The organism is Kitasatospora sp. NPDC059146 (assembly GCF_042786665.1).
In the GTDB taxonomy this organism is placed as follows: Bacteria; Actinomycetota; Actinomycetes; order Streptomycetales; family Streptomycetaceae; genus Kitasatospora.
In genome coordinates, this window is sequence record NZ_JBHZCY010000051.1 from 1 (window position 1) to 56,751 (window position 56,751).

At 72.1% G+C, this 56,751-nt stretch carries 50 protein-coding genes, 1 pseudogene and 1 riboswitch (1 of these 52 only partly in view); of the genes and pseudogenes, 23 read left to right on the plus strand and 28 right to left on the minus strand.

Annotated features, from left to right (window positions below):
- Positions 1 to 14: 14 nt before the first annotated feature.
- Positions 15 to 431 (minus strand): hypothetical protein, encoded by a 417-nt coding sequence (locus ACFXPX_RS21965; RefSeq protein ID WP_375894025.1) that lies wholly within the window; start codon positions 429 to 431, stop codon positions 15 to 17.
- Between the two features lie 50 nt (positions 432 to 481).
- Here ACFXPX_RS21965 and ACFXPX_RS21970 point away from each other — a divergent pair, with 50 nt between their 5' ends.
- The gene (locus ACFXPX_RS21970; protein ID WP_375894028.1) at positions 482 to 1,453 is read left to right on the plus strand and encodes a diacylglycerol/lipid kinase family protein; all 972 of its coding nucleotides are present in this window, start codon (positions 482 to 484) and stop codon (positions 1,451 to 1,453) included.
- Between the two features lie 369 nt (positions 1,454 to 1,822).
- Entirely contained in the window at positions 1,823 to 2,074 is a 252-nt protein-coding gene (locus ACFXPX_RS21975) for a WhiB family transcriptional regulator (protein ID WP_014138019.1), read from the plus strand.
- A gap of 447 nt (positions 2,075 to 2,521) precedes the next feature.
- On the opposite strand, the gene ACFXPX_RS21980 is transcribed toward ACFXPX_RS21975, so the two are convergent.
- The 7 genes from ACFXPX_RS21980 to ACFXPX_RS22010 form a co-directional block, all read right to left on the minus strand.
- Positions 2,522 to 4,042: a sensor histidine kinase gene (locus tag ACFXPX_RS21980; protein WP_375894031.1), complete on the minus strand. Its 1,521-nt coding sequence runs from the start codon at positions 4,040 to 4,042 to the stop codon at positions 2,522 to 2,524.
- Between the two features lie 551 nt (positions 4,043 to 4,593).
- Positions 4,594 to 5,652 carry an SIS domain-containing protein gene (locus ACFXPX_RS21985; RefSeq protein ID WP_380403850.1) on the minus strand — a complete coding sequence of 353 codons (1,059 nt, stop codon included), beginning with the start codon at positions 5,650 to 5,652 and terminating at the stop codon, positions 4,594 to 4,596.
- A gap of 188 nt (positions 5,653 to 5,840) precedes the next feature.
- Positions 5,841 to 7,118, minus strand: a complete 1,278-nt coding sequence (locus ACFXPX_RS21990; RefSeq protein ID WP_375894181.1) for an extracellular solute-binding protein — start codon at positions 7,116 to 7,118, stop codon at positions 5,841 to 5,843.
- A gap of 454 nt (positions 7,119 to 7,572) precedes the next feature.
- Complete coding sequence (locus tag ACFXPX_RS21995) at positions 7,573 to 9,126, minus strand: glycoside hydrolase family 3 protein (protein WP_375894036.1); 1,554 nt, start codon at positions 9,124 to 9,126, stop codon at positions 7,573 to 7,575.
- A 6-nt stretch (positions 9,127 to 9,132) separates the two neighbouring features.
- On the minus strand, positions 9,133 to 9,960 hold the full coding sequence (locus ACFXPX_RS22000) for a carbohydrate ABC transporter permease (protein WP_375894038.1): 828 nt from the start codon (positions 9,958 to 9,960) through the stop codon (positions 9,133 to 9,135).
- Positions 9,957 to 10,985: a carbohydrate ABC transporter permease gene (locus ACFXPX_RS22005; protein ID WP_375894041.1), complete on the minus strand. Its 1,029-nt coding sequence runs from the start codon at positions 10,983 to 10,985 to the stop codon at positions 9,957 to 9,959. The genes ACFXPX_RS22000 and ACFXPX_RS22005 overlap by 4 nt, the downstream gene beginning before the upstream one ends.
- A gap of 90 nt (positions 10,986 to 11,075) precedes the next feature.
- The gene (locus ACFXPX_RS22010) at positions 11,076 to 12,359 is read right to left on the minus strand and encodes an extracellular solute-binding protein (protein WP_380525139.1); all 1,284 of its coding nucleotides are present in this window, start codon (positions 12,357 to 12,359) and stop codon (positions 11,076 to 11,078) included.
- A gap of 337 nt (positions 12,360 to 12,696) precedes the next feature.
- Between ACFXPX_RS22010 and ACFXPX_RS22015 the strand changes: the two genes are divergently transcribed.
- The 4 genes from ACFXPX_RS22015 to ACFXPX_RS22030 all read left to right on the plus strand — a co-directional run bounded on the left by ACFXPX_RS22015 (position 12,697) and on the right by ACFXPX_RS22030 (position 16,683).
- The gene (locus ACFXPX_RS22015) at positions 12,697 to 13,488 is read left to right on the plus strand and encodes a GntR family transcriptional regulator (RefSeq protein ID WP_375894047.1); all 792 of its coding nucleotides are present in this window, start codon (positions 12,697 to 12,699) and stop codon (positions 13,486 to 13,488) included.
- Between the two features lie 296 nt (positions 13,489 to 13,784).
- Positions 13,785 to 14,048, plus strand: coding sequence for a DUF3311 domain-containing protein (locus tag ACFXPX_RS22020; protein WP_380642861.1), 264 nt, complete (start codon positions 13,785 to 13,787; stop codon positions 14,046 to 14,048).
- Positions 14,045 to 15,655: a monocarboxylate uptake permease MctP gene (gene mctP / locus ACFXPX_RS22025; RefSeq protein WP_380642863.1), complete on the plus strand. Its 1,611-nt coding sequence runs from the start codon at positions 14,045 to 14,047 to the stop codon at positions 15,653 to 15,655. Before ACFXPX_RS22020 ends, mctP begins: the two co-directional genes overlap by 4 nt.
- 155 nt (positions 15,656 to 15,810) lie before the next feature.
- Entirely contained in the window at positions 15,811 to 16,683 is an 873-nt protein-coding gene (locus ACFXPX_RS22030) for a histidine phosphatase family protein (protein ID WP_380642865.1), read from the plus strand.
- 36 nt (positions 16,684 to 16,719) lie between these two features.
- On the opposite strand, the gene ACFXPX_RS22035 is transcribed toward ACFXPX_RS22030, so the two are convergent.
- Positions 16,720 to 17,682, minus strand: a complete 963-nt coding sequence (locus ACFXPX_RS22035) for a helix-turn-helix domain-containing protein (RefSeq protein WP_380525142.1) — start codon at positions 17,680 to 17,682, stop codon at positions 16,720 to 16,722.
- A 436-nt stretch (positions 17,683 to 18,118) separates the two neighbouring features.
- Between ACFXPX_RS22035 and ACFXPX_RS22040 the strand changes: the two genes are divergently transcribed.
- Positions 18,119 to 18,613 (plus strand): GNAT family N-acetyltransferase, encoded by a 495-nt coding sequence (locus tag ACFXPX_RS22040; protein WP_375894062.1) that lies wholly within the window; start codon positions 18,119 to 18,121, stop codon positions 18,611 to 18,613.
- A gap of 17 nt (positions 18,614 to 18,630) precedes the next feature.
- Here the strand turns inward: ACFXPX_RS22040 and ACFXPX_RS22045 are convergent, their stop codons facing one another.
- The 3 genes from ACFXPX_RS22045 to ACFXPX_RS22055 form a co-directional block, all read right to left on the minus strand.
- On the minus strand, positions 18,631 to 20,319 hold the full coding sequence (locus ACFXPX_RS22045; protein ID WP_380642867.1) for an ArnT family glycosyltransferase: 1,689 nt from the start codon (positions 20,317 to 20,319) through the stop codon (positions 18,631 to 18,633).
- A 145-nt stretch (positions 20,320 to 20,464) separates the two neighbouring features.
- Entirely contained in the window at positions 20,465 to 21,436 is a 972-nt protein-coding gene (locus ACFXPX_RS22050; protein WP_380642869.1) for a LamG domain-containing protein, read from the minus strand.
- Positions 21,437 to 21,823: 387 nt separating this feature from the next.
- Entirely contained in the window at positions 21,824 to 23,044 is a 1,221-nt protein-coding gene (locus tag ACFXPX_RS22055) for a ricin-type beta-trefoil lectin domain protein (protein WP_380642871.1), read from the minus strand.
- 437 nt (positions 23,045 to 23,481) lie between these two features.
- Between ACFXPX_RS22055 and ACFXPX_RS22060 the strand changes: the two genes are divergently transcribed.
- From ACFXPX_RS22060 to ACFXPX_RS22085, 6 genes are all read left to right on the plus strand, one after another.
- Complete coding sequence (locus ACFXPX_RS22060; protein WP_380642895.1) at positions 23,482 to 24,900, plus strand: glycosyltransferase family 2 protein; 1,419 nt, start codon at positions 23,482 to 23,484, stop codon at positions 24,898 to 24,900.
- Between the two features lie 5 nt (positions 24,901 to 24,905).
- A complete protein-coding gene (locus ACFXPX_RS22065; RefSeq protein WP_380642873.1) occupies positions 24,906 to 25,970 on the plus strand; it encodes a glycoside hydrolase family 26 protein in 1,065 nt (354 codons plus the stop codon).
- A complete protein-coding gene (locus ACFXPX_RS22070) occupies positions 25,967 to 27,679 on the plus strand; it encodes a glycosyltransferase family 39 protein (RefSeq protein ID WP_380642875.1) in 1,713 nt (570 codons plus the stop codon). Before ACFXPX_RS22065 ends, ACFXPX_RS22070 begins: the two co-directional genes overlap by 4 nt.
- A gap of 72 nt (positions 27,680 to 27,751) precedes the next feature.
- Positions 27,752 to 27,884: riboswitch (cobalamin riboswitch) on the plus strand.
- A gap of 193 nt (positions 27,885 to 28,077) precedes the next feature.
- Entirely contained in the window at positions 28,078 to 30,489 is a 2,412-nt protein-coding gene (locus ACFXPX_RS22075) for a ribonucleoside-diphosphate reductase subunit alpha (RefSeq protein WP_375894183.1), read from the plus strand.
- On the plus strand, positions 30,489 to 31,505 hold the full coding sequence (locus tag ACFXPX_RS22080; RefSeq protein WP_375894081.1) for a ribonucleotide-diphosphate reductase subunit beta: 1,017 nt from the start codon (positions 30,489 to 30,491) through the stop codon (positions 31,503 to 31,505). Before ACFXPX_RS22075 ends, ACFXPX_RS22080 begins: the two co-directional genes overlap by 1 nt.
- A 97-nt stretch (positions 31,506 to 31,602) precedes the next feature.
- Entirely contained in the window at positions 31,603 to 32,076 is a 474-nt protein-coding gene (locus tag ACFXPX_RS22085) for a hypothetical protein (protein WP_380642877.1), read from the plus strand.
- A 38-nt stretch (positions 32,077 to 32,114) separates the two neighbouring features.
- On the opposite strand, the gene ACFXPX_RS22090 is transcribed toward ACFXPX_RS22085, so the two are convergent.
- Together ACFXPX_RS22090 and ACFXPX_RS22095 are read right to left on the minus strand one after the other, a co-directional pair.
- Entirely contained in the window at positions 32,115 to 32,333 is a 219-nt protein-coding gene (locus tag ACFXPX_RS22090; protein ID WP_380525150.1) for a DUF397 domain-containing protein, read from the minus strand.
- The gene (locus tag ACFXPX_RS22095; RefSeq protein ID WP_380525151.1) at positions 32,326 to 33,195 is read right to left on the minus strand and encodes a helix-turn-helix domain-containing protein; all 870 of its coding nucleotides are present in this window, start codon (positions 33,193 to 33,195) and stop codon (positions 32,326 to 32,328) included. The genes ACFXPX_RS22090 and ACFXPX_RS22095 overlap by 8 nt, the downstream gene beginning before the upstream one ends.
- Positions 33,196 to 33,421: 226 nt before the next feature.
- Here ACFXPX_RS22095 and ACFXPX_RS22100 point away from each other — a divergent pair, with 226 nt between their 5' ends.
- The 3 genes from ACFXPX_RS22100 to ACFXPX_RS22110 all read left to right on the plus strand — a co-directional run bounded on the left by ACFXPX_RS22100 (position 33,422) and on the right by ACFXPX_RS22110 (position 34,515).
- A complete protein-coding gene (locus ACFXPX_RS22100) occupies positions 33,422 to 33,835 on the plus strand; it encodes an ATP-binding protein (protein ID WP_380642879.1) in 414 nt (137 codons plus the stop codon).
- A gap of 29 nt (positions 33,836 to 33,864) precedes the next feature.
- Positions 33,865 to 34,107 (plus strand): hypothetical protein, encoded by a 243-nt coding sequence (locus ACFXPX_RS22105; RefSeq protein WP_380642881.1) that lies wholly within the window; start codon positions 33,865 to 33,867, stop codon positions 34,105 to 34,107.
- Between the two features lie 186 nt (positions 34,108 to 34,293).
- Complete coding sequence (locus tag ACFXPX_RS22110; protein ID WP_375894095.1) at positions 34,294 to 34,515, plus strand: hypothetical protein; 222 nt, start codon at positions 34,294 to 34,296, stop codon at positions 34,513 to 34,515.
- Positions 34,516 to 34,756: 241 nt separating this feature from the next.
- On the opposite strand, the gene ACFXPX_RS22115 is transcribed toward ACFXPX_RS22110, so the two are convergent.
- The 3 genes from ACFXPX_RS22115 to ACFXPX_RS22125 form a co-directional block, all read right to left on the minus strand.
- Positions 34,757 to 35,794, minus strand: a complete 1,038-nt coding sequence (locus ACFXPX_RS22115) for a hypothetical protein (RefSeq protein ID WP_380525154.1) — start codon at positions 35,792 to 35,794, stop codon at positions 34,757 to 34,759.
- Positions 35,795 to 35,970: 176 nt separating this feature from the next.
- A complete protein-coding gene (locus ACFXPX_RS22120) occupies positions 35,971 to 36,915 on the minus strand; it encodes a hypothetical protein (protein WP_380642883.1) in 945 nt (314 codons plus the stop codon).
- A 315-nt stretch (positions 36,916 to 37,230) separates the two neighbouring features.
- On the minus strand, positions 37,231 to 38,151 hold the full coding sequence (locus ACFXPX_RS22125) for an oxidoreductase (RefSeq protein ID WP_380642885.1): 921 nt from the start codon (positions 38,149 to 38,151) through the stop codon (positions 37,231 to 37,233).
- 82 nt (positions 38,152 to 38,233) lie between these two features.
- On the opposite strand from ACFXPX_RS22125, the gene ACFXPX_RS22130 reads away from it, so the two are divergent.
- Positions 38,234 to 38,890 carry a TetR family transcriptional regulator gene (locus tag ACFXPX_RS22130; protein ID WP_380642887.1) on the plus strand — a complete coding sequence of 219 codons (657 nt, stop codon included), beginning with the start codon at positions 38,234 to 38,236 and terminating at the stop codon, positions 38,888 to 38,890.
- Between the two features lie 291 nt (positions 38,891 to 39,181).
- Positions 39,182 to 39,847 (plus strand): annotated as a pseudogene (locus tag ACFXPX_RS22135) (ferritin-like domain-containing protein); the annotation flags it as partial.
- 72 nt (positions 39,848 to 39,919) lie between these two features.
- On the opposite strand, the gene ACFXPX_RS22140 reads toward ACFXPX_RS22135, so the two are convergent.
- From ACFXPX_RS22140 to ACFXPX_RS22185, 10 genes are all read right to left on the minus strand, one after another.
- The gene (locus ACFXPX_RS22140) at positions 39,920 to 41,140 is read right to left on the minus strand and encodes a cytochrome P450 (RefSeq protein WP_380525158.1); all 1,221 of its coding nucleotides are present in this window, start codon (positions 41,138 to 41,140) and stop codon (positions 39,920 to 39,922) included.
- 42 nt (positions 41,141 to 41,182) lie between these two features.
- The gene (locus tag ACFXPX_RS22145) at positions 41,183 to 41,959 is read right to left on the minus strand and encodes a tRNA-dependent cyclodipeptide synthase (protein ID WP_380642889.1); all 777 of its coding nucleotides are present in this window, start codon (positions 41,957 to 41,959) and stop codon (positions 41,183 to 41,185) included.
- Positions 41,960 to 42,377: 418 nt separating this feature from the next.
- Positions 42,378 to 43,016, minus strand: coding sequence for a peptide deformylase (def, locus tag ACFXPX_RS22150; RefSeq protein ID WP_375894116.1), 639 nt, complete (start codon positions 43,014 to 43,016; stop codon positions 42,378 to 42,380).
- A 52-nt stretch (positions 43,017 to 43,068) separates the two neighbouring features.
- A complete protein-coding gene (locus ACFXPX_RS22155; RefSeq protein ID WP_380642891.1) occupies positions 43,069 to 44,055 on the minus strand; it encodes a tetratricopeptide repeat protein in 987 nt (328 codons plus the stop codon).
- A gap of 366 nt (positions 44,056 to 44,421) precedes the next feature.
- Positions 44,422 to 45,861 (minus strand): HD-GYP domain-containing protein, encoded by a 1,440-nt coding sequence (locus ACFXPX_RS22160; RefSeq protein WP_380642893.1) that lies wholly within the window; start codon positions 45,859 to 45,861, stop codon positions 44,422 to 44,424.
- 128 nt (positions 45,862 to 45,989) lie between these two features.
- Positions 45,990 to 47,423, minus strand: a complete 1,434-nt coding sequence (locus ACFXPX_RS22165; RefSeq protein WP_380525161.1) for an HD-GYP domain-containing protein — start codon at positions 47,421 to 47,423, stop codon at positions 45,990 to 45,992.
- Between the two features lie 328 nt (positions 47,424 to 47,751).
- Entirely contained in the window at positions 47,752 to 48,171 is a 420-nt protein-coding gene (gene rsrA / locus ACFXPX_RS22170) for a mycothiol system anti-sigma-R factor (RefSeq protein ID WP_375894125.1), read from the minus strand.
- Complete coding sequence (locus ACFXPX_RS22175; protein ID WP_375894128.1) at positions 48,168 to 49,073, minus strand: sigma-70 family RNA polymerase sigma factor; 906 nt, start codon at positions 49,071 to 49,073, stop codon at positions 48,168 to 48,170. The genes rsrA and ACFXPX_RS22175 overlap by 4 nt, the downstream gene beginning before the upstream one ends.
- A 173-nt stretch (positions 49,074 to 49,246) precedes the next feature.
- The gene (locus ACFXPX_RS22180) at positions 49,247 to 49,885 is read right to left on the minus strand and encodes an alpha/beta family hydrolase (RefSeq protein WP_375894131.1); all 639 of its coding nucleotides are present in this window, start codon (positions 49,883 to 49,885) and stop codon (positions 49,247 to 49,249) included.
- A gap of 18 nt (positions 49,886 to 49,903) precedes the next feature.
- Positions 49,904 to 50,656, minus strand: coding sequence for an SOS response-associated peptidase (locus ACFXPX_RS22185; protein ID WP_375894133.1), 753 nt, complete (start codon positions 50,654 to 50,656; stop codon positions 49,904 to 49,906).
- Positions 50,657 to 50,822: 166 nt separating this feature from the next.
- Between ACFXPX_RS22185 and ACFXPX_RS22190 the strand changes: the two genes are divergently transcribed.
- The 5 genes from ACFXPX_RS22190 (at position 50,823) to hisN (ending at position 55,313) form a co-directional block, all read left to right on the plus strand.
- Entirely contained in the window at positions 50,823 to 51,548 is a 726-nt protein-coding gene (locus ACFXPX_RS22190; RefSeq protein WP_375894136.1) for a M50 family metallopeptidase, read from the plus strand.
- Positions 51,549 to 51,614: 66 nt separating this feature from the next.
- Positions 51,615 to 52,946 carry a 3-phosphoshikimate 1-carboxyvinyltransferase gene (aroA, locus tag ACFXPX_RS22195; protein WP_380530040.1) on the plus strand — a complete coding sequence of 444 codons (1,332 nt, stop codon included), beginning with the start codon at positions 51,615 to 51,617 and terminating at the stop codon, positions 52,944 to 52,946.
- Between the two features lie 15 nt (positions 52,947 to 52,961).
- On the plus strand, positions 52,962 to 54,017 hold the full coding sequence (gene rsgA / locus ACFXPX_RS22200) for a ribosome small subunit-dependent GTPase A (protein WP_375894142.1): 1,056 nt from the start codon (positions 52,962 to 52,964) through the stop codon (positions 54,015 to 54,017).
- Positions 54,018 to 54,147: 130 nt separating this feature from the next.
- A complete protein-coding gene (locus ACFXPX_RS22205) occupies positions 54,148 to 54,471 on the plus strand; it encodes a multidrug efflux SMR transporter (protein WP_188303055.1) in 324 nt (107 codons plus the stop codon).
- A 44-nt stretch (positions 54,472 to 54,515) separates the two neighbouring features.
- Entirely contained in the window at positions 54,516 to 55,313 is a 798-nt protein-coding gene (hisN, locus tag ACFXPX_RS22210; protein ID WP_375894145.1) for a histidinol-phosphatase, read from the plus strand.
- A 113-nt stretch (positions 55,314 to 55,426) separates the two neighbouring features.
- On the opposite strand, the gene ACFXPX_RS22215 is transcribed toward hisN, so the two are convergent.
- Positions 55,427 to 56,751 carry the 3' portion of a catalase gene (locus ACFXPX_RS22215; RefSeq protein ID WP_380591239.1) on the minus strand. It continues 151 nt past the right edge of the window, so 1,325 of the gene's 1,476 nt are visible here — the last part of the coding sequence; its start codon lies off the right edge, out of view; the stop codon is at positions 55,427 to 55,429.

The following is a 56,751-nucleotide window of genomic DNA, read 5'->3' on the forward strand; positions in this document are numbered from 1 at the left end:
GGCGGTGGGGGCGCTCAGCCCTCCTGCTGCGCGTACAGGGCCGCCGTCGACCTCGGGTTCAGCAGCGCACCGATGCCCACCAGGCCGAGCAGGCCGACCAGCGCACCGACCGCGATCATCGCGCCGCCGCTCTGGACCATGTAGTAAGCCACCGGCAGGCAGATCGAGTTGGTCAGCACGGCGGGGCTGCGGCCCCAGCGGCGCTCCTTGAGCAGCGCGCGGGCGGCCAGTATCGGCAGCACCCCGAGCAGCACGATGACCAGGCCGCCGAACTCGTTCAGGGCCAGCTGCTTGGCCTGGCCGGACAGTGCGGACACCATGTCCGAGACGCCGACGACGGCGAGCGCCGCGCCCTCCAGGGCGGTGATGGCGGCGCCCAGGGTGAGCGGGACCGGGCGGGCGGGTACGGGTGCGGAGGATTCTGCGGTCACTCCAGCAGGGTAGCCGCCGGTCGGTCCGTACGGCCCCGTAGGCTTTCCCCATGCGCGCTCTCCTGGTCGTGAACCACAAGGCCACCACCACCAGTGGCCGGACCAGGGACGTACTGATCCACGCGCTGCGCAGCGACCTCAAGCTGGACGTCGCCGAGACCCAGTACCGGGGGCACGCGCACGACCTGGCCCGGGACGCCGCCCAGGACGGCACGGTCGACCTGGTGGTGGCGCTGGGCGGGGACGGCACCGTCAACGAGGTGGTGAACGGGCTGCTGGCGCACGGCCCGGGCGAGAAGGTCCCGCGACTGGCCGTGGTGCCGGGCGGTTCGACCAATGTCTTCGCCCGCGCACTGGGCCTGCCCAACGACCCGGTGGAGGCCACCGGCGCCCTGCTGAACGCACTGGAGCAGGGGCACGAGCGGCCGATCGGCCTGGGCAAGGCGATGACCGAGGGGCTGCCGGACCGCTGGTTCACCTTCACCGCCGGCCTCGGCTTCGACGCCGGCGTGGTGGGCCGGGTCGAGGAGCAGCGCAGGGCCGGGCGCAAGTCCACCCACGCCCTGTACGTCGGGCAGGCCCTCCGGCACTACTTCACCCAGCGTGAGCAGCGCCGCTCGGGCCCGGTGGCCTTGGAAATACCGGGCCGCGAGGCCGTTCCGGGCCTGGCGCTGACGATAGTCAGCAACACCTCGCCGTGGACGTTCCTCGGCAGCCGTCCGGTCTACCCCTCGCCCCTCGCCTCCTTCGACACGGATCTGGACGTCTTCGGCATCACCCGGATGACGGCGTTCGGTACTGCTCGAACGATCCGTCAGATCCTGCGGTCGTACGCGCCTTCGAGCGACGGCGCCCCGCCGGCCGGCCCGTCCGGAAAGCACGTCGTCTCCTATCACGACGTCAGACACTTCACCTTGGTTTCCCAGGAACCTGTGCCGTTCCAGGTCGACGGGGACCATCTTGGAGACCGGAGTCGCGTCAGTTTCACAGGCGTTCGGCGGGCACTGCGTGTGATTGTGTGACCGGAAGGGGGCTTCGCCCTTCTTCTCGAACGCACAAGCCCCCTTCACTCCATAGAAGTACTGGCTGTGAGCTAGGCGACACCGAAGAATCAAAAATTCCTCCCCGAAGGGGGTTGTATCCGAGCCCGAGGTTTGCGAACCTCTACATGGCGATCGGGACACATCGCAGCGACGGCAACTCCGGAACCACAGGAGCGCCGACCGCGGGGTGTCCCTCGAATCGCCGAATCCCCCCCAGCACAGACCACCCGGGCCCGATGGGCCTTTGGTCTCTTTTGCTGTTGTGGGATTCGTGAAAGCGTTCACATTCACAAGCCATTCGATTATGCCGATCGGGCCACCCCCCGCGGCAGGAGGAGTTGGACGACCATGGACTGGCGCCACCGCGCTGTCTGCCGCGAAGAGGACCCGGAGCTGTTCTTCCCGATCGGGAACACCGGTCCTGCTCTGCTGCAGATCGAGGAAGCCAAGGCCGTGTGCCGCCGCTGTCCGGTGATGGAGCAGTGTCTCCAGTGGGCCCTCGAGACCGGCCAGGACGCCGGCGTCTGGGGCGGCATGAGCGAGGACGAGCGTCGCGCGATGAAGCGCCGTGCCGCCCGCAACCGCGCCCGCACCGCCTGATCAGCAGCATCTGGTCACACGCCGTAGCACCAGCAGTAACCGTAGTACCGATCAACAACCGATCAACACATGATCAAAGGCTTCCCTGCACCTCCTGGTGAAGCCTTCCGCACCAAGGGCCTTGCCACGCGAGGTCCCGCGACACCGAACCGTCCAGCCACTTGATACTGTTCACTTAGAGCAATATTGTGGAGCTGAGGCGCTCACCGTGTGCAACGCACATGTGAGGTGTCGCACCACCTAGAGCCCCCGTTCCGGCCGACTCCCCCCGACGGCCGGAACGGGTTGAGAGGCCCTGTCGACCCACCCCCCCCGGTCGACAGGGCCTCGTTTCTGTTTCCGGCCCGGCGCCCGACCCGGCCGTGCCCCGCCTTTGCACGCCGGGCGCGTGAAGCGCGCACCCGGCGCTTCCGCCGCACGCACGCCCCCGCCGCGCAACCCGACGCATCAACGCACCGGGATCTCCAGGATGACCTTGGTGCCGCCGTTCGGGCCGGCCACCATGTCGAAGGTCCCGCCCAGCTCACCGGTGGCCAGCGTCCGGACGATCTGCAGCCCGAGGTTGCCGGCCGTCTTCGGGTCGAAGCCCTCCGGCATGCCGCGCCCGTCGTCCTGCACGGTGATCAGCAGGTACTCCTCCGGCTTGGCACCGCCGTTCCAGCTGTCCGACCAGCCCATGCCGGTCGCCGGGGCCCGCCCGCGCAGCGCGCTGACCTCCAGGTTCCCGGAGGCGGTCGGGCCGAAGGCGTGCTCCAGGGCGTTCTGCAGCAGCTCGGTCAACACCATCGACAGCGGGGTGGCCACCTCGGCGGAGAGGATGCCGAAGCTTCCGCTGCGGCGGGTCGCCACCCGGCCGTCCTGGGACAGCTCCATCGCCATCGCCAGCACCCGGTCGGCGATCTCGTCGAAGGCCACCTGCTCGTCCAGCGCCTGGGAGAGCGTCTCGTGCACGATCGCGATCGAGCCGACCCGGCGCACCGCCTCGTCCAGCGCGGCCCGGGCCGACTCGGACTCCATCCGGCGGGACTGCAACCGCAGCAGGGCGGCGACCGTCTGCAGGTTGTTCTTCACCCGGTGGTGGATCTCCCGGATGGTGGCGTCCTTGGTCATCAGCTCGCGGTCGCGGCGGCGCAGCTCGGTGACGTCCCGGCAGAGCACCAGGGAGCCGGTCAGCGTCCCCTTCGGCTTGAGCGGGATCGCGCGCAGGGTCACCACTCCCCCCTGCACCTCCACCTCGGTCTGCCGGGGCGCCCAGCCGCTGGCCAGCTTCACCAGGGCCTCGTGGACGGCCGAGCGGGAGGGCGGGACGAGGTCGGCGGTGGCCCGGCCGAGGTGGCTGCCGACCAGGTCGGTGGTGAGGCCCAGCCGGTGGTAGGCGGAGAGCGCGTTGGGGCTGGCGTAGGTGACGATGCCGTCCGCGTCCAGGCGGATCAGGCCGTCGCCGACCCGGGGCGCGGCGTCCATGTCGGCCTGCTCGACGCCGGGGAACGGGAAGCTGCCGGCCGCGATCATCTGGGCCAGGTCGGAGGCGCTCTGGAGGTAGGTGAGCTCCAGCCGGCTGGGGGTGCGCACGGTCAGCAGGTTGGTGTTGCGGGCGATCACCCCGAGCACCTTGCCCTCGCGCCGGACCGGGATCGACTCGACCCGGACCGGGACCTCCTCGCGCCACTCCGGATCGCCCTCGCGCACGATCCGCCCCTCGTCGAAGGCGGCGTCCAGCAGCGGGCGGCGCCCGCGCGGGACGAGGTGGCCGACCATGTCGTCCTGGTAGGAGGTCGGCCCGGTGTTGGGCCGCATCTGTGCCACCGAGACGTAGCGGATGCCGTCCCAGGTGGGGATCCACAGCACCAGGTCGGCGAAGGAGAGGTCGGAGAGCAGCTGCCACTCCGAGACCAGCATGTGGAGCCATTCCACGTCGGCCCCGGTCAGGGTGGTGTGGCGGCGGACGAGTTCGTTCAGCGAGGGCACATGGCGAGCGTAGCGCCGAGGCCCGGCGGGGGGCTCGGCGGACTGTCCGCTGGCGCCGGATGACTGTCCGGAGTTGTTTAGACCAATTCACCGAGCGGCCTGGACAACGCAGATTGGTCTAGTCCACAATGAAAGGGCACCAAGGAGAGGCCCCCCGCGCAACTGCCCTGACCGCGCGCGGCTTCTCCTCGGTCGGACGCCGGCGAACGAGGACCCCGCACAGTCCTCGATCGACACCGGTGCCCGACGACAGCTCCGGGCTGCGGTGCCGCATGGGTTGAGGGTCCCGTGTCGGCGCCGTGGCCCGTAGTGCATTCCGGACCCGTTTCCGCCGCTCAGCGAACCGGCCCCCGTCCACAGCCTGTGGACGGGGGCCGGTTCCGTTCCGGCGGGCGCCCCCGCCCGGAGGCGAGCGGGCGAGCACCCGCCCCGAGCCGAAGGGGCGCGCCGGTGTCGAGAGGGAGGAGCGAGGAGGCCCCGAGGAACGAGGGGCATCGGAGCGACGACCGTCGGCACCGGGTCGGAGCGCCCCGGAGGCGAGCGGGCGAGTATCAGTGCGTCTCGGTGACCTTGGCCAGGGCGCGCGGGGCGTCCGGGTCCTGGCCGCGGGCGATGGTGACCTCGTAGGCGAGCTGCTGGAGCGGCAGGATCTCCAGGATCGGCTGGACCTCCTCGGGCACGCCGGCGGGCAGCGCGAAGCCCGCCGAGGCGGCGTCCACCTGCGCCTGCTGGCCGATCACCACGAGGTCCGCGCCGCGGCCCCGCAGACGGTCCAGCACCGGCTGGAGGGCCTCGCCGCCCTTGCCGTCCGGGACGATCGCGATCACCGGGGAGACGTTGTCCACCATGGCCAGCGGCCCGTGCAGCAGGTCGGCGCCGGAGAACGGGGTGGCCGGGATGTACGTGGTCTCCATCAGCTTGAGCGCCGCCTCGCGGGCGGTCGGGTAGCCGTAGCCGCGCGAGGTGATGACCAGGCGCTGGGCGAAGCGGTAGCGCTCGGCCAGCGCCTTCACCTCCGCCTGGCGGGCCAGCACCCCGGCGGCCAGGCCCGGCAGCCCCTCGGCCGCCGAGCCGTCCCCGCCGCGCAGGCCCTCGACCAGGAGGTAGAGCGCCAGCAGCTCGGCGGTGTAGGTCTTGGTGGCCGGCAGCGCCTTCTCCGGCCCGGCCAGCACGTCGATGTGGAACTCGGACACCTCGGCGAGCGGGGAGTCGGGGTTGTTGGTGACGGCCAGGGTGATCGCCCCGGCCTCGCGGGCGGCCTTGGTGGAGGCGACCAGGTCCGGCGAGCCGCCGGACTGGCTGACGGTGATCACCAGGACGTCGGTGAGGTCCGGCTGGGCCCCGTACGCCGTGGTGGTGGACATCGAGGTCAGGCCGGCCGGCTTGCCGAGCAGGATCTCGATCAGGTACTTGGCGTAGAGCGCGGCGTTGTCGGAGGTGCCGCGCGCGGTCAGCAGGACGAAGCGGGGGCTGCGGGCGGCGATCCCGGCCGCGATCTCGCGGATCTTCGGGGCACCCTCGTCGAGGATGCGCCGGAGGACGGCCGGCTGCTCGGCCATCTCCGCCGCCATGATCCGGCCGGGGACGGAAACAGTCTGCGGGTCGGACATCTGGATTGCCTCCGATGAGATGGGTCGACCCCGCCCGGGCGGGTTGCCCGACGGGGACCTCTACGGCGGCGAGTCCGCACACTCGCTGCGGTTCCTGCTGGGCAATCCTACGAGCGGGCCCCCGCCGCGGCACCCCCGCCCCGGGGCGGATCGGGGGTGGCGCGGCGAGCGGTGCGGCGGGCCGGGCGTCAGGACGGGTTGTTGATCAGCTGGTCGATCGCCGCGTCGGCGTCCTTGGTGGCCTGGTCGACGGACTTGCCCTTGAGGATCGCGGTCAGCATGTCCGGGATGATCTTCTGCTTCTCGACCGCCCCCCAGCCGGGGGCCAGCGGGGTGAACCAGGCGTCCGGGACGGCGTTGGCCGCGGCGGCGGTGTTGGGCTTGTTCTTCAACGGGTTCAGCTGGTTGAGGTTGTTCGGCAGGATGTCCTTGTCGGCCAGCGCCTGTTCGGACTTGGTGCTGGTGAACATCCGGATCCAGTCGGCGGCCGGCCCCGCCTGCTGGGACTTGGCGGTGACGGCGAGGTCGGAGCCGCCGATGAAGGTGGGCAGCGGCTTGCCGTCCGGGCCGGGCATGGTGGCGACCTTGACGCTGTCCTTGAGGCCCGAGTCGCCGGTGACCGGCGCGATCACGCTGGCGGCCTCGAAGCCGTTGCCGTAGAAGGACGCGGCGTGGCCGCGCGCCATGGCCTCGAACTGGTTCTGCTCGTTCTGCGTCAGGTCGCCCTTGTTGTACTTGCGGACGAGGTCCGCGAAGTGGCCGATGCCCTGCTGGGACTTGGCGTCGTGCAGGGTGCCGTGCCAGTTGCCGGAGCTGTCGAACTTGGCGATGCTGCCGCCGTACGCGGCCACGTAGCTCATCGCGGCGTACCAGTACGGCCCGGGCAGGTAGAGCGGGGAGAAGGTCCGGTCCGATCTGTTCTTGTCCGCGATCTTGTCCAGGGCGGTCATCAGTTCGCCCTCGGTCTTGGGGAACTCCGCGCTGCCGGTGGCCTGTTGGAAGACGCTGGAGTTGTAGACCGCGACCCGGGCGCCCGCGTAGTAGGGCACGCACCACAACTTGTCCTGGTAGGTGCAGGTGTTGGCGAGCGCCTTGATCCAGCTGTCGGAGTTGTCGAAGGTGGTGCGGTCCACCGGGGCCAGCGCGCCGGAGAGCACGTACTTCATCGTCTCGGTGTTGCCGAGCTCGACCACGTCGGGGGCGCTGCCGTCGGCGATCGCCTTGTCGAGCTTGGAGACCTTGTCGGCCCAGCCCTGGTAGACCAGCTTGAGGCCGACCTTGGGGTACTTCGCCGCGAACTCGTCGTTGACCCGCTGGACCAGGTCCGGCCAGTTCTTCTGGGCGTCGTCCATCAACCAGACGGTGACGGTGCCGGAGGCGGCCTGCGGGTCCGCGGCGGAGCTCCGGCCGTCGGCCGAGGGTGATCCGGACGAGGAACAGGCCGTCAGGGCGACTGCCAGCGCCATGATCCCGAGCGTCGAACCGAGCTGACGCTTCTTCACGCCATCCTCCGAGGGTTGTCCAAGAACGGTGGTGCCCGCCGACAGCGTGATTGGCGCCCGCGGCGGAGAGTCCTGGCGGGGGCGGCGAAGAGCTTCGAGGAGGGCGCAATACCACAACCGGTGAGTTCAATTTCGAACCGGTTGCATGGACTCTGGCCTAGACCAACTGTGGTGTCAACGGCCAACAGGCCTTGTCAGCAAGGCTGTTGCCGACCCGTTGTACCGCGTGGCGATCAGTCGTCAGGCCGTCACCCTCAGTGGGACTTAAGGTGGATTTAAGGCTGCCTTGAGGGAGCACGGTCATCCGGAGAACGTCCGGGTCGACGGCGGGGAAACGCGACGGGCCCGCCATGCGACATGCGCATGACGGGCCCGTCGGCGGACGCCCCCGGCTCCGGCCGGCGACGTCCGTACGGTCTCAGCCGACCGCTCCCGGCTGCCCGGTGAGCACCTCCACGGCCGCCAGCCCGCAGACCCGGGCGGCGCCGTGGGTGGCGATGTACAGCGCGCCGACCGGCTCGGACTGGGGCAGCCCCATCTCCACCACCGCGGCGTCCGGCCGGGCCGCCACCAGACGGGCCAGCGCGGCGGCCATCCAGGCGTGCCGGTGGGCGTCCCGGACCACCAGCACCAGGCGGCGGCCCTGGGCCCCGGCCACCAGCTCGGCGACCAGCGCCTCCAGCAGCTCCGGCGCGGCCTCGGCCGCGGACACCGCACGGGTCCGGGTGCCCGGGAAGCGGTCGGCCAGCATGCCGGCCACGCCCCACGGGGTCACGTCGCCGACCGCGATGTTCGGCTCGTCCGAGAACGAGGCCACGTACGGGCGCTCGCTCACCGGCAGCACCTCGCGGCCCGGCGCCCGGACCACCTTGAGCGCCCGGCGCGCGGCCCGCAGGCCCACCGCGAGGTCCGGCTCGGCCTGCTCGCCCTGGGCCGCGATCCGGCCCCAGCTGCCCAGCGCCCGGACCCGGTCGGCGGCGTCCGCCAGCCGCTCCTCGGTGAGCCGGCCGGAGCGCACGCCCGCCACGATGGCGTCGCGCAGCATCAGCACGGTCTCCTCGTCGGCCAGCCCGCCGCCGACGCAGATCGCGTCCGCGCCGGCCGCCAGCGCCAGCACGGTGCCCTGGCCCATCCCGAAGGTGTCGGCGATGGCGCCCATCTCGATCGCGTCGCTGACGATCAGGCCCTGGTAGCCGAGGCCGCCGTCGGCCGGGGCGGCGCGCAGCAGGTCGCGCAGCACGGTCGGGCTCAGGGTGGCGGGCAGCTTCGGGTCCAGCGCCGGGACCATGATGTGGGCGGTCATCACGGCCTTGGTGCCGGCCGCGATCGCGGCCTGGAACGGGATCAGGTCGCGGGTGCGCAGCACGTCCAGGTCAACGTCGATCACCGGCAGGCCGTGGTGCGAGTCCACCGCGGTGTCGCCGTGGCCGGGGAAGTGCTTGGAGCAGGCGGCCACGCCGGCCGACTGGAGGCCCTCCACCCAGGCGGCGGTGTGCCGGGCGCACAGCTCCGGGTCGGCGCCGAAGGAGCGCACGCCGATGACCGGGTTGCGCGGGTTGGAGTTGACATCCGCGGTGGGCGCCCAGTTGTAGTTGACGCCGGCCGCGGCCAGCGCCCGGCCCAGCTCGCGGGCGACGTCCCGGGTCAGCGCCGGGTCGTCGATCGCCCCGAGGGCGAGGTTGCCCGGCCAGGACGAGCCGGAGCCGGCCTCCAGCCGGGTGACGTCGCCGCTCTCCTCGTCGATCGCGATCAGGAGGTCGGGGTTCTCCGCGCGCAGCGCGCCGGTGAGGGCGGACAGCTGGTCGAGGTCGACCACGTTGCGGTCGAACAGCGCGACCGAGCCGAGCCCGGCGGCCAGGTGGCGGCGCAGCCAGGCGGGCGGCTCGGTGCCGACGAAGCCGGGCTGCAGGACGGTCAGGGCGTCCCGGTGGAGCTGGTCGCTGTCCGGGACGGTGGGTACGAGGATGCTCACGGTGGCTCAGCCCTTCACGGCGCCGTCGGTCAGACCACCGACTGCCTTGCGCTGCAGGAAGACGAACAGGATCAGCACGGGGACGGCGAACATCGTGGAGGCCGCCATGGTCGCGCCCCAGTCGTTGCCGAAGGCCGTCTTGAAGGAGGACAGCCAGAGCGGGAGGGTCTTGCCCTGCTCCTTGTTGACGATCAGGACGAGCGGGAACTCGTTCCACGCCGTGATGAAGCCGAACAGCGAGGTCGACATCAGGCCCGGGGCCAGCAGCGGGAAGATCACCTTCACGAAGGCCTGGGTACGGGTGCAGCCGTCCACCATGGCCGACTCCTCCAGCTCCTTCGGCACCGCGGCGATGAAGCCGCGCAGCGTCCAGATGGTGAAGGGCAGGACCATCATCATGTAGAAGAAGGTCAGCGGCAGCAGGCTGTTCAGCATGTCGTTGTCGCGGGAGATCATGTAGACCGCGATGGTCATGACCTCCCAGGGCGCCATCTGGGCCAGCATGATGACCAGTACGAAGGCCTTGCGGCCGCGGAACCTCATCCGGGCGATGGCGAAGGCCGCCAGGGTCGCGATCACCAGGGAGATCAGCACCGCGCCGACCGTGACGGTGATGCTGTTGGTGACGTACGTCCAGAAGTCCGGTGCGTTGACCGCGGTGGTGAAGTGCTCGAAGGTCGCGTCAAGCGGGATGAAGACCGGCGTCTTGCTGATGATGTCGTTGTTCTGCTTGAACGCGGTCGCGATCATCCAGTAGACGGGGAAGATGAAGAAGACGATGAGGACGACCGCGATCACGTTCGGCCAGGTACGTCCGAAGAGAGAGCGCCTCACAGCTCGTCCTCCTGCTTGATCATGATGCGGAAGTAGTAGGCCATCAGGACGCCCAGCATCAGGATGGTGAGCACCGCGATCGCGGCGCCGACGCCGTAGTGCTGGCTGCCCGAGCCCTCCAGGAAGGCGTGCACCGGAAGGGTCCGGGTGAGCTTCTCGGGGCCGCCGCCGTTGATCGCGTAGATCTGGGTGAAGGACTTGAAGACCCAGATGACCTCGAGGAAGGTCGTGGCCAGGAAGAACGGCTTGAGGTTGGGGAAGATCACCGAGCTGAAGATCTTCGAGGAGCCGGCGCCGTCCATCCGGGCGGCCTCGTAGAGCTCCTTGGGGATGGTGGTCAGCCCGGCGTACATGTTGAACGCCACGAAGGGGATCGACATCCAGACGATCAGCAGGATGACGACGAAGAACGTCGAGTACTCGTCGCTCATCCAGTTGTAGTTCGCCATCGAGTGCCAACCGAGCTTGTCCAGGCACCAGTTGACGACGCCCCACTGCTCGTCGAACAGCCAGGTGTAGACGGTGGTCGCGGCGACCACCGGCATCGCCCAGGCCATCAGCAGCGCGACCGACAGCGCGAGCCGCATCTTCTTGCCGAGGACGTTCAGCAGCAGGCCGACCAGGGTGCCGCCGACCATGATCAGCACCACGTTGACCAGGGTGAAGGCGACGGTGCGACCGGTGACCGACCAGAACTCCGGGTCGCTCAGCTGCTCCTTGTAGTTGTCGAAGCCGGTCCACTCGGTCAGGTGCATCACCAGCTGGCGCCGGTTGAGGTCCTGGAACGACAGCAGGAAGGTCTTCAGCAGCGGCCAGCCGAGCAGGACGATGGTCGCCACGATGGCCGGCAGCAGCAGCAGGTACGGCGCGGAGCGGGCGCCGAGACCGGGGCCGCTCGCGGGTCTGGTGCCCTTCGGCGCGGTGCCCTTGGCTCCGCCGCCGGCGGCACTGGTGTCAATCTCGGCCACCACAGCCTCCCCTGACTCCGGGGACTGCGTCTGCACCCGGTCCGAATGCACAGCCATCGTTCTCACTTCCTCACAACCCGGCCACGACGGACGGGCGCCGCCCACCGACCCCCCGCCGGGGGCCGGTGAGCGACGCCGCTCGATGCACTAGTTCTTCTGGTTGAGCCGCTTGGCGATCTCGTCGTCGTACTTCTTCGCGGTGGACGCGTAGTCGCCGCCCTGGAGGACCGCGGTCAGGAAGTCCTTGATCGGGTTCGGGGTGTTCTCGACGCTGGCCCAGTTCGGGGTGTTCGGGGTGATCCCGCCGACCGCGGTGGCGGCCTGGGCGGCCTTCGCGAAGTCACCGGTGAGCTGGCTGTTCAGCGCCGGCTTGTTCGGGATGTTGCCGGCCGCGGCGACCATGCCCTCGTTCTTGTCGTTGAGGGCGATCTTCAGGAAGTCCTTCGCCATCGCGGTGTTCTTGCTCTGCGCGGAGATCGCGAGGTTCGAGCCACCGATGAAGACGCCGGAGGGCTTGTCGGCGGTCTTGCCCGGGATCGGGAAGAAGCCGATCTTGTCCTTCGGCATCTCCTTCTCGAGCGGGAGCTCCCAGCCGAGGGCGATCATGGTGCCGACGTTGCCCTTGGCGAAGACGTCCTTCTGCTGCGGGGTCGCCTCGTCCTTGTCCTTCGGACCGGTGAGCGAGTGGCTCTGCAGCGTCTTGTAGGTCTCGAAGGCGCGCTGCGCCTCGGGCGACTCCAGGCCGCCGACCCACTTGCCGCCCTCCTGCTTGGCGATCTTGCCGCCCTCGCCGGTGAGCAGGCCGAAGTAGGTGTACCACTCCTGGCCCGGCAGGTAGAGCGGGTCGACGACGCCGGGGGTGGTCTTGAGCTTGTCCAGGTCGGCGTAGAACTCGTCCAGGGTCTTCGGCGCGTCGGTCAGGCCGGCGGCCTTCCAGAGGTCCTTGTTGTAGGCGACCACGCGGTTGGAGACCCACCACGGGGCGGCGTACTGCTTGCCGTCCAGCATCGCGGCCTCGTTCTGGTTGGCGGCCCAAGCGTCGCCACCCAGCGCGGACTTGTCCTTGGTGATGTCGAGCAGACCGCCGGTGGCGGCGTAGCCGGAGGTCTGGGTGTTGCCCAGCTCCAGGACGTCGACCGAGCCCTCGGACAGCGCGGCGGTGATCTTCGGGCCGATGTCGGTCCACTCCTGGGCCTGGAAGTCGACCTTGGAGCCCGGGTAGGTGGTCTCGAACTCGGTCTTGACCGCGTCGGTCCAGCCCTTGGGGGCGGAGCCGGTCATGGTCCACACCTTGAGCGTCTTGCCCTTGTACCGGTCGGCCGACGTAGAGGACGAGGAACCGCCGTCGTCCTTCTTGCCGTCCGAGCTGCAGGCCGCGAGACCGACGACCATTGCTGCGACGCCGACCGCCGCGATGAGCTGACGCTTCACGCCATCCTCCTGAGGGATGCCTGGGTTACCCCCGTCGGGCGGCAGCGGCAGACCCACGCAAAGCGGGAGATTAGGTGCCGCGGACCCCTTCGAGCGGGTGGGGGGATTCATCGTTACCGGCCTAGTGGTGTAGACCAGATGCCTGGAGCTTGGCCTAGACCAATGGGCCTGTCAACGGCTGTTCGACCGATCTCGACCACCCGTTATCAAGCCGACACCGCACATCGTTCATCGCGTGATGAGGTATTCGTTCCGTAGCCATACATGCAACGATGTGGTCCGTTAACGATGTGGCGGGGCGGTAAAAGGCTCCGCGAGAAGCGGGAGAACAGGTCCGATGAGCAGCGACGGGGGATCCACCGCCCAGGCCGACGACCCCGAGGTGAAGAACCTCCCGACGCAGGCCGGCGCCGATCCGACCGCGCGCGTCCCCAAGTACTACGGCCTCAAGCGCCACCTCCTCCAGCTCACCGAGACCCAGCCCGCGGGCACCCCGGTCCCGCCCGAGCGCGCGCTGGCCGCCCAGTTCGACACCTCGCGCACCACCGTGCGCCAGGCCCTCCAGGAACTGGTCGTCGAGGGCCGGCTGGAGCGCATCCAGGGCAAGGGCACCTTCGTGGCCAAGCCCAAGGTCGCCCAGGCGCTGCAACTCACCTCCTACACGGAGGACATGCGCGCCCAGGGCCTGGAGCCCACCTCCCGGCTGATCGAGATCGGCTACATCACCGCCGACGACCGGCTCGCCCCGCTGCTGGACATCAAGCCCGGCGGCCGGGTGCTGCGGATCGAGCGGCTGCGCCTGGCCAACGGCGACCCGATGGCCATCGAGGTCGCCCACCTCTCCGCCAAGCGCTTCCCCGCCCTGCGGCGCAACCTGGCCAAGCACAACTCGCTGTACGCGGCGCTGCGCGAGGTCTACGGGGTCACCGTGGCCGAGGCCGAGGAGACCATCGAGACCACCCTCGCCAACCCGCGGGAGGCCGGCCTGCTCGGCTCCGACCTGGGCCTGCCGATGCTCCAGCTCTCCCGGCACTCCTTCGACGCCGACGGCGACCCGGTCGAGTGGGTGCGCTCCATCTACCGCGGCGACCGCTACAAGTTCATCACCCGGCTCCAGCGGCCGGAGTAGTCGTCCCCGTCCGGGGCCCTCACCTCGAACGGACCCCTCCCCCTCACCACGGGCACCGGCGTGCGCGACCCGCGCACCGGTGCCCGTTCGTGTCCGGATGGCGGAAAGTTGCGTCATATCGGGTGACATGGATCACCCCATGCCCTAGATTGCGCAGCCGTACTGACTGCCGATCACCGATGGTGCTGCCCGGCGGGCTCACGGGGGTGCCGGGCACCTCCGGGGCTGCGGCGCCGACGGAACCCTCCGGAGCGGAGCAGAAGATGCCGTCTGACCAAGCCCCCAGCGAAGCTGTCATGCCCGAGCCAGCCGGGACCCCAGTCCCGGCCGTGACCCCCGAGCGGGTGCTCGCCGGACTCGCCCTGCTCGTGCCCATCGTGGCGATGCTCTGGGTCTCCTCCTACGACAAGACCGACCCGGCGGTGGCCGGGATCCCCTTCTTCTACTGGTACCAGCTGCTCTGGGTGCCCGTCTCGGCCGTCTTCACGGTCGCCGCCTACCTGCTGATCAACCGGGACGAGAAGGCCCGCGGCGCGGCCCGCAAGGGCGGTGCGCGATGAAGGACGTCAACGTGCCGGCCCTCGTGGTCTTCGTCCTGTTCTTCCTGCTGGTCACCGTGATGGGCTTCCTCGCCTCCCGCTGGCGCCGCGCGGACGACGCCGCCCACCTGGACGAGTGGGGCCTGGGCGGGCGCAGCTTCGGGACCTGGGTGACCTGGTTCCTGCTCGGCGGCGACCTCTACACCGCCTACACCTTCGTCGCCGTCCCGGCGGCCGTGTACGCGACCGGCGCGGCCGGCTTCTTCGCGGTGCCGTACACGATCATCGCCTACCCGCTGGTCTTCCTGTTCCTGCCCCGGCTCTGGTCGGTCTCCCGGGTGCACGGCTACGTCACCCCGGCCGACTTCGTCCGCGGCCGGTACGGCTCGCGGCCGCTGTCCCTGGTCATCGCGCTGACCGGGATCCTGGCCACCATGCCGTACATCGCCCTGCAACTGGTCGGCATCCAGGCCGTGCTGGACGTGCTCGGCCTCGGCGGCGGCGCGGACGCCAACTGGTTCGTCAAGGACCTGCCGCTGTTCCTGGCCTTCGGCGTGCTGGCCGCCTACACCTACTCCTCCGGCCTGCGCGCCCCGGCGCTGATCGCCTTCGTCAAGGACGCCCTGGTCTACATCGTGATCATCGTCGCGGTGATCTACATCCCGCTGCGCCTCGGCGGCTACGGGCACGTCTTCGACGCGGCCGCGGCGCACTTCAAGCAGGCCAAGGCCGGCGGGCTGACCCTCCCCGACAACAAGCAGTGGACGTACGCCACGCTGGGGATCGGCTCGGCGATGGCGCTGTTCATGTACCCGCACTCGGTGACCGGCGTGCTGGCCTCCAAGTCCCGCAACACCGTGCGCCGCAACATGGCGATCATGCCCGCGTACTCGCTGATGCTCGGGCTGCTGGCGCTGCTCGGCTTCATGGCGATCGCGGCGGGCGTGGGCAGCGGCGTCAAGGGCTACAACGCCCAGCTGTCGGTGCCGCAGCTGTTCGCGAACATGTTCCCGGACTGGTTCACCGGCGTGGCCTTCGCCGCGATCGGGATCGGCGCACTGGTGCCCGCCGCGATCATGTCCATCGCCGCGGCCAACCTGTTCACCCGCAACGTCTACAAGGAGTGGCTCAAGCCCGCCGCCACCCCGGCCGACGAGACCCGGGTCGCCAAGCTGGTCTCGCTGCTGGTCAAGGTCGGCGCGCTGGTCTTCGTGCTCGGCATGGACAAGCAGGCCGCGATCAACCTCCAGCTGCTGGGCGGCCTGTGGATCCTGCAGACCTTCGTGGCGATCGTCGGCGGCCTGTTCACCCGCTGGTTCCACCACTGGGCGCTGTTCGCCGGCTGGGCGGCGGGCATGGGCTACGGCACCTGGACGGCGTACGGGCTGGCCAGCCCGGCCACCAAGCACTTCGGCGGCAACGCGGCCGAGATCCCCGGCATCGGCGAGATCGGCTACATCGGCATGACGGCCTTCGTGCTCAACCTGGTCGTCTCGGTGGTGCTCACCGTGGTGCTGCGGGCGCTCAGGACGCCCGACGGGCCGGACGAGACCAAGCCCTCCGACTACAGCGCCGAGACCGGCGGCGGCGAGCGGGAGAACGCGCCGGAGCCCGTAGCGGCGCACTGATTGGCCGTGCGCGCGCCCTGTGATCGCGCCGCCTTCTCCGTGAACACTGGAGGAGGCGGCGCGATCATATGTATGAACAGGCGTGCACGCCGGGCACCACCAGACCGGACCGGCATCCGGCCGGAACCTGATCGACCCACGGGGAGCTCGCGGCCATGGCAGAACTCGGCACCACCCTCAACGGCCAGCACCAGACCACCCAGCACCAGTCGGCCCCGCACCAGGCCGCCCAGCACCAGTCGACCCCGCACCAGGTCACCCAGCACCAGTCGACCCAGAACCAGCACCACCCCCACGTCACCGCCCACCGCCCCGCGGCGGCCACCCGACTGCCGTCCGTGCTGATCGCCACCCGGCACGGCGAGTCCACCGCCAACGTCGAGTTCCAGCTGGCCGAGGCCGTCGGCGCGCTCAGCGTCCCGATCAGCTGCCGGGACGCCGACATCCCGCTGTCCCTGCGCGGCCAGCAGCAGGCCCAGGCGTTCGGCCGCTGGTGGGCCGCCCTGCCCAGCGCCGACCGCCCGCGCAGCGTCTGGTGCTCGCCGTACGTGCGCACCGCCGAGACCACCCGGATCGCGCTCGCCCAGGCGGCCGGCCTCGGCGCCGTGCCCGTCACCCTGGCCGTCCGCTACGACGAGCGGCTGCGCGACCGCGAGCTCGGCATCCTGGAGATGCTGCCCAAGGCCGCCATCGAGGCCAAGCACCCGGAGGAGGCCGCCCGGCGGCGCAAGATGGGCGAGCTGTACTACCGCCCGCCCGGCGGCGAGTCCTGGGCCGACGTCGCCCTGCGGGTGCGCAGCCTGCTGCGGGACGTCTGCGAGGAGGAGGCCGGCCGGCCCGTCCTGCTGGTCGCCCACGACTGCACGGTGCTGATGCTGCGCTACGCGCTGGACCGGCTCACCGAGCAGCAGCTCACCGAGCTCGGGGCGGTGCACAACTGCTCCACCAGCCTGTGGCGGGCCCAGGACGGGCGGTTGCGGCCGGACCGCTGGAACGGCGTCGACCACCTGACGGGCGGGGACAGCTGACGGGCGGAGGCAGCTGACGGACCGTCGGCCGTCGGGTCACTGCTGCGCGACCGCCGGATCGGCGAAGCAGCGGCGGTAGGCCAGCGGTGTGGTGCCCAGCCGCCGCCCGAAGTGGTGCCGCAGCGCCGCCGCGTTGCCGAAGCCGCAGCGGGCCGCGATCGCGTCCACCGACTCGGTGGTGGACTCCAGCAGCCGCTGGGCCAGCAGCACCCGCTGCCCCACCAGCCAGCGGTGCGGGGTGGTGCCGGTCTCCTGCTGGAAGCGCCGGGCGAAGGTGCGCGGCGACATGTGCGCCCGGGCGGCCAGTTGCTCGACGGTCGCCTCCTGGTCCGGGTGGTGGCGCATCCAGTCCAGCAGCGGGGCCAGCGAGTCGCCGCCGCCCTCCGGCAGCGGGCGGTTCACGAACTGCGCCTGCCCGCCCTCCCGGTGCGGCGCCACCACCATCCGGCGGGCGATCCCCCGGGCCACCTCGGCGCCCTGGAACTTGCGCACCAGGTGCAGGCAGGCGTCGATGCCGGCCGCCGTACCGGCCGAGGTGACCACCGGGTCGTCGTCCACGTACAGCACGTCCGGCTGCACCGCCGTCCCCGGGAACCGGCCGGCCAGGTCGTCGGTGTAGCGCCAGTGGGTGGTGGAGCGGCGGCCGTCCAGCAGCCCGGCGGCGCCCAGCACGAACGCGCCGCTGCAGATGGACAGCACCCGGCCGCCGCGCGCCACCACCGCGCGCAGCGCCGCCAGCAGCGGCTCCGGGTAGGCGTCGCGGATCCCCGAGGCGGTGACCACCGCCAGGTCGGCGTCGGCGAGCCGCTCCGGGCCGTACGGGACGTCCACCGTGAACCCGGAGTGGGTGGCGTGCGGCCCGGGGTGGGCGCCGGCCAGCGCGAAGTCGTAGCCGGGCAGCCCGTCCGCGGTGCGGTCCAGGCCGAACACCTCGCAGGCCACGCCCAGTTCGAAGGGGTGGACCTCCTCCAGCACCACCGCGACCACGTTCCTCAGCATGCCGCCCAGGATGCCCCGCCGGGCCGGGCGCCGGGAAGCCCCCGGCTGGCAGGATTTCGAGGCAACCCGGCGTTCCTGCCACTCGTCGGCCCCGCCGGCTCCCGGCCACAGTGGTGGCCATGGAATCCGGCACCCTCGCAAGCGCACTCGCCCTGGCCGGCGCGGTCGGCGGCTTCGGCCTGCTCGGCTCCCTGATCGGCCGCGAGCTCTCCCGCGGCCCCGCGGCCGGCCGCGACAACTACCACCGCCCCGGCGGCTACCCAGCCGACCCGCACCGCGCCGACCGGCTGCACGGCGCCCCGGCCGCGGGCCGCGCCGACGCCGACGCCGACGGCGCTCCTGCCACCGCCCCCGCTGACCCCGCCGCCCCCGCTGACCTGCCGCTCCGCCCGACCCCCGGGCCCGTCGCCGTACCGGGCTCCGGCACACTGGCCCGATGGACTACCTCATCCGCCACGCCCTCCCCCGGGACCTCGAAGACGCCGGCCGGATCACCGTCGAGGCCTTCGTCGGCGACGGCTACACCAAGCCCACCAGCGGCTACGTCGAGCTGCTCCGCGACGCCGGGCGGCGCTCCCGCGAGGCCGAGCTCCTGGTCGCCGCCGACGCGGCCGACGAGCAGGTCCTCGGCTGCGTGACCTTCGCCGTCGGCGGCACCGAGTGGGCCGACATCGCCACCCCGCAGGAGGGCGAGATCCGGATGCTCGCCACCGCCGCCGCCTCCCGCGGCCGCGGCGTCGGCGAGGCCCTGGTCCGCGCCTGCGTCGCCCGCAGCCGCGAACTCGGCCTGACCGGCATGGCCTTCTCCACCCGCCCCGAGATGACCGCCGCCCACCGCGTCTACGAGCGGGTCGGCTTCCGCCGCACCCCCGAGCGGGACTGGGCGCCGTACCCGGGGATGGACCTGATGGTCTACACCATGGCGTTCTGACGGCCCGGCTCCGGCCGTCACTTCCGCTTGTCGTACCCGGGGGCCACGTAGACGGTGTAACGGCCGTGCTCGCCGCTCCGCACCACAGTGGCCACCCGGTACCCGGCGTCCTTCAAGGTCGGTTGAATCTCCCGGTCGGTGGCCCCGGTCTGGGTGAAGTCCAGGACCACGACCTTCCACTCGTGCGCCTGGATCCCGGCCTGGATGGCGGGCACCCCGCTCTGCATCTGCCCGGTGCCAGGGTCCCGGCGGAACACCGCCACCAGGTCGTGCCACTGCTGCCAGTCGCTCTGCTTGCGCAGGTAGTAGGCGGGGACGTTGTAGTTCTCCACCAGGTAGCGGTCGTCGCCCTTGACCACGTACGGCTCCAGCGCCGCGACGAACTCCTTCGAGTTCGACCACTCGCCGAACATCTCCCGGCCCTGGGCCACCCCCGCCCAGGCGAGCGGGCCCACCACCAGCGCGGCGGCCACGATCCCGGCCGTGACGTGGAAGCGGCCCCGCAGCCACAGCACCGCACGGGCCAGCAGTACGCCCACCACGATGCACGAGAACCAGGCGCCGAAATCCACGTGCTTCTGCAGCGACAGCCAGGTGTGGATGCGGATCTGGTTCAGCGGCGCCAGCAGACCGGCCACCAGTAGGAGCGCGGCCAGCCAGAACTCCGTCCAGGCCGCGCCCTTCTCCCGACGCGCCCGCACCAGCTGGACCAGCACCCCGACCAGCGCCACCACCAGCAGCGGGCCGACCCAGCGGGCGGCCTCTCCGGCCACATACGCGTACGCGTCGTGGCCCGGGGCGCGCTGGAGCGTGGTGTGGTTGAAGCCGTCGACGTACCGCTGACCGGCCGCCAGGGCCGCCGCGCCGACCGCCACCACGAAGGTCAGCAGCACCAGCAACCCGCGCCGCCAGCGCGCCCAGGAGCGCACCGAGTCGCCCGGCCCGGCCAGCACCGCGATGCCGCACACCACCGGCACCCACAGCAGCGCGGCGTACTTGGTCGCCCCGGCCAGGGCCAGCAGCAGCCCGGAGCCCACCAGACTGGGGTACCCCCCGCCCGTGGTCAGCCGGACCGCCAGGTAGCCGGCCCAGGCGAGGACCGCCAGCGCCATCGCGTCGTAGGTGGCCAGACCACCCAGGAACTGGGTCGGGCCGAGCGCCGAGAAGGCCGCCGCCGCGCAGAACGCCGCGAGCGAGCCGTACAGCCGACGGGTCGCCAGGTGGAGGGCCGTGGTCGCGGAGAGCATGAACGCGAGGCTGAGCAGCCGGGCGCCGTTCAGCCCGCCGACGAAGTCCGCCAGGGCGACGACCACCGGGTAGATCAGCGGGGAGCCGGAGAAGAAGGTCTCGTACGTCGACACCGGGGTGCCGTGCCGCAGGTGCGCGATCTCCTGGTACCCGGAGTAGATGTAGGTGCCCTCGTCGATGAAGGCGGTGTTGCTGAGGATCAGGTGGTACGACAGCGCGCCCTGCACCAGCAGCACCACCAGCAGCGGCAGCCAGTCGGCCCGCAGCACCGGGCGCGCCGGGTGCGGGACCCGGCGCGGTCCCGGCCGGCGGCGGCGCCGGTCGGGCGCGGCCGGGCTCGGCCCCGCCGGGGCCGTGCGCTCGCCCAGCGCCACCCCGCCGCCCGGGCGGGCCTTGGTGGGGCCCAGGACAGGCTTGCGGGTGGACTCGGGCCGGATCCAGCGGCCGTCCGCGCTCATCAGTACTGCTCCTATCTGGGGCTCTGCGTCCGGATGCGCCGTCGGGGCGCCACACGCTCCGGGGCGCGCGTCGGCCACCCCGTACCGCCGGGGCGGTACGGGGTGGCCGACTGGACGCTCACGGGACGCTCGGCCCCGGGCCGGTTCAGCCGTTGAGCCAGGCGCCGGTCGGCGGGACCGACGGGGGCGAGCTCGGACCGGCCACGATCTTGACGATGTCGGCCTCCGGCAGCACCTGGTCCCAGGTCTGGATGTCGGCCACCGCGCCGTGCCAGGGGTCCGCCCACTGCGAGTTCGAGCTCAGCCGGCCGATCTGGAGGGTGTTGTTGCCGGACGGCTGCACCCCGGCCGACTTGGCCGAGGCCTGCGGAACGCCGTTGACGTACAGGGTGAGCTGCTGCGACGGGTCGTCGTACACCCCGGTCAGCAGCACCCACTGGTTGACCGTCGCGTCGGCCTTGGACCACGCGATCGCCGAACCGCCGCCCGGGACCTGGACCTTGAAGTACCACTGGTCGTGCCCGTTGTTGCTGGCCCGGCCCAACGAGTACGCGTAGTACTGGCCGTCGCCCTGGCTGATCGCGCTGCGATTGCCGTCGGGCTTGTCGACCAGCACCCGGGCCGAGACGGTGAAGCTCTTGCTCACATCGACAACCTGGCCGGAGGTCGAGGCGAACGAGTCCTGGCCGCTGGGCAGTTTGAGGACCTGCCCGGAGAAGCCGCTCATCGTACCCGGCTTGGCGTCCGCGCCCAGGTTCAACGCCGGGCCCTTCTTGGCCGACAGGGTGCCGACGGTCGGCGGGCTGTCGATGCCCTTGACCGGCGGGTTGCTCGCCGACTGTGACGGGCTCCCCGAGGGCGAGGAGGTCGCCGTGACCGCGGGGCCCGGCTTCTTGTCCTTGTCCTTCTCGTACAGCCAGAAGCCCGCACCGGCGGCGGCCAGGACCACCACGGCGGTCGCCGCGCCGATCAGCTTGAGCCGCCGGCCGCGCTTGGCGGACTTCTCGTTCTGCTCGGCCAGTGCCTCCCAGTCAGGGGTACCGGTCGGGGCGGCGGGCGGCGGGAAGCCGGGCTGCTGCTGCCACGGCTGCGCGGGCGGCTGCGGATGCTGCGCCACCGGCCCCAGCTGAACCGGGCCGGGCCGCACCGGGACCGCACCGCCGGGCTGCGGCACCGGCGGCACCGGTTGGGACGGACCGGGCGTCAACGGCTGGGGCGGCGGGCTGGGCGCACCGGGCGGCGGCCCGAAGCCGGTCGCGGGCCCGAAGGCGCCGTTCGGAGACTGCGGTGGCACACCGGTGGCCGGAGCGGGCCCCCCGGCCGGTGCCTGCTGCGGTGGCGGGTAGGACTGCCCCTCGCCACTCGGTACCGGTCGATCGCTCATGGCCGGAATGCTAGGGCATCGGCCCGACCACGCCCATGGCGGGTGCACGGACGGAACGTCACCACCGTCCGGGCGCCGACGGACCGCCGGAGCGCCCTAACCCACCGCCGCCGACCCCCGTCAGCCGACCCCGTTGTACGGGATCCGCCAGTGCTGCGAGACCGTGTCCGCGCACGGGCGCAGCTGTGCCGCCGTGCCCTCCGCGAGCGCGCCGCCCGCGGTGCCCAGGCACAAACCCGAGTCCTGATGCGTCAACCGCCCCCCGGCGGCGGGCCCCCAACGCTGCCCGGGGCCGGCCGTGCACGCGGCCAGCGTGACGGAGGACCGGTCCGCGCCCGGCACCAGGCAGGCCGCCCCGGCCCGCAGCGACCCGTCGTTGCCCACCGTCCAGCTGGTCGAGGAGCCCGGGTCGCCACAGGCCCCGACGGTCACCGCGGCGCCGACTGCCCCACCGGGACCACCGCCGTGCCGCAGGCAGATCCCCGGTGCCCCGGCCGGGATCTCACCGACCGGCAGGCCGACCCGGTTGTGGAAGGCGAAGGACTCGCTGCGCAGGCCGGTGCCGCCGCTCCACACCTCGAAGCCCGCCTGCACCCGGCACAGGTAGGAGCCCTTGGGGACGTACCCGCGAGCCATCGCGTCGGCGGTGAACAGCCGCAGGTTCAGGGCCCGGGTGGTGTGGGTCGGCGTGGTGCGCACGTAGCTGATCACGCTGTGCGGGCCGGTGATCGGCGCCTGGAACACGTTGTACGCGGCGTCTCCGAACGGCTGGGCGTCGGCGACCTTGTCTCCGGCAGGTCGCACGCTGTCGGTGGCGTCCAGCCACACCATCAGCTCGGCGCTCTCCCCGGGCAGGCAGTTGTCCGGGCTGGAGCCGTACCAGAGGTCGAAGGACAGGTTGAAGGAGCCGTTCACCCGGCCGTTGGCGTCCCAGTCGGCGGTCGCGTCGCCGAGCGCGCTGACCGGGACGGGCAGTCCGCTCGCGCCGGGGGCGGTGGAGACGTTGGGGTAGGCACCTGGGGCCAGCGGGATCTTCGGCACGAAGTCGCGGATCTGCGAGACCATGAAGCCGGTGTCGCCCACCGGGTCCACGCAGACCGTGCCCGCGGTGTTCCACGGGTTGGGTTCGAGGATCTTGGACCCGCCGTCCAGGGCCAGCTTGGGGAACGGGGTCTCCGGGGACGAACACAGGCCGGCTGCCGAAGCCGTGGCGGACGGCGCCCGCTCCGCCGCCCCGACCTGGCCGGTGCATCCGGCCAGCAGCGCGGCGGCCGCACCGGTCGCCGCGAGCGCCCGCAGCCCCCGGGCCGCACGCCCGACCGCACCGCACTGGATCTTCATCACGCTTTCCCCGAACCGTCCTCGCCCGCTGGGCGGCCAACCGTAACAAGTGCTCCACACGCACTCCCGCCCGGATCACGATCGGAACTCGATATCGGTTCCGGATGGCCGCGGGAAGAGAGGGGAGAGAACTCAGCGCAATCGGTCCCGTACGATCCTGGCGTCCCCCGCACTGCCCGACCGGGAAACGGCCAGACCGCGGGGAGGGTTCAGATCAACACGGCTTCGGGGGAGTAGAGCACGTGACTGTCACCGAGAGCACGCGACTCGCGGGCGGCGGTCGACCACCCGTCTCCAGGCGCCGCAGCAGGCGCTCCCCGTCCGCCCGCAAGCAATGGGGGCTGCTCCCCCAACCACCGGACAACACCGAGAAGTACCTGTACGCCCGCACCCATCTGTGGGTGCTGACCTGCTTCTCCCTGATCAGCTTCGGCTGCATGGTGGCCAGCGAGATCGGCCTGTTCAAGGCGACGCCGTGGTTCCTGCTGTTCGTGCCACCGCTCGCCTTCACCATCGTCTACTACCTGATCTCCCGCTGGGTGCACGGCTTCAACGAGACCTTCGACCTCGCGGCGCACCGGGCGCTGGTCAAGTCCTGGCGGCCCGAGCACTATCCGACCGTCGACGTCTTCCTGCCCGTCGCCGGCGAACCGATCGAGGTCCTGCACAACACCTGGACGCACGTCGCCCGACTGCGCGACCAGTACCCGGGCGAGGTCACCCCGTACGTCCTCGACGACAGCAACAGCCCCCAACTGGCACAGATGGCCGTCGACTTCGGGTTCGTCTACGGAACCCGCAACCAGCTCGGCTGGTTCAAGAAGGCCGGGAACCTGCAGTTCGGCTTCCGCAACTCCGACAGCGACTTCATCCTCATCCTGGACGCCGACTTCGCGCCCCGGCCGGACCTGCTGGACGAGATGCTCCCCTACATGGCGGCCAACCCCAGGCTCGGCATCGTCCAGTCCCCGCAGTTCTTCCGCATCCTCGACTCGCAGAACTGGATCGAGCGCGGCGCGGGCGCCGTCCAGGAGTTGTTCTACCGGACCGTCCAGGTCTCCCGGCAGCGCAGCGACGGCGCGATCTGCGTGGGCAGTTGCGCGATCTACCGGCGCGCGGCGCTGGAGGAGAACGGCGGCACCACGCTGATCGGCCACTCCGAGGACGTGCACACCGGCTTCGACCTGCGCCGACTCGGCTGGGACCTGCAGTACATACCCGTGGCCCTGGCCACCGGGGTCTGCCCGGACAACGTCGGCGGCTTCTTCAACCAGCAGTACCGCTGGTGCACCGGCTCGATGAGCCTGCTCGGCAGCCGGAAGTTCTGGACCGCCAAGCTACGGCCCATCACCCGCGCCTGCTACCTGTCCGGCTTCTTCTACTACATCCACACCGCGCTGTTCACCGTCGTCTCGCCGCTCGTCCCGATCGTCCTGCTGCTCACCCGCCCCGACCTGGTCCGCTGGGAGAACACCGCCCTGGTGCTGCCCGGCCTGATCTACGCGACGGTCATCTTCCCGCTCTGGCACCGCAACCCCTACCGGCTGGAGGCCTGGGCCGCCCGGATGATGTACGGCTGGGCGCACGTCTTCGCCATCTGGGACATCGTGCGCCGCAACCGGATGGCCTGGCAGCCGACCGGGTCCTCCGGCGCCAAGAAGAACAGGACCCGGCGGTTCTGGATCGGTGTGATCGCCTGGGGCGGCGGGACGGCCCTGCTCTGGGTGGGCGTGAGCATCTGGCGGATGCTCACGATGGGCCCGCTGAACTTCGCCCTGGTCCTCGCCTCCGGGCTCTTCTACGCCACCATCGTCGGCCGGGTCCTGGTCCAGCCGCGCCCCACGGAAGCAGTGTGATCACCATGACCGCCCACCCCCGACGGACCGGTCCGCTCCGCCGCCGGCTGGCGCTCCCGCTGCTGACCGCCACCCTGCTGCTGGTCACCGCCTGCGGCCCCGAGGACCCCGGCTTCGCACTCCAGGAGGGCCTCGCCCCGCCCGCGCCGAGCGCCACCGGCCCCAGTCCGGGCACCGCCGCCCCCGCCCCCAAGGCGCTGCCCACCGACGTCCCGTACGACGTCACCCCGCTGCTCAAGCCCACCCACAAGTACCTCGGCGTCGCCCTGCCGGACGTCCCCGCCTCGATGGACGCGCTGCCCGGCTACAGCGCCGCGATCGGCAAGCAGCCCAACGTCCTGGCCTATTACGCCCACTGGCGGGGCGGCTTCGACACCGCCGGCGTACGCCGGATCTACCAGGCCGGCGCGCTGCCCTTCATGGCCTGGGAGCCGTACGACCACTCGCTCGCCTCGATCGCGGCCGGCGACACCGACGACTACGTCCGGGGCGTGGCCAAGTCCGTCGCCAAGCTCAACCTGCCGATCGCCATCAGCATCGCGCACGAGATGAACGGCAACTGGTACCCGTGGGGCCGCCAGTCGGCCGGCCCCCAGGACTTCGTCGCGGCCTGGCGGCACGTCCACGACATCTTCGACAACGCCGGCGCGACCAACGTGATCTGGGTCTGGAGCCCCAACATCACCCTCCCCGCGCCCAACACCCGACTCGCGCCGTACTACCCCGGCGACAGCTACGTCGACTGGGCCGGCATGACCGGCTACTTCACCCGCACCGACCCCGACGCCTTCGACGAGCTGTACGGGCCGACGATGGCCGAGATCCGCGCCTTCTGCAAGAAGCCCTTCTTCATCAGCGAGACCGCGGTCGAGCAGGGCAAGCACCAACGCGCGGACACCGACCAGCTGTTCTCCGGGCTGGAGGCGCACGACGACATCGTCGGCTTCATCTGGTTCAACATGGTCAAGCGGGCCGACTGGCGGGTCGAATCCGTCCCGGACACCCTGGCCACCTTCAAGAAGCGCGCGTCCGACCCCCGCTACGGCTTCGACATCCGGAACCCACGATGAGCGCAGACCCCGAATCCTTCCCGACCCTGCCCGGCGGCGCCGGGAAGCCGGCCGCGGACGTACCCGCACCCCGCCCGGCGGGCGGGGCCGAGGCCGGGGCCGGCGCCGTGCCCGTGGCCCATGCGATGCCCGCGGCCAGTGCGGTGACCGTCGACAACCCCGACGGCATCGAACTGGCCCCGTACACCATCCCCCAGGTCCCGGCGATCGGCTGGGACCCCGCCTCCAGCCCCCGGCGCCGCTGGATCGCCCGCGGGCTGCTCGGCGCCGTCCTGGCCGTCCAGGCCGCGCTCTCGCTGCGCCTGCTCGCCGCCGCGCACCCCGACGAGGCCGCCGCCATGGTGGCCGGCCGCCAGCAGCTCGCCCACCTGCTGCACGGCGCCCCGGTCACCACCGACCTGCTCGACCGCGTCCCCGGCTCGCCGTGGCTCTACCCACCGCTGGCCGGCGCCGCCGCGAACGCGGACGGCATCTGGGGCACCCGGCTGCTCAGCCTCGGCTTCGGCCTGCTCACCACGGTGCTGCTGTACTCGCTGACCCGGCGGCTGTTCAACGAACGCGTCGCGATCTGCGGCATAGCCGCCTACGCCGTCCTGCAGTCCACCGTCGTGGTCGGCTTCTACGGCGCCCCCGAGTCCCTCGCCGTCCTCCTGGTCGCCCTCGCGGCCTGGCTGACGGTGTTCACCGCCCGGCGTGCCCCGGCCCTGGTGCTGACCGCCGCCGCGGCCACCGCCCTGGCCTGTGCCGTCGCCTACTCGGCGGTCCTGGCCGTCCCCGCCCTGGTGGCCCTGGCCCTTGCCACCGCCAGGCCGCACCGCCGACCCGGCCCCGCCGCCCTGCGCGCCCTGCTGCTGGCTGTCGGAACGCTGGTCCTGCTGCTGCCGTACGGCCTGCTGGGGAAGGTCGTCGGCTGGTCCCCCACGCACGGCAACGCCCCCGGCTCAGCCGGCTCCGTCCTGCTCGGCACCCTCCAGTGGGCCGGCCTGTTCACCCTCCTCGCGGTAGCCGGCACGGTCTCGTACGCGCGGCGCGAGCAGCTGGCCGAGCACGAGTCGCCGGGGAGCGACCGGATCGCCCCCACCCGCGCCCAGCGGGCTCTGCTCGGGGTCGTGCTGACCGCCACCGCGCTGCTGGTCCCCGCCGTTCACCTGTGGGCCGGCACCTCCGGGGCCCTGTTCCGCCACCTCGACTACGGCATGCTGCTCGCCACCCCGATCGCTGGGCTCGGCCTCACCCGGCTGGTCGGGGCCCACTTCCGCCACCCCCAGTTGGGCATCCTGGTCTGGGTCGCGCTGCTGGCCCTCGGCATGGAGCAGTCCGCGCTGCGCTACCAGAACGGGCCCGACTCCGGCCGCCTGCTGGCCGTCCTGCGGGCGCACGCCGTCCCGGAGGGCCACTACCTCACCGAGGTCGACGGGCTCGCCGAGTACTACCTGGGCGCCGTCAGCAGACCCGAGCAGTGGATCTCCGCCCGGGCCGGAACGGACTACCGCGACAGCGCCGGCGTGCAGCACCACGGCGTGGACGGCAGCACGGCGGCGATCCGGGACGGCTGGTTCACCATGGTCGTCCTCGACAGCACCGCGCCGGCGGCCACCGACCGGGCGCTGAGCGCCGCGCTGAACACCGGCGGGCGCTACCGGCTGATCGCTCAGTTCACCTCGCCGACGGGCGATTCGAGCACGTACAAGGTCTATCTGCGGCACTGACAGGCCGGCGAGCCCGTCGGCATCCGCGACACGACAGGCACAACATGTGGTGCCGCCGCAGCTAGTCGGCACTACATGTATGCTCGCTTCTGCTGTCGATGCAGGGGAACCCGGTGGGAATCCGGGACTGCCCCGCAGCGGTGTGCGGGCGGCTCCAGCAGCCGTACCGCGAGTCCGAGTACCTGCCGAACAGCGTGCGCCACGGCCCTCCCGCAGAGGCCGCGCCAAGCACCAGCACCACCCCTCCGGGCCTCGCGGGCGGGCCGGGGAGACACCTCGCGCGACGCTTTTTGCGTTCGCGCCGTGCTCCCCTGCCCAGATCGGCCCGGGTGACCCCGATCACCGCCGCACGATCGCCGCCAGGAGAGAGCGCCTTGACCACCGCTGCCTCAGTCACCCTGCCCGCCCAGGGCTCCGGTACCGCCTTCACCGACCCGACGGTCTCCGACCCCGGCGGTGCTCTCCTGCGGCTGCTCACCGACCGCAGCGCCGACCTCACCGAGGTCGACCCCGGCCATGTCGCCGCCGCCGCGCTGCGCGGCCGCCACGCCGGCTCGGACTTCGCCGAGCTGCGCGGTCTGGCCGTGGACGCCGCCGCGTCGATGATCGCCGAGGACCCCCAGTACTCGAAGCTGGCCGCCCGCCTGCTCGCCCTGGAGATCGTCGACGAGGCGAACAGCCAGGGCTCGACCTCCTTCTCCGCCTCGATCGCCGTCGGCCACGCCGAGGGCCTGATCGGCGACACCACCGCGGCCTTCGTCGCCAAGCACGCCGACGCCCTGAACGCGCTCGTCGACACCAAGGGCGACGACCGCTTCGAGTACTTCGGCCTGCGCACCGTCCAGTCCCGCTACCTGCTGCGCCACCCGATCACCCGCAAGGTGATCGAGACCCCGCAGCACTTCCTGCTCCGCGTCGCCTGCGGCCTGGCGGTCGGCGACTCCGAGCAGTCGGTGCGCGAGGTGTCCGAGCTGTACGGCCTGATGAGCCGCCTGGAGTACCTGACCTCCTCGCCGACGCTCTTCAACTCCGGCACCCGGCACCCGCAGATGTCCAGCTGCTACCTGCTGGACTCGCCGCTGGACAACCTGGACTCGATCTACAACCGCTACGCGCAGATCGCCCGCCTCTCCAAGCACGCCGGCGGCATCGGCCTGTCCTACTCGCGCATCCGCTCGCGCGGCAGCCTGATCCGCGGCACCAACGGCAAGTCCAACGGCATCGTCCCGTTCCTGCGCACCCTCGACTCCTCGGTCGCCGCCGTCAACCAGGGCGGCCGCCGCAAGGGCGCGGCCTGCGTCTACCTGGAGACCTGGCACGCCGACATCGAGGAATTCCTGGAGCTCCGCGACAACACCGGTGAGGAGGCGCGCCGCACGCACAACCTCAACCTGGCCCACTGGATCCCGGACGAGTTCATGCGCCGCGTGAACGCCAACGCCGACTGGTCGCTGTTCTCCCCCGCCGACGTCCCCGAGCTGGTCGACCTGTGGGGCGCCGACTTCGACGAGGCCTACCTCAAGGCCGAGCTGGCCGGCAAGGCCGTCCGCACCATCCCGGCGCAGACCCTCTACGCCCGCATGATGCGCACCCTCGCGCAGACCGGCAACGGCTGGATGACCTTCAAGGACGCCTCCAACCGCGCCGCCAACCAGACCGCGCTGCCCGGCCGCACGGTGCACTCCTCCAACCTGTGCACCGAGATCCTGGAGGTCACGGACGACTCCGAGACCGCCGTCTGCAACCTGGGCTCGGTCAACCTCGGCGCGCACGTGGCCGAGGGCGCGTCCGTCGAGGACCTGCTCGGCGCCATGGACTGGGAGCGCCTCGACGCCACCGTCCGCACCGCCGTGACCTTCCTCGACCGCGTGGTGGACATCAACTTCTACCCGACCACCGAGGCCGGCACCTCCAACTCCCGCTGGCGGCCGGTCGGCCTCGGCGTGATGGGCCTCCAGGACGTCTTCTTCAAGCTGCGGATCGACTTCGACTCCGCCGAGGCCGCCCGGCTGTCCACGCTGATCGCCGAGCGCATCATGCTCACCGCCTACGAGCGCTCCGCCGACCTGGCCGAGCAGCTCGGCCGCCACGAGGCCTACGGCGAAACCCGCGCCGCCCGCGGCGAGCTGCACATCGACCACTTCCCGAGCGCCGCCCCGGAGTGGACCGACCGCTGGACGGCGCTGCGCGCCCGCATCGCCGAGACCGGCCTGCGCAACTCGCTGCTGCTCGCGATCGCCCCGACCGCGACCATCGCCTCCATCGCCGGCGTCTACGAGTGCATCGAGCCGCAGGTGTCCAACCTGTTCAAGCGCGAGACGCTCTCGGGCGAGTTCCTCCAGGTCAACCCGTACCTGGTGCGCGAGCTCAAGGAGCTCGGCGTCTGGGACCAGCAGACCCGCGACGCCCTGCGCGACGCCAACGGCTCCGTCCAGGAGCTCGGTTGGCTGCCGGAGCAGGTCCGGTCGCTGTACCGCACCGCGTGGGAGCTGCCGCAGCGCGCCCTGATCGACCTGGCCGCGGCCCGCATGCCGTACCTGGACCAGAGCCAGTCGCTGAACCTCTTCATGGCGGCGCCGACCATCGGCAAGCTCAGCTCGATGTACGCCTACGCGTGGAAGGTCGGTCTCAAGACCACCTACTACCTGCGCTCGCGCCCCGCGACCCGGATCGCCCAGGCCGCCTCGGGTGCCGCCCGCACCGCCGCTGGTACGCCGGTGCCGGTGAACACCCCGACCCTCACCCCCGAGGAAGAGGCCGCACTGGCCTGCTCCCTGGAGAACCCCGAGTCCTGCGAGGCCTGCCAGTAATGTCCGACGATCGCCAGAAGATGCTGCTCGACCCCGGCTTCGAGCTGACCCTGCGCCCGATGCGCTACCCGTCGTTCTACGACCGGTACCGCGACGCGATCAAGAACACCTGGACCGTCGAGGAGGTGGACCTGCACTCGGACGTCGCCGACCTGGCGAAGCTGAGCGAGGGCGAGCGCCACATGATCGGCCGCCTGGTGGCGTTCTTCGCGACCGGTGACTCGATCGTCGCGAACAACGTGGTGCTGAGCCTCTACAAGCACATCAACTCCCCGGAGGCGCGGCTGTACCTGTCGCGCCAGCTGTTCGAGGAGGCCGTGCACGTCCAGTTCTACCTGACGCTGCTGGACACCTACCTTCCGGACCCGGAGGACCGCAACGCGGCCTTCGCCGCGGTGGAGAACATCCCCTCCATCCACCAGAAGGCCCAGTTCTGCTTCAAGTACATGAACGCGGTCGACCACATCGACTCGCTGCAGACCAAGGAGGACCGGCGGGCCTTCCTGCTCAACCTGATCTGCTTCGCGGCCTGCGTCGAGGGCCTGTTCTTCTACGGCGCCTTCGCGTACGTGTACTGGTTCCGGTCGCGCGGTCTGCTGCACGGCCTGGCCACCGGCACCAACTGGGTGTTCCGCGACGAGTCCATGCACATGGACTTCGCGTTCTCCGTGGTCGACACCGTCCGCGAGGAGGAGCCCGACCTCTTCGACGACGAGATGGCCAAGCAGGTCACCGAGATGCTGGAGGAGGCCGTCGAGGCCGAGCTCCAGTTCGCCCAGGACCTGTGCGGCGACGGCCTGCCCGGCATGAACACCGCCTCGATGCGCGAGTACCTCCAGGCCGTCGCGGACCAGCGCCTCGCACGGCTCGGGATGCCGATCCGGTACGGGTCGACCAACCCGTTCGGCTTCATGGAGCTCCAGAACGTCCAGGAGCTGACCAACTTCTTCGAGCGCCGGGTGTCGGCGTACCAGGTCGCGGTCGAGGGCTCGGTCTCCTTCGACGACGACTTCTAGGTCGAATATCGTTCGGCTTCAACAGCGGGACACAGCGGGGCTGCCGTCACGGCAGCCCCGCTGTTCTCGGTTCCAGGCGTACGGGGGTAGCACAGACATGTCCAAGCTCCAACAACGGGTGATCGACGGCCCGTTCGGACCGATACAGCTCAGCCACGACCGCTGGCCGACCGTCGTGGCCCGGGTGCAGGGGGCGGGGATGCCCACCGTCACCGTGGTGCCCGACCGCGACCACGGCGCGATGAACATCAACGGGAGCAACATCCCGACCACCCGGAAGTCCCGCACCCGCACGGCCGTTCTGGGCGACCGCACCTACGAGTTGAGATCGACCAGCCTCCGCCACGCAGAGCTGCGCCGCAACGGCACCCTCATCGCCCACGCCCACGGCAGCTTCCGGTCGTACGCCCCGGGAAGATCCATCCCCGGCCTCGACGCCAAGGTCACCTGGTCCCAGGGCATCGACCCGACGGATGTCGCGGTCGGCCAGTCCATGGTCCTCGCCTTCGGCGCCGGCGCCCCGGGCATCGTCCTGCGGACCATTTTCTTCTGGACCGACAACCTCACGTGACACACCAGGGGTGCCCCACCCGGGGCACCCCTGTTCTTCTACTCGGCCAAGAACTCCCCGCCCTTGACCCCGGCCACGAACGAAGCCCAGGCATCAGCATCGAACAGCAGACCTGGCCCATCCGGGTCCTTCGAGTCCCGGACCGGCACGCCCCCAACCCCGCCTATGGCTATCTCCACACAGTTGCTCTGCGCACCGGAGAACGACGACTTTCTCCAGCTCAGGTCAGCGGCCGCCCCCTTGGGGATGCTACTCATCGCCGTCCCTTCCTTTCGCAATGCGCTCAATGAACGCAATCGATTCCTTGCGAGGCAGCGACTCCGCCAGAGCCCGCCGGAACAGGTTCGAGTAGTTGAAGACCTCGCCCGGCTCCTCGATGTAGAGCGTGCTGAGGAGACTGTCCACGTACACGACGTCCGTCTCCGTGCTCTCGGGGAAGCTCAGGATGACGAGTGGACCGAACAGCGCCGCATGAACATCCGATTCCTCCGGCAGCACCTGGATGTTGATATTGGGCCGGCCCGCCATGGCGACCAGATAGTCGAGCTGCTCTCCCATCACCGACCGCCCACCGATCTGGTGCTTCAACACGGACTCCGACAGCACAACCCAGAGCCGAAGCGGAGATTCGCGCGTCAGGACCGATCGCCGCTCCAACCGAACCTTCGTCAGCTGCTCAACCTGCTCGACACTGGCATCCTCTATCTGCGCCCGAACGACGGCCCGGGTGTAGTCCTCCGTTTGCAGGAGCCCCGGAACGAGGAAGGTCTCCACGCTGTACGCGTCCGAGGCGTCAGCCTCCAACGAGATGTAGTCCGCGTAGAGCGGCGACAGCGCGTCCGAATATCTGTCCCACCAGCCACGCAGGCGCCCCTCGCGCGACAGTTCCTCCAGTCGACCGCGCACCACATGGTCCGTCACGCCGTAGAGGTCGAGTAGCAGCCTGAGATCCACAAGCCTGATTCCAGACTGCGCGGCCTCAATCCGGCTGATCTTGCTCTCGGCACAGTCCAGTTGTCTGGCCGACTGGACCATCGTCATCCGCGCAGCAACCCGCAACTCCTTGAGCGTTCGAGCGAGCCGTCGCTGTCGAACCGTCGGATTCCTGTTCACGGGCACGCGTTGACCTCCCAGCCGTATGTGCGCTGCCAGTCTGCCGCCCTCTGCTCTGGACAACAATCTTTGATCGGTTCCCAAAGTAGGGACTTGCACTCCAGAAGACATCAGGAGCATGCTACTCAACGTAGTCCTCCAGTAGACACATCGTGATCATGGCGGACTCTCACCGGGCATCCCCATGCCTTCTCCAGCGCTCTCACCTGCACACTCCAGAGGTGGCCCTGCCATGAGCGAACAGACCTGCTGGCTCCCCCGGCACCCCAAGTCCCCCCGCAACGCCCGCCAGGAGCTCCGCTCCTTCCTCCTCCTCCACCCCTCCGCCGAACCCCTGCTCCCCATCGGCGAGTTGCTCCTCAGCGAGCTCGTCACCAACGCGGTCACCCACACCCGCACCCCGCGTGACCGCCTGATCTTCGTCCGCCTCCAGCTCCCCTCCCCCACCACGCTCCGCATCGAGGTGCACGACGCCGACAGCGAGAAGCCCTCGCTCCGGCCCGCCTCCCTCACCTCCGAGTGCGGTCGGGGCCTGCTCCTCGTCCAGGAGTTGGCCTCGGCGTGGGGCTGCTGCCCGCGCCGGGGTGGCATCGGCAAGTTCATCTGGTGCCACATCACCGTGCCCACCGCCGAGGCCGCCGCGTGAAGCCGGTCCGGGCCGGGATCGCGGGGATCATGCTGCCGACCGTGTTCCCCAGCCTCGACCACGCCCTCCCGGTCCTGTGGGACCACGTCCGCCGACACCCCGTCCGCGCCGCCCACCGGGACTTCCTCCGCCTCTGCATCGGCCCGGGCGGCAACAACGGCGTCGCCCACTCCCTCGCCCGCAGCGGCCGCTGGTCCATCACCCTCTACATCGGCGACACCATCGACTGGACCGCCCACCCGCTCACCATCACCACCCGCCACCGCCCCTGAACCCCCGCCCCGGCCCCGGGGGGACGGCCCGGGCGGGGGGCCGCGCCCGCGTGCCCGGGGGGGGGCCCGCGCCCGGAACGGAGCCGGCCGCCCGCCCGCCCACCACCCCCCCCCCCCCCCGCCCCGCAACCCCCGCCCCGCCCGGGCGTACCCGCGGGGCCGGGGCGACCGAACCGCTTTCCCGTCATGGAAAACGGCACCGAGAACTACGACCCAAGCATCCTCCGACACACGCAGGCCGCCATCCGCGCGGCCGACTTCGACATCGACCTGGACCTGTGGCGGGCTCCCGACGACGACAGCCTGGTGACCGTCGCCGCTGGCTGCCAGCACGCCCCCGCCAAGGACGGCCCGGTCAAGCCGATGCCGAAGCCCGAACACCCTTGCCACAAGCCGAAGGTGGCCTGAGCGGCGTACGCTGCCGAGCGACCGACAGGAGGCACCACGAATGGAAGAGTGGATCGATCCCCGGTACGCAGAGCTGGTTGCCTGCTACCGCAGGCAACAGGCAACGCCCGAGGGACCCACCTACGGCCCGCCCACCGATGACGTGCCGCTCCGCGGCTTCGTCCTGGAGCCGATGCCTCAGCAGTAGGGACAGCCTGCACAGGAAGTCGGCCCCGCCGACTTCCTGTGCAGCACGTGCGGCCTACTCCTCCCACCACTCCTCCACGCAGAACCGGGCCTCGCTGAGCATGGTGTCCCCGGCCCTGACAGCTCGGACGTACATGTTGGTGCCGTCCGGCCCCTGGTCTCCGGCACAGGTGAGGCGCAGGCCCGCGCCCCGATCCTCGATGTGGCGGATGATGTCCGCGTCGACATCGGCGACCGGCCTGCCGATCAGCGGGATGCCCTCGAACTCGATCTGCGGTCCGGTCAGCCCGTGCACGGTCACGGCGCCCAACACTGGGACGTCTGCCCAGTACCCGTAGTGGGCGGTCACCCCCGTTTCCTCGAAGACGTCCTCGTGCAAGCGCCATTGCCCGGCCTCGGGCGGGACCGAGGGCCAGGACCGGGGATAGGCCCCTTCGCGGGCTGCCGGCGCCGCGCCGCCCAGTGCGGCCGCCACCTGCGACGGGCTCATACCGAACCGGAGCGGACCGACGCTCTCCATCGGCGTCCAACCCCAGCGGGGCCGCTCCCGCCCCGAAGTCGACAGCCACGCCCCGGCTTTCGCCCCCACCTTCCGAACGCCGCGCCATCGGACGACCGGCTCGGACCCGTACGGATCCGTTGCCAGCTCGGGCCCAACCAGCAGGGCGGTGGTGATCGCCCGGTTCCTCCGTTCGTTATGGCCCTCCGCCGCCCGCCCCCACTCCTGGTCCGCCCCCATCGAGACGCCCCATCCGGCCACCTCCGGGTCACCACCACGGTTGACCCCGACCGACCGCCCTTCCTGACGGGCGACTTCGAGGAGGTCCACGCGAGCCTCGGACGGGACGCGGGCGATCAGCTCGACGCCCCGCAGCCGCACCAGCGGACCGGACAGGGCATCGATCGCCACCGCGACCAACCGCGACCCCGGCCCGTAGAACACGGTCACGCCCTCGTCACGGTACTCCTGCCAGGGCGCGCTTCCGCCCCTGTCCCACGCGGGGTCGGGGACCACCTGGTCCAGGGCCGACTCGACTTCCTCACGACTCATCCCGAACCGCAGCGGCCCGACCCCCACCAGCGGGTCGAGCACCCACCGGGCCCGCTCCGCCTCCGCTTTCCGCTTCCACCAGATCACCACGCCACACCCTCGCTGGACCCACCCTCCGACGGCGGAGCCGAGTCCCCCACCAGCGCCGCCCTGCCCCCTGCATAGGAAGTCGGCCGGGCCGACTTCCCGTGCACCACGCCACACCGCACCGCACCGGGTCAGCCGTGGTCGTCCCAGTCCTCCGCATGGAACCGGGCACCGCTCACCACGGTGTCCCCGGCCCTGGTGGCGCGCACGGACATGCCGGAGCCGTCCGGCCCGAGGTCTCCGTCGCAGCCGATGAGCAGCGTCCCGTCCTGGCTCTCGACGTACCGGGTGAGGGCCGCATCGACCTCGGAGACCGTCCGGCCGATCAGCGGCAGGCCCTCGAACTCCAGCTGCGGCCCGGTACGGCCGTTCACGGTCACGGCCGCCAGGGTGGGAAACCCCTGCTGGTACCAGTAGTGCGCGGTCACTCCGGCCCGGTCGAACTGGTCCTCCGACAGGATCCACTGCCGGGCCCCGTAGTGCCGCATCGACTGGTAGCCCCACCCCCGCCGAGCGGCCGGCGTCTCACCGCCCAGCGCGGCCGCCACCTGCCTCGGGCTCATCCCGAACCGCAGCGGGCCGACCCGCTCCAGCGGCGTCCAGTCCCAGCGGGGCCGGTCCTGGTCGGACGTCACCGGCCAGGAGCCGGAGTTCGCCTCCAGCCTGCGGACGTCGCGCCAGGCGAGCACCGGTTCGGCCCCGTACGGGTCCTCGGCCAGCTCAGGGCCGACGAGCAGGGCACCGGTCAGCATCGCGTCCCGCCGCTCCAGGTACCCGTCGGGCGACGTGCCCCACTCCTGATCGGCGCCCATGGACACGCCCCAGGCCGCGACCTCCGGATCGCCGCTCCAGTTCACCCCGACCGGAACGCCCTCCCGGCCGGCGAGGGCGTGGACCTCGGCACGGACCTCGGACGGCACCCGGGCGATCAGCTCCACCTCTCGCAGCCGCACCAGTGGTCCGGTGTTCGCGTCGACCGCCACCGCCGCCAGCCGCTCGTCCGGCCCGTAGATCGCGGTCACGCCCGTACCGTGGTGGTACCCCTGCCAGCACACCCGGTCCTGGGTGCTCTGCACCGGGGAAGGGTGTTCCGCAAGGACGTCCCTGACCTCGTCGGGGCTCATCCCGAACCGCAGCGGCCCGACCCCCGCCAGCGGATCGAGCACCCACCGGGCCCGCTCCTCCTCCGCTTTCCGCTCCCACCAGCCCACCAGGACACACCCCCGCACGATCGCTCCGCCCGACCCCGGCGAACCTGCCGATGATCTTGCCGGGCACGCTAGACCCACCCTCCGACAGCGGAGCCGAATCCCCCACCAGCGCAGGAAGTCGGCCGGCCCGACTTCCTGCGCGCCGCCCGACTCGCCCCCGCAGGGCGAAAAATTGCTCCGTCAGAGCGCGAAGCGGACGTCCGTCAGCCGCTCCGAGAGCTCCCAGAGCCGCCGCGCCGCCTCGGCGTCGGTCGCCCTCGGGGCGAGCCGCACGACCTTCGGGGCGCCGCGCAGCTCCCCCATCCCGCCCGGGCCGATGAACTGCCCGCCGAGGGCGTCCGGGGCGGTGGCGGCGAAGAGTTGGGGCAGCGCGCCCCGGTCCGGGGTCTGGGCGAGCGGGCGCAGGAGGCGGCCGAAGAGCAGCTTCACCGGGCCGACCGAGCCCGCCTGGATGCCGGTGGCCGCGTACCCGGGGTGGGCGAGCAGGCTGCGGACCGGGCTGTCTGCGGTGGTGAGACGCCGGTGGAGCTCCCGACCGAAGACGGCGTTGGCCAGTTTCGACTGGTTGTAGCGCCCCATCGGCGAGTACCCGCGCTCGCCGGTGAGGTCGTCGAAGTGGAACCGCCCCTGCCGGTGGTTGGCCGAACTCACGGTGACCACCCGGGGGTCGGTCCCGCCGGCCAGCAGGTCGAGCAGCAGGCCGGTGAGCGCGAAGTGTCCGAGGTGGTTGGCCGCGAACTGGAGCTCGTGCCCCTGCGCGCTGAGCGTGCGCGGCGGGGCCAGCACACCCGCGTTGTTCACGAGGACGTCCGGGCGGAGGCCGTCGGAGCGCAGCCGCCGGGCGAAGGCGCGGACGGAGTCGAGGTCGGCCAGGTCGAGGCGCCGCACCTCCACGGACGCCCCCGGCCGCTCGGCGGTGAGCTCCGCGACCGCGCGCCGTCCCTTGGCCTCGTCGCGGACGGCGAGGACGACCCGGCCGCCCCGGTGGGCGAGGGCGCGGGCGGTCGCCAGCCCGAGGCCGCTGCTGGCACCCGTGACGACGAAGAGTCGCCCCGTCTGGTCCGGGATCCGGTCGGCGTTCCATGCTTGAGGCTTCGTCATGCGACACACGCTGCCGCTCATGTCACCAAGTGTCAAGTGCGACTCCATGCGCCAGAAACGGCCCCGCGTGTAGCATCACGGGATGACCACCCTCCCCGCCCCGAGCCTGGCCGAGCGCAAGCGCCGGCTCGTCTCCGACGAACTGACCAGGGCCGCACTGGGCCTGTTCGCCGAGCACGGGTTCGACGCGGTCACGGTCGACGAGATCGCCGCCGCCACCGGCATGTCCAAGCGGACGTTCTTCCGCTACTTCGCCTCCAAGGAGGACGTGGTCGTCCGCTTCCTCGCGGAGCTGGGCGACGGCATGCGCGCCGAACTCGCCGCGCGGCCCGCCGGGGAGAGCCCCTCCACCGCCCTGCGGCACACCGTCTGGGCCGCCGTCGACGCGTGCGCCGGCCACTCCGAGCAGACCCTGCGCGTGGTCCGGCTGATCCTCGGCACACCCGCGCTGCGCGCCCGCCTCCTGGAGCACCAGTCGCAGTGGCGGGAGGAGCTGGCCGCCGAACTCGCCGACCGGCTGGGAGTGGACGCCGCGGCCGGACTCCGCCCCCGGATGGCCGCGGGAATGGCCCTGACCGCCTTCGACGTCGTGCTCCAGTGCTGGAGCGCGAGCGGCGGAACGGCGGACCCGGCCGCCCTGACCGACCAGGCCTTCACCGCCATCGCCCCGGCCCTCGACGCCACACCCGTCAACGAGGCAGCCCTCGACGCCACATCCGTCCGAGCCGCCCCGCGCTAGCCATCGCCGCGCGCCGCCCGTCCGACTGAACTCCCGGGCCGCACCGGCATCACCCGCACACGCACGACCCGACCCCCGCTACGGTCCGGCGCACAGCCGAACGAAAGGGGTCCCCCGTGACGACCGGAGTCCTCGACTACGAGAGCGACGCGATCACCCAGCTCATGAGCATGGCGGAGGAGGACTGGGCCGAGCAGGAGCTCAAGGAGGCCCTCCAGCGGGCGATCATGCTGGAGGTGTCGACCATCCCGCTGTACTCCACCGCCCTGTGGCGGGCTCTCCCGCGACTCGGCCGGACTCTTCGCCGCCATCGAGAAGCCCGAGAACCCGCTCGCCTACGCCGCCGACGGCAACACGATCGGCGCCTTCTACCAGCGCATCGCCAACGTCTTCCCCACGTACGCCCACCTGCTCACCGGGCAGCGCCAGGTGACGTTCTCGCTCGGCACCAACCGCGGCATCGTCGCGATGAACACCATCGACGACGTGCTCACGGCGATCCACGTCATCCAGACCCAGGGCGAGGGCACCACCGCCTCCCCGGAGGACCCGTTCCCCAGTGCCCCGGGCGAACTCGCCCACTACTACGCCTTCCAGGAGATCGCCGTCGGCCGGAAGCTCGTCCAGAACCCCACGACGAAGACGTGGGAGTTCGCCGGCGCCGACGTCCCGCTGCCGGACACCTTCCCGGTCGCCCGGGTCCCCAAGGGCGGCTGGCCCCGCCAGGGCGACCCCAACTCGCCCGACGGGCCCACCGCCGGGCTGCTGGACACCTTCAACCAGCACGACAGCGCCATGCTGCACGCCCTCGAACGCGCCTGGGGCGGCGACCCGTCCCAGCTCGGCACCGCGATCGGCCTGATGGGCCAACTGCGCGACACCGCCCAGCAGATCGTCGACGTCGAGCTCCCGGCCGACCCCCGCTTCACCTACGGCCCGGAGTGGCTCCTGGTGTGACCGAACGGCGCAGGGGCCGATACCGACGGGACCGGTACGGACGGGTCCGTACCGGCCCCGAAGGCCCTCGGCTCACCACACCACCGGCAGCCGCTCCGGCAGCCGCTTGATGAACCCCGGCCGCCAGGCCAGCTGGTCGGCGGGAACGGCGAGCCGCAGGCCCGGGAGCCGTTCGACGAGCGCGGTGAGGGCGATCTCGGCGTGGGTGCGGCCGAGCGCCGAGGCCGGGCAGAAGTGCCGGCCCGCGCCGAAGGCGAGGTGCGGGTTGCTCGGCCGGTCGAAGTCGATCCGCTCCGGGTCCGGGAAGACCGCCGGGTCGTAGTTGGCGCCCTCGACCAGGACGAGCACGAGTTCGCCCTCCTTCACCAGCACCCCGCCCACCGGGACGTCCGCGAGCGCGAGCCGCGGCAGGGCGTCGCCGATCGACAGGTTCACCCGCAGCAACTCGTCCACCGCGCGCCCGATCAGCGCCGGCTCCCGCCGGAGCCGGTCGGCGAGTTCGGGCCGCTCGCACAGGTAGACGACCGCGTTCAGCAGGAACGCCGAGGTCGACACCGCGCCCGCGCCGAACAGCGACAGCGCGACGGTGGCGAGCAGTTCGTCGCCGACCCGGTCCGCGACGTCCGGGGAACGGCGCAGCGCGGCGAACCGGCCGAGCAGGCCGTCCACCGGTTCCGGATCGGCGTTCAACCGCCCGAGCACGTGGCCGAGGTCCTTGTACCAGTTGGGGGCCGCACCGGCGAAGGGCACCGGGCTGGTGAGGAAGGCGAGGTCGACACCGGCCATCAGCCGCCGCCCGTCCTCGGCCGGGATGCCGAGCAGTCGGCAGTGCAGTGCGGCGGAGTAGGGGTCGGCGAAGCCGTCGCGGAGTTCGCCGGGGGCGCCCTGGGCGGTGAGTACGTCGATCAGCCGGTGGGCCTCGGCCTGGAGCCAGCCGTCGAGGGCGCGGTCGGCCCGTGGGGAGAGGGTCCTCATGACGGCGTCGCGCAGTCCGGCGCTGTTGATGCTGCCCATGTTGTCGACCACCTCGGGCGGGATGGTCAGCGCGTACTGGCGGGGGACGCCGGGGTTGGCGGTGTCCTTGAGGCTGAACCGCTCGTCCTCCAGGACCTGCTTGGCCAGCGCGTAGCTGCTGACCAGCCAGGCCGGATCGCCGGTCAGGGTACGGACCCTGGCGATCGGGGTCTCCTCCCTCAGCCGGTTCGCCTCGGCGGGCAGGACGTCGCCCCGGCGGGAGAGCGGGAAGGCGATGTCGGTGGTCGGCGGGTGGTTCACGGTCACGGTCGTGCTCACGGGCGTTGCTCCTCGGGGAAGTTCGGCGGTCCGGACGGTCGACTACGCGGGCACAGCGGCTTCTACGGCCTCGACGACGGAGGACGCGGCAGCCGGCCGGATCACCGCGTACGCCTGGCCCGCCGCGGCGCGCAGACCTTCGTCCCGGCCGAACAGGACGGGCGTGAGCGGGAGTTGCAGGTGGTAGCAGCTGACCGAGGAGCCCACCCCCAGCAGCGCCGGGGTGTCCAGGAAGAACGGCAGTTCGGCGGCGATGTACCGCAGACCGGCGGCGAGTTGGGGTTCGCTGGGGGCGAGGCCCTCGTCCAGCCGGGCGGCCAGGAAGCCGCGGGCCATGCCCTCGGCGGCCGCCCGGAACTCCGGGTCGGTCCGCAGGGCGTCGACGGCCCGCCGGTGCAGCCGCTGGTAGGCGCGGTCGCCGGTGAAGGAGGAGAGGGCGTGCACCCGGACGTCCGGGGCGTCCCGGACGTCGCCCCGCGGGCCGGCCTCCTCGACGCCCCGCTCGATCCGGCGGGCGGTGGCCTTGACCTCCTTGCGGGCCCGGCGCTCGGCCTGCTCGGGGGCGTAGCCGAAGGTCTCGAACTGGGTGCCGACGAGCAGGTCGGCGTAGACGATGTCGATCCGCTCGAAGAACTCCCGCCCCCACCGGACGAGTTCGGTGATCCGCCGGGCGCTGAAATAGCTGTTGCCGGAACTGACGCCGATGAGCAGGTGCTCGCCGCGCCGCCAGATCTCCTGGCAGCGGCGGGAATACGGAAGTGCCTCGTACCCGCCCGACGGAATCACCGTCGGGCGCTCGTCCCGGAGGGCGTCGCGCATGCCTTGCCTCCACATCACAGCAGTGGTCACGGACTGGTCGTTCATGGGGATGTGGGGGAATTCGCAGAGGTGCACGGCGGGTGGGGGGGAGTTCACCCGGAGTGCCGTGTGCACCTGGTGGGGCTGCGGCGCCCTGAAACTACCGCTGCCGCGCGGGAGCTCCGCAAGTCCCGTACGGGGGTTGGCGAAATGTGATCACCGAGCGGCCGGAATCCATGTGAACCGCCACCCGGGAAACGTGTTCACGAAGATTTCCCCGACGACTGCCGAATACCGCCCGGACGGCTCCTCGGGCCAGTGTGAAATCCTCCAACATCCCTCGGGAAAAGGGAATGCGTTTCGGAAGATACGCCCCCCGGAAACGCCGAAGGCCGGTGCGGGAGATCCGCACCGGCCTTCGCCGACTACCGCTCAGCCGTTACTCGTTCGGCACCGTCGCGTACTTCGCGGTGCCCTCGGCCATCTGCTTGAGGGCGTCCTTGCGGTCCCGCTTCGACAGCTTGTCGATGTAGAGGGTGCCGTACAGGTGGTCGGTCTCGTGCAGCAGGCAGCGGGCGAAGAAGCCGGTGCCCTCGACGCGGATCGGGGTGCCGTCCTTGTCGACGCCGGTCACGGCCGCGTAGTCCGGGCGCGGCAGCTCGGCGTAGGCGGTCGGGACGGAGAGGCAGCCCTCGTTGCTGTCGTCGAGCACGCGGCGCCGGTCGGCCGGGTACTCCTCCAGCTTGGGGTTGATCACGTGGCCGATGTGGCGCACGCCGTCGTCGTCCGGGCAGTCGTAGACGAAGACCTTGAGGTCGACGCCGATCTGGTTGGCGGCCAGGCCGACGCCCTCGGCGGCGTACATCGACTGGAACATGTCGTCGATCAGCGCGGAGAGTTCGGCGTCGAACGCGGTGACGTCCTTGACCTCGCGGTGCAGCACGGGATTGCCGACCACGGTGATCGGGCGCGCGGTGCCCTTGGTGAGGTCGGGCTCCTCACCGATCACCTTCGCGGGGGCCTCGGGCGCCGCCCCCTCCACGTCGTGCTCGTGCTGGTGGTCGTGCTGCTCCGCCATTGTCTTCCGCTCCCATAGGTCTACGCGTACCTCACCAGGGTACTCAGCGGGATCAGCAGACCTCTTCGAGATCCCGGTAGGCCCTGGTCGAGGGGGCGGCCGCGACCCAGCGGTCGAGCAGGGAGCGGACCAGGTGGGCCGGGGCGGCGAGCCCGCACTCGCGCTCGACCAGCCAGGACATCCCGGCCGCGCCGCCCTGGCTGAGGTGGCTGAGGTGCCCGGGGTGGGCGGCGTCGCCGTCGTCGTGGGGGTCGTGGTGGGCGACGATCCCGTCGTCGGCGGCCATCCGGCTCTCCGAGCAGGCGCGGCACAGCAGCCGCACCGAGGAGGTCCAGTCCTCGGCGGCGTAGCCGGCGTCGGCGACCAGCCGTTCCAGCGCGTCCCGGTCGCCGGCGGTGGCGGCCTGCAGCAGCACCACGTAGGTCGGCACCGGGGAGGGCGCCCACAGCTCGATCTCGTCGAAGACGGGGTAGGCGACGCCGTCGGTGACCCGTTCGCCGTGCGGGGCGCCGTCGTGCAGCACGACCTCGCCCCAGCGGCGGCCGGAGGAGGGCAGCGGGATGGACAGCACCTCGATCCGGGCGGGGTCGAGGCGCCGGCCCCACACCACCTCGGACTCGCCGTCGGGGGACAGCCGCACCGGGGTGGTGCCCAGCTCCAGGCTGACCGGGCCGTCCCCGCCGGGGCCGCCGGGCAGCTTGAGCCCGTAGGCCTGCCAGGCGCGGCGGGCGAGCGGCCAGTCCTGGAGGGCGGTGGCGGTGATGCCGAGGTTCCACCAGTCGGGGGCGCCCTGCTCGCGGTCGAGCAGGGCGACGGCGCGCAGGCCGGCCGAGCGGGCCTGCTCCCAGTCGCGGCGGAACTTGTGCAGCAGGGCGAGGTTGAACCAGGAGTCGGACAGCCAGGGCTCCAGGTCGGCGGCCATCACCAGCAGGGCGCCGGCGTCCTCGTAGCGGCCGTCGCCGATCAGCGTGAAGGCCCGGTCGGTCGTCTGCCGCCAGGCGGCGGACGGCCGGTGCCGTGCCCGGTGGAAGATCCTCACGTTCGTCCCTGCCGTCGTCGTCCGCTCAAGTCCCTTGCCGCCGGGCCCGTCCCGTCCTCGACGGGGCCCGGGTCCCGGTGCTCCGGGTCGGTGTTCCACGCTACGACCGCATCCAACCACGCCCGCCCCCGCCCGCGCTCCCCACCGCCGAGGTTGGGGCCGCCCCTCCCCAGCCTGCCCGTCGGAGCGCACCTCCTCAACCCCGGACGGGCGCCGCCCGGCCGCGCCCCGACCGCACCGCCGCGCCCCGGCGGGCGGGCGGGCCCCCGGGCGGGCGCCACCACACCCCTCGCGAGGACGGCGCTCTCGGCGGCCGACCCTCAGCCCCGACCCTGCCCACCGACCCCCGCCCCCGGCAGCCGGCCCTCAGCCCCGCCCCTGCCCGCCGACCCGGGCGAGGGCGTCCACCACCCGGGCGTCGTAGACCCGCCCGCGCCCCAGCCGCAGCACCTCCAGCGCCTCCAGCCGCCCCACCGCCTCGCCCAGGCCCCGCCCCCGGGCGGCGGTGAGCAGGTCGTCGTGGGCGTTGGCGACGCGGATGATCCGGGCGGCGAGCGGCACCGGGCCCTCACCGCCCACCGGCCCGGGGCAGGGGTCGGCCAGTCGGGCGACCTGCTCGGCGACCTGCCGGGGCACCCCGGTGCGGCTGATCACCTCGCTGCCGAGCCGGGCGATGCGCTGCTGCTCGACGGCGGGCAGCAGCGCGGTGGCGCCGTCCGGCACCGGTTCGACCAGGGAGAGTTGCCCGACGTCGTGCATCAGCGCCGCGTACTCCAGCAGGGCGAGCTCACGGGTGCCCAGCCCCAGCTCGCGGCCGAGCGCGCACGCCGTGTCCGCGACCCGGCGCGCGTGCCCGTGCGGGGTGTACCCGGCGACCTCGGTGGCCCGGGCCAGGCTGGCGATGGTCTGCCCGGTGGTGGCCCGCACCGCGGCCGCCCGCCGGAAGGAGACCTGGGCGAGCAGCAACGGGGTGCAGAACAGCGGCAGCGCCCACAGCCCGACCTCGCCGGCCGCGAGGCTGACCAGCATCCCGGTGGCGACGATCGCCGAACCGATCCCGAACAGCGAGCGCAGTTCGTCCTCCAGCGCGGCCGGGAAGCGCGGCCCGCCGGCCCCGGGCCCGTCCTCGGGCTCCCGCCCGCGGGCCGCCGCCGGGGCGCACGCCCCGTCGCGCCGTGGCCGGTCGCCGACGGCTCCCTGGGCGGCGCCGGGCAGGTGCCCCCGGCTGCGCCCGGCCCGCCCTCCGGTCGAACGGCGGGCGGGCGAGGACGGGCCCGAGGAGCGCAGCAGCGCCGCGAGCGTCGCGTCGCAGAGCGCGGCGAGCGCGGCGACGGCGGTCAGGAAGGCCCCGTAGGCGGGGCCCTCGGGGGAGAAGCGGTCGACCAGGCCGCCGTTGTAGAGCGGCTGGAACACGGCGGCGGCGAAGCCGACCGCGAGCAGCCGGCGGGCCGCGCTGTCCCGCCGGGCCGGGTCCGCCCAGGGCGGCCGCCGGTGCGGGCGCCCCGGCCGGTGCGGCAGGGCGAGCCCGGGCAGCCAGCCCAGCAGCAGGCCGACCCCGGTCACCGCGACGACCTGGAGGGTGCCGTGCGCGGTCGGCACCCCGCGCAGCGGCCCGAGCAGGGCGTACGCCAGCGCGCCGGCCGCACCGATGGGCGCCTGCTCACGGTCACCCGGAAGGGTGATCCGGACGCATTCGCCGAGCGCGATCAGCGCGGTGAACGCCAGCGCGACCCTCGGCTCGGCGATCCCCCGCACCGCCACCGCGCCGAACGCCGGCACCACCAAGACGGCGGCGGCCGCGTGCACACCCCGCGCGGTGCGCCCACGCCCCGAACCGGCCCCGTGCCCGCTCCTGTGCCCCGAACCGGCCCCGACCCCGTGCCCCGCACCGCCCCCGCCCTCGGCCCGGCCCCCGCCCCCGGCCGCGCGCCCGGTCACGGCTGCCCGGCCGCGGGGCGGACCCCGCCCTGGGCGGGCACCCGTCCGGGCGCGGCCCGCACCGGCTCGGGCACCCCGAGCGGGATGTCCGGGACGGCCCGTACGCAGTCCTCGGAGTGCACCACCGGCTGCCAGTCGTGCACGGCCAGCGCGTCGATCAGCGCCCGCACCATCACCGGGTCGAACTGGCTGCCGGAGCAGCGCTCCAGTTCGGTCACCGCCTCGGCGACGGGGCGGCCGCGCCGGTAGGAGCGGGTGGAGGTCATCGAGTCGAAGGCGTCGGCGACGGAGATGATCCGGGCGAACTCGGGGATCTGCTCGCCGGCCAGTCCGCTCGGGTAGCCGCGCCCGTCCATCCGCTCGTGGTGGTGCAGGATCCCGGCGTGCGCCTCACCGAGGAAGTCGATCCCGCGCACCAGCTCGTACCCGTACACCGGGTGGACCTCCACGGCGCGGCGTTCGTCCTCGTCGAGGGGACCGTTTCTGCGCAGCAGCTCGGTGGCCACGCCGAGCTTGCCGACGTCGTGCAGGATCCCGGCGAAGCGCAGGGTGCGCAGCCGCTCGGGCTCCATGCCGAGCTGATCGGCGATCAGCACCGAGGCGCGGCCGACCCGTTCGCTGTGCCCCCGGGTGTAGGCGTCCTTGATCTCCACCGCCTGCACCAGCGACTGCACGGTGGCCTGGTGGGCGTCCCGTTCGCGCTGGCCCTGGGCGAAGACCCAGGCCGAGATGGACAGCGGCAGCAGGGCCAGCAGGGCGGCGAACGCCCCGTACGGGCCCTGCCAGAGCACCGCGACCATCAGTCCGCCGGCCGCGTGCACCAGCACCGGCAGCCCGCACACCGCGCAGGCCCCGCGGAGCACCTCGGTGACCGGCCGGCTCTCGCTGAGCACCACCATCACCCCCACCACCAGCCCGTTGACCAGGCAGAACGCGCCGACGGCGGCGAAGCCGGGCAGCAGTGCGGCGGGGAAGCGGGAGCCGAGCAGCAGCTGCGGGCCGTGCAGCAGGTGGAAGGCGACCGAGGAGGCGAAGGCGCACAGCGCGAGCTGCGAGCCGTTGAACAGCTGGCGGCCTCGGCAGCCGGGGCCGGTGGGGCCGCCGAGCAGGGCGGCGGGGGCGGCGACCAGCGCGGCGGCGGCCGGCGGGAGCATCAGCACCCCGGCGAACAGCACCGGGAAGAAGGCGTTCGCCCCGGGGCGGGCGGGGACCCGTCCGGCGGGCGCGGGGCGGCGCAGCAGCCGGCGCAGCAGGAGCGAGCAGGGGGTGGGCAGGCCCTGGGCGAGCGACTCCCAGCAGCCGTGCAGGAAGCCGAGCAGTCCGATCTTGGGCCAGTCCGCCGGGTGTCCGAGCCAGCGCGGCACCCCGGGCGTGACGGTCTCGGGCAGCAGCGGCAGCAGGCAGCACAGGGCCGCCACCGGGACGGCCACCAGGTAGCGCGCAGCCCCCCGCGGCAGGGTCGCGCCTCCACTGTCGGTAGCGATCTCGGCCTCCCCGCGTCCGGGCCCTGTTGCCTCAGCGCGCCGGGCTGACCGGCGGTGAGCGTCCGTCAGGAGGATAGGCCGCCGTCCGGGCGTGGGGACGCATGATCGCGCAATGGCGCAGTTGGCGCACCGCCAACTCACTCGAACGAGTGAGGGCGCATGCGAGCAGAACGGGAGCGGCCCCCGGGGCGCAGTCTCCCGGGGGCGCGGGAATCCCAGCCCGAACCGCTCGGCACCGCCCTCGCCGGCGGGCCGTACGGGCCGCTGCGCCGGACTACTCGGCCGGCGCTCCGGCCTCGACCGGCGCACCGGGGCGCACGCCCGGCGCGTCACCCGCGTCCTCGCGCGCCTGCACCGGTCTGGGCGCCGGACGGGCCGCCTCGACGTGCACCTCGACGGTCGTCTCCACGGCGACCACCACCGGCTCACCCGAGCGCTGCCCGGCCCGGATCGAGTCGATCCTGGCCAGGACCTTGCTGCGCAGGTCCGTCGGGGTGTCGTCGCAGCCGCAGGAACGCTTGATCAGCGCCTTGATCGCCTGCTCCAGCCCGTACTGCTTCAAGCAGGGCGAGCACTCCTCGAAGTGCACGCGCAGCTTGGCGCAGTCGCCCTCGGCCATCTCGTTGTCGAGGAATTCATAGAGGTGGTCGAGGACCTCGCCACACTCGGTTTCGTGCGGATCGCCGCAGCTCATGAGCCCGAGCCCTTCGCTTCCTGCCCTGCCCCGCTGCCGGCCGGGACCAGCCCGCGCTCACGGGCGTAATCCTCCAGCATGCCGCGCAGCTGCCGGCGGCCGCGGTGCAGCCGGGACATCACCGTACCGATGGGAGTACCCATGATGTCCGCGATCTCCTTGTACGCAAAGCCTTCTACGTCCGCGAGATACACGGCGATCCGGAATTCCTCCGGGATCGCCTGGAGCGCGTCCTTCACGTCGCTGTCGGGCAGGTGGTCGAGCGCCTGGGTCTCGGCCGAGCGCAGACCGGTCGACATGTGCGACTCGGCCCTGGCCAGCTGCCAGTCCTCGATCTCCTCCGCCGCGGTGCGCTGGGGCTCCCGCTGCTTCTTGCGGTACGAGTTGATGAACGTGTTGGTGAGGATGCGGTACAGCCAGGCCTTGAGGTTGGTGCCCTCACGGAACTGGTGGAAGGACGCGTACGCCTTGGCGAACGCCTCCTGGAGCAGGTCCTCCGCATCCGCGGGGTTGCGCGTCATGCGCAGCGCCGCCGAGTACATCGGGTCGAGGTAGCCCAGGGCGTCGCGCTCGAAGCGCTCCCGCCGGGCCTCCTCGGACTCCTCCGCCGACACCCGGAAGGTGTCCTCACCGATCGCCTCGGCCAGCTCCTCACCGGTGAGCGCCTCGCCCGCAGGCAGGGCCTCGTCCGGGCCACGGCCCGGATCGGCCTCGTGCTCGGTCCCGACGACCGGACCCACCTCCTCGGCATGACGGGCACGGCCCACTGCGGGCCGCCCAGAAATGGAGGATATCGGGCTGACGGGCTTCTCGCCCGCGTCGAGCCAGTCCGACCAGGAGGGGGCGAACGCCGCGGCGGCCTCGCGCTCCTCCGGCCGTTCGGGGCACGCGATCGAACCCATCTGCCCTACCTCTCACCGGTGACTCATGCTGACGGACACGACAACCACACCGGCCCCGCCCGCATTCCCGCCCGCACCCGCCGTTCACTCGCACGAGTGAGCGAGCGGAAACACCCTGCTCACGGCCCCTCACGGCCCCTCACACGGGCACCGGAGCCACAGCGGCACCGGCGTCACAGCAGCCCCAGCACCCAGTCCCCCACCGCCGAGCAGATCAGCTCCAGCACCTCGTCCTGCCCCACCGACGCCCGCTTCGGCACCTCGAACCCGTGGTTCCCGTACGGCAGCGCCACCAGCTCGTGCCCCGCCGGCAGCTCCGGGAACTCCGCCGGCCCGCCGAACGGGTCCGCCGCACCCTGCACCACCAGCGTCGGCAGCCCCGACCCCAGCAGCTCCTCGGCACGGCTCTTCTCCGGCTTCCCCGGCGGGTGCAGCGGGAACGCCAGCGCCACCACCCCCACCGCACCGCTCGCCGCCCCCGTCCGACAGGCCACCCGCGCCCCCGCGCTGCGCCCGCCGACCACCAGCGGCAGCCCGGCCCCGGCCAGCCGCTCCGCGACCGGCAGCCAGCCCACGTCCAGCGTCCTCGGCGCCGGGCCCAGCTTCTTCCCCGCCACCCGCCACGGCTGCTCCACCAGCGCCACCGTGATCCCCCGCTCCGGCAGCCGCCCGGCCAGCGCCACCAGGTCCCGGGCGCCGGTCCCGCCGCCCGCCCCGTGGCCCAGCGCCAGCACCGCCCTCGGCGCGGCCGCCCGGTGGTAGGTGATCCGGGCGTCCCCGGCCCCGGTGGTGACGAGTTCGGAGGTGGTCATCCCGGCAGCTCCCAAGTCTCAGAACAGTGTGGTCTCGTACTCGACCTCGGTCCACGGCTCCTTGAGCTCCGGACCGTTGTTGCGGATGTTCCCGACCGCCGGCGACACCGGCGTGGCCAGCAGCGCCCCCGGCGGCGGGGGTATCAGCAGCCGGCGCACCTCCTCCGGGTCGCCCAGCCCCGGGTCCAGCCACTGCCCCCAGTCCCGCCGGTCCAGGAACAGCGGCATCCGCTCGTGGATCGGCGCCAGCGACTCCTCGGCGTCCGTGGTCACGATCGTGAAGGTCACCAGCCAGGCCTCCGGGTGCCCCGGCGGCACCGCCCGGTTGCGCCAGAACTCGTACAGCCCCGCCAGCGCCAGCGGGGCGCCGTCCGCCCGGGACACGAAGAACGGCTTCTTGCGCGCCTTGCCCCGCTCCCCCGGCACCGTCTGCCACTCGTAGTAGCCGTCCACCGGCAGGATGCACCGGCGCGAGGCGAAGGCCTGCCGGTAGGCCGGCTTCTCGTGCACCGTGTCCGAGCGCGCGTTGATCATCTTCACCGCCGTCTCGGCGGAGTTCGACCACTGCGGCACCAGCCCCCAGCGCAGCGCCCGCAACTGCCGCACCGGCCGCGCCGCCCCCTTGGCCAACCGCTCCAGCACCACGTACGCGCTGTTGGTCGGCGCCACGTTCCAGTTCGGGTCCAGGGACTCCTCCGGGTCCCAGAACTCCACGTCGAACAGCTCGACGACGTCCTCCGGCTTGCTGCTGGCTGCGAAGCGACCGCACATGCGGGCCAGCCAACCACACCGCGCCCGCTCAGCACTTCCTCATCCACGGAGCAGAACCGCCCGCTCCCCTCCGCCCGTCCCCGCATGGGAGGCTGCCCCGAACGGCCCAACCCGGCCCGAACGGCGAATCACGACACAGCACAGCGAACGGAGGCGCAGCCCGCCGATGAACCCGAACAACCAGAACCTCGGCGAACTGTGGGACCGGGTCACCGGCACCCAGGCCGCCCCGCCCGGCTGGCTCGTCCTCGCGACCGGCTGCGCCGCCCTGCTCGCCGTCCTCGCCCGCCCGCTCTGGCACGTCACCCGCAACGCCGTCACCATCGCCCACGAGGGCGGCCACGGCCTCGCCGCGCTCGCCACCGGCCGCAAGCTCGCCGGCATCCGGCTGCACTCCGACACCTCCGGCCTCACCCTCTCCTACGGCCGCCCCACCGGCCCCGGCATGGTCCTCACCGCCGCCGCCGGCTACACCGCCCCCGCCCTGCTCGGCCTCGGCTGCGCCGCCCTGCTCGCCGCCGACCGGATCACCCTGCTGCTCTGGCTCGCCATCGCCCTGCTGCTGGCCCTGCTCCTGCGGATCCGCAACGCCTTCGGCCTGTTCACCGTGCTCGTCGCCGGCGGCGCCTTCTTCCTGGTGTCCTGGTTCGGCAGCGCCCAGGTCCAGGCCGGCTTCGCCTACCTCGGCTGCTGGTTCCTGCTGTTCGGGGCGGTCCGCCCGGTCCTGGAACTCCAGCACCAGCGCCGCACCGGCTGGGCCCGCGACTCCGACGCCGACCAGCTCGCCCGGCTCACCCACGTCCCGGCCCTGGCCTGGGTCACCGTCTTCCTGCTCACCGCCCTCGCCTGCCTCGCCCTCGGCGCCACCTGGCTGCTGCAACCCCTCCACTAGATCACCGCCGTCCCGCCATCCGGCCGCAGCGGGGGCCGTTCCGTCACGGACCCTAGACTGGCCCCCATGACCGACTCCTTGTGGCCCGCCCCCGTCGCCAGCGCCCCCGTCGACGCCACCGTCACCATTCCCGGCTCCAAGTCGGTCACCAACCGGGCCCTGGTGCTGGCGGCCCTCGCCGACGGACCCGGCTGGGTGCGCCGCCCGCTGCGCAGCCGCGACTCCCAGCTGATGGCCGACGGCCTGCGCGCCCTCGGGGTCACCATCGAGGAGAAGGTCAACAACGACTCCGGCGGCACCGGCGGCGGCGAGGCCTGGCGGGTCATCCCCGCCCCCGCGCTGCGCGGCCCCGCCAACGTCGACGTCGGCAACGCCGGCACCGTCATGCGCTTCCTGCCCCCGCTCGCCGCCCTCGCCGACGGCCCGGTCCACTTCGACGGCGACCCGCGCAGCCACGAGCGCCCCCAGCACGGCGTGATCAACGCCCTGCGCGCGCTCGGCGCCCGGATCGAGGACGGCGGCCGCGGCAGCTTCCCGCTCACCGTCCACGGCACCGGCGGCCTCGACGGCGGCCCGGTCGAGCTGGACGCCTCCTCCTCGTCCCAGTTCGTCTCCGCCCTGCTGCTCTCCGGCGCCCGCTACCACCACGGCGTCGAGGTCCGGCACGTCGGCGGCCCCGTCCCGTCGCTGCCGCACATCCGGATGACCGTCGAGATGCTGCGCCTGGCCGGCGCCCAGGTCGACGCCCCCGAGGACGGCGGCGAGAAGGACGTCTGGCGGGTCACCCCCGGCGCCCTGCTCGGCCGCGACCTGGTCGTCGAGCCCGACCTGTCCAACGCCGCCCCGTTCTTCGCCGCCGCCCTGGTCACCGGCGGCCGGGTCACCGTCCGCGACTGGCCCCGCCACACCTCCCAGCCCGGCGACCAGCTGCGCGACCTCTACTCCCGGATGGGCGGCGCCTGCGAGTACACCGACGAGGGCCTCCAGTTCACCGGCACCGGCAGGATCCACGGCATCGAGGCCGACCTGCACGACGTCGGCGAGCTCACCCCGGTGATCGCCGCCGTCGCCGCCCTCGCCGACTCCGAGTCCCACCTGTACGGCATCGCCCACCTGCGCCTGCACGAGACCGACCGGCTCGCCGCCCTCGCCAAGGAGATCAACGACCTCGGCGGCGACGTCAGCGAGACCGAGGACGGCCTGCGGATCCGCCCCCGCCCGCTGCACGGCGGCATCTTCCACACCTACGAGGACCACCGCCTGGCCACCGCCGCCGCGGTGCTCGGCCTCGCCGTGCCCGGCGTCGAGGTGGAGAACGTGGGCACCACCGCCAAGACCCTGCCCGACTTCCCCAAGATGTGGGCGGAGCTGCTCGGCGGAGCGGCCGCGGACGCCTGAGCGGAGACTTGAACCATGCGCCGCTACGGCAAGGACGCCGACGAGGACGACATCCGCAACCGCCCCGCCCGCCGGGGCTCCCGGCCGCGGACCCGGATCCGGCCCAAGCACGAGGACGCCGACGAGGCGATGGTGCTGACCGTCGACCGCGGCCGGATCACCTGCCTGGTCGACCCGGGGACCAAGCAGGAGCGTGAGGTCGTCGCCATGAAGGCCCGCGAGCTGGGCCGCAAGGGCGTCGTCGTCGGCGACGTGGTCAACCTGGTCGGCGACCTCTCCGGGGACGCCGACACCCTCGCCCGGATCGTCCGGGTCGAGGAGCGCAGCTCCGTGCTGCGGCGCACCGCGGACGACGACGACCCGTACGAGCGGATCGTCGTCGCCAACGCCGACCAGCTGGCCATCGTCACCGCCCTGTCCGACCCGGAGCCCCGCCCCCGGCTGATCGACCGCTGCCTGGTCGCCGCCTACGACGCGGGCATGGAACCGCTGCTGGTGCTCACCAAGTCCGACCTCGCCCCGGCCGGGCCGCTGCTGGAGTCGTACGCCCCGCTCGGCATCGACTACGTCGTCACCCGCCGGGACGAGCTGGAGACCGCCGGCGCCGAGGCCGTCCGCGAGCACCTGCGCGGACTCTCCACGGTGTTCATCGGCCACTCCGGCGTCGGCAAGACCACCCTGGTCAACGCCCTCGTCCCGGACCGGCGGCGGCAGACCGGCCACGTCAACGCCGTCACCGGCCGCGGCCGGCACACCACCGTCTCCGCCCTGGCCCTGCGGCTGCCCCCGCCGCCCGGCGTCAAGCCCGGCTCGAAGAAGGCGCTCGACCCGGGCTGGGTGATCGACACGCCCGGCTTCCGCTCCTTCGGCCTCTCCCACATCGACCCGTCCCGGGTCATCCTCGCCTTCCCCGACCTGGAGCCGGGCACGGTCGACTGCCCGCGCGCCTGCAGCCACGACGAGCCGGACTGCGCCCTGGACGCCTGGGTCGCCGACGGCCACGCCGAGGCCGCCCGGCTCTACTCGCTGCGCCGTCTGCTGGCCAGCAAGGAGGCCCGCGAGGGCGACTGAGCCCGGCGGGGGCTCCGCCCCTTCCCCGAGGCTCGCGGCCCGTTCGAGGTGTCGGACCGCCCCTCCCTGGCGATCATAGGAAAGTCGGGCCGGACACGGCCCGTCCGTCGATCGACAGGGAGGGCGCGCGATGGCATGGGCCCTGGTGATCCTGGCCGGCCTGCTGGAGACCGGCTTCGCGATCAACCTCAAGCTCAGCGAGGGGTTCACCAAGCTCTGGCCCACCATCAGCTTCTGCGTGTTCGCCCTCAGCAGCTTCGGGCTGCTCACCCTCTCGCTCAAGAGCCTGCCGGTCGGCCCCGCCTACGCCGTGTGGACCGGCATCGGCGCCGCCGGCACCGCCATCTACGGCATGGCCTTCCTGGACGAGACCACCTCGGTGCTCAAACTGGTGTCCATCTCCCTGGTGATCGCCGGCGTGATCGGCCTCCAGCTCAGCGGTTCCGCCCACTGAGCGCCCGCCCTCCCCGGCCGACCCGCTGAGCTAGGGTTTCGGGCATGGCCGACTACCACGACGATCTCCGACTCGCCCACGTCCTCGCCGACTCGGCCGACTCGGTCACCCTGGAGCGCTTCCGCGCCCTCGACCTGAAGATCGAGACCAAGCCCGACCTGACGCCGGTCAGCGACGCCGACAAGGCCGCCGAGGAGCTCGTGCGCAGCATCCTCCAGCGCGCCCGCCCGCGCGACGCCGTGCTCGGCGAGGAGTTCGGCCTCCAGGGCTCCGGCCCGCGCCGCTGGGTGATCGACCCGATCGACGGCACCAAGAACTACATCCGCGGCGTCCCGGTCTGGGCCACCCTGATCGCCCTGCTGGAGGACGGCCCGGACGGCGTGGAGCGCCCGGTGGTCGGCATCGTCTCCGCCCCGGCGCTGCAGCGCCGCTGGTGGGCCGCCAAGGGCCTGGGCGCCTACGCGGGCCGCAGCCTGACCAAGGCCTCCCGGATCCACGTCTCCGGGGTGTCCCGGATCGAGGACGCGTCCTTCTCGTACTCCTCCCTCACCGGCTGGGAGGACCGCGGCCGGCTCGACCCGTTCCTGGACCTCACCCGGGCCTGCTGGCGCACCCGCGCCTACGGCGACTTCTGGTCCTACATGATGGTCGCCGAGGGCGCCGTGGACATCGCCGCCGAGCCCGAGCTGTCGCTCTGGGACATGGCCGCGCCGTGCATCGTCGTCGAGGAGGCCGGCGGCAGCTTCACCGGCCTGGACGGCGTCCCCGGCCCGGGCGGTGCCGACGCGGTGGCCACCAACGGCCTGCTGCACGACGAGACCCTGCGGCGGCTCTCCGTCTGAGCCGCTGTTCGCCCGTTCGCCCCCGGAGCGCTCCCGGGGCCCCGGGCGCAATGGTGCGGGCCCTGTGACCAGTGGGAGCTGGTCACAGGGCCCGCTGCTCGTTCCGGCCCGTCCTACTGCTTGCGCAGCTCCCGGACCGCCGCCTCCAGCCGCTGCCCGTAGTCGGCGTCGGCCTTGCGGAAGTTGTCGATCGCCCGCTCCACGATGTCCTCGCGGTCGGCCGAGACCTTGGCGATGAAGCCGGCCAGGTTGGCGATCAGCCGCTGCTTCTCGTCCTCCGTGAACAGCCGGTACAGGTCACCCGCCTGCACGAAGTCGTCGTCCTCGGCGTGCGAGGGCGCCGCGTGGGTGCCGGTGGGGCCGTCGACCGCGGTCGCGGCCCAGAGCGGACGGCCGGTCTGCACCGGGCCGCCGAAGCTGTTGGGCTCGTAGTTCTTCTGCCGGCCGTGGCGGCCGTCGTACAGGTACCCGTCCCGGCCGTTGGTGCGGGCCTCGGTGGCGTGCGGGCGGTTCACCGGCAGGTGGTCGGCGTTGATGCCGACGCGGTAGCGGTGGGCGTCCGCGTAGGCGAACAGCCGGCCCTGGAGCATCTTGTCCGGGGACGGGCCGATGCCGGGCACGAAGTGCGCCGGGGAGAAGACCGACTGCTCGACCTCGGCGAAGACGTTCTCCGGGTTGCGGTTGAGCTCCAGCCGGCCGATCTCGATCGGCGGGTAGTCGGCGTGCGGCCAGACCTTGGTCAGGTCGAAGGGGTTGAAGCGGTAGCCGGCCGCGTCGGCCGCCGGCATGACCTGGACCTGCACCGTCCAGCTGGGGAACTCGCCGCGCTCGATCGCCTCGCGCAGGTCGCGCTGGTGGCTGTCCGGGTCCTCGCCGGCGAGCCGGTTGGCCTCGGCCTGGGTGAGGTTGCGGATGCCCTGGTCGGTCTTGAAGTGGTACTTGACCCAGAAGTGCTCGCCGGCCTCGTTCTGCCACTGGAAGGTGTGCGAGCCGTAGCCGTTCAGGTGGCGGTAGCTGGCCGGGATGCCGCGGTCGCCGAACAGCCAGGTCACCTGGTGGGTGGCCTCGGGCGACAGGCCCCAGAAGTCCCAGACGTTGTCGGCCTCCTGCGAGCCGGTGTACGGGTCCCGCTTCTGGGTGTGGATGAAGTCGGGGAACTTGATGGCGTCCTTGATGAAGAACACCGGGGTGTTGTTGCCGACGAGGTCGTAGTTGCCCTCCTCGGTGTAGAACTTCAGCGCGAAGCCGCGCGGGTCGCGCACCGCGTCGGCCGCGCCGAGGTTGCCGGCCACCGTGGAGAACCGGAGGAAGACCTCGGTCTGCTTGCCGACCTCGGACAGGAACCCCGCCCGGGTGAAGGGCGTCACGTCGGCGGTCACCGTGAAGGTGCCGTACGCGCCGGCGCCGCGGGCGTGCACCACGCGCTCCGGGATGCGCT

Bases quoted from the DNA above. Each gene is read 5' to 3' on its own strand.
- ACFXPX_RS22020 (WP_380642861.1), top strand. From the start codon at position 13,785: ATGCCCGAGCCAGCCGGGACCCCAGTCCCGGCCGTGACCCCCGAGCGG.
- rsgA (WP_375894142.1), top strand. From the start codon at position 52,962: ATGCGCCGCTACGGCAAGGACGCCGACGAGGACGACATCCGCAACCGC.
- mctP (WP_380642863.1), top strand. From the start codon at position 14,045: ATGAAGGACGTCAACGTGCCGGCCCTCGTGGTCTTCGTCCTGTTCTTC.
- ACFXPX_RS21975 (WP_014138019.1), top strand. From the start codon at position 1,823: ATGGACTGGCGCCACCGCGCTGTCTGCCGCGAAGAGGACCCGGAGCTG.
- ACFXPX_RS22015 (WP_375894047.1), top strand. From the start codon at position 12,697: ATGAGCAGCGACGGGGGATCCACCGCCCAGGCCGACGACCCCGAGGTG.
- ACFXPX_RS22065 (WP_380642873.1), top strand. From the start codon at position 24,906: ATGACCGCCCACCCCCGACGGACCGGTCCGCTCCGCCGCCGGCTGGCG.
- ACFXPX_RS22030 (WP_380642865.1), top strand. From the start codon at position 15,811: ATGGCAGAACTCGGCACCACCCTCAACGGCCAGCACCAGACCACCCAG.
- ACFXPX_RS21985 (WP_380403850.1), bottom strand. From the start codon at position 5,652: ATGTCCGACCCGCAGACTGTTTCCGTCCCCGGCCGGATCATGGCGGCG.
- ACFXPX_RS22190 (WP_375894136.1), top strand. From the start codon at position 50,823: ATGAACCCGAACAACCAGAACCTCGGCGAACTGTGGGACCGGGTCACC.
- ACFXPX_RS22055 (WP_380642871.1), bottom strand. From the start codon at position 23,044: ATGAAGATCCAGTGCGGTGCGGTCGGGCGTGCGGCCCGGGGGCTGCGG.
- ACFXPX_RS22045 (WP_380642867.1), bottom strand. From the start codon at position 20,319: ATGAGCGCGGACGGCCGCTGGATCCGGCCCGAGTCCACCCGCAAGCCT.
- ACFXPX_RS22175 (WP_375894128.1), bottom strand. From the start codon at position 49,073: ATGGGTTCGATCGCGTGCCCCGAACGGCCGGAGGAGCGCGAGGCCGCC.
- ACFXPX_RS22005 (WP_375894041.1), bottom strand. From the start codon at position 10,985: ATGGCTGTGCATTCGGACCGGGTGCAGACGCAGTCCCCGGAGTCAGGG.
- ACFXPX_RS22185 (WP_375894133.1), bottom strand. From the start codon at position 50,656: ATGTGCGGTCGCTTCGCAGCCAGCAGCAAGCCGGAGGACGTCGTCGAG.
- hisN (WP_375894145.1), top strand. From the start codon at position 54,516: ATGGCCGACTACCACGACGATCTCCGACTCGCCCACGTCCTCGCCGAC.
- ACFXPX_RS22090 (WP_380525150.1), bottom strand. From the start codon at position 32,333: ATGAGTAGCATCCCCAAGGGGGCGGCCGCTGACCTGAGCTGGAGAAAG.
- aroA (WP_380530040.1), top strand. From the start codon at position 51,615: ATGACCGACTCCTTGTGGCCCGCCCCCGTCGCCAGCGCCCCCGTCGAC.
- ACFXPX_RS22205 (WP_188303055.1), top strand. From the start codon at position 54,148: ATGGCATGGGCCCTGGTGATCCTGGCCGGCCTGCTGGAGACCGGCTTC.
- ACFXPX_RS22040 (WP_375894062.1), top strand. From the start codon at position 18,119: ATGGACTACCTCATCCGCCACGCCCTCCCCCGGGACCTCGAAGACGCC.
- ACFXPX_RS22180 (WP_375894131.1), bottom strand. From the start codon at position 49,885: ATGACCACCTCCGAACTCGTCACCACCGGGGCCGGGGACGCCCGGATC.
- ACFXPX_RS22105 (WP_380642881.1), top strand. From the start codon at position 33,865: ATGCTGCCGACCGTGTTCCCCAGCCTCGACCACGCCCTCCCGGTCCTG.
- ACFXPX_RS21990 (WP_375894181.1), bottom strand. From the start codon at position 7,118: ATGGCGCTGGCAGTCGCCCTGACGGCCTGTTCCTCGTCCGGATCACCC.
- def (WP_375894116.1), bottom strand. From the start codon at position 43,016: ATGGCGGAGCAGCACGACCACCAGCACGAGCACGACGTGGAGGGGGCG.
- ACFXPX_RS22100 (WP_380642879.1), top strand. From the start codon at position 33,422: ATGAGCGAACAGACCTGCTGGCTCCCCCGGCACCCCAAGTCCCCCCGC.
- ACFXPX_RS22085 (WP_380642877.1), top strand. From the start codon at position 31,603: ATGTCCAAGCTCCAACAACGGGTGATCGACGGCCCGTTCGGACCGATA.
- ACFXPX_RS22035 (WP_380525142.1), bottom strand. From the start codon at position 17,682: ATGCTGAGGAACGTGGTCGCGGTGGTGCTGGAGGAGGTCCACCCCTTC.
- ACFXPX_RS22070 (WP_380642875.1), top strand. From the start codon at position 25,967: ATGAGCGCAGACCCCGAATCCTTCCCGACCCTGCCCGGCGGCGCCGGG.
- ACFXPX_RS21970 (WP_375894028.1), top strand. From the start codon at position 482: ATGCGCGCTCTCCTGGTCGTGAACCACAAGGCCACCACCACCAGTGGC.
- ACFXPX_RS22145 (WP_380642889.1), bottom strand. From the start codon at position 41,959: ATGCGCGACGCCCTCCGGGACGAGCGCCCGACGGTGATTCCGTCGGGC.
- ACFXPX_RS22130 (WP_380642887.1), top strand. From the start codon at position 38,234: ATGACCACCCTCCCCGCCCCGAGCCTGGCCGAGCGCAAGCGCCGGCTC.
- ACFXPX_RS22080 (WP_375894081.1), top strand. From the start codon at position 30,489: ATGTCCGACGATCGCCAGAAGATGCTGCTCGACCCCGGCTTCGAGCTG.
- ACFXPX_RS22110 (WP_375894095.1), top strand. From the start codon at position 34,294: ATGGAAAACGGCACCGAGAACTACGACCCAAGCATCCTCCGACACACG.
- ACFXPX_RS22125 (WP_380642885.1), bottom strand. From the start codon at position 38,151: ATGACGAAGCCTCAAGCATGGAACGCCGACCGGATCCCGGACCAGACG.
- ACFXPX_RS22060 (WP_380642895.1), top strand. From the start codon at position 23,482: ATGGTGGCCAGCGAGATCGGCCTGTTCAAGGCGACGCCGTGGTTCCTG.
- rsrA (WP_375894125.1), bottom strand. From the start codon at position 48,171: ATGAGCTGCGGCGATCCGCACGAAACCGAGTGTGGCGAGGTCCTCGAC.